67 protein-coding genes (2 of these 67 cut by a window edge) are annotated in these 53,588 nt (G+C 69.8%); 22 read left to right on the top strand and 45 right to left on the bottom strand.

The features are described 5' to 3' along the window. The 4 genes from ABZ234_RS08330 to ABZ234_RS08315 form a co-directional block, all read left to right on the top strand. Positions 1-6, top strand: partial view of a hypothetical protein gene (locus tag ABZ234_RS08330; RefSeq protein WP_355011548.1) — the final stretch only. Its footprint begins 3,276 nt before the window's first position; 6 of the gene's 3,282 nt are visible here — the last part of the coding sequence; its start codon lies beyond the left edge, outside the window; its stop codon occupies positions 4-6. A gap of 10 nt (positions 7-16) precedes the next feature. Then, positions 17-550: a hypothetical protein gene (locus tag ABZ234_RS08325; RefSeq protein WP_355011547.1), complete on the top strand. Its 534-nt coding sequence runs from the start codon at positions 17-19 to the stop codon at positions 548-550. Then, the gene (locus ABZ234_RS08320) at positions 547-1,071 is read left to right on the top strand and encodes a hypothetical protein (protein WP_355011546.1); all 525 of its coding nucleotides are present in this window, start codon (positions 547-549) and stop codon (positions 1,069-1,071) included. The genes ABZ234_RS08325 and ABZ234_RS08320 overlap by 4 nt, the downstream gene beginning before the upstream one ends. A gap of 293 nt (positions 1,072-1,364) precedes the next feature. Continuing rightward, complete coding sequence (locus tag ABZ234_RS08315; protein ID WP_355011545.1) at positions 1,365-1,754, top strand: hypothetical protein; 390 nt, start codon at positions 1,365-1,367, stop codon at positions 1,752-1,754. Between the two features lie 163 nt (positions 1,755-1,917). On the opposite strand, the gene ABZ234_RS08310 is transcribed toward ABZ234_RS08315, so the two are convergent. Next, a complete protein-coding gene (locus ABZ234_RS08310) occupies positions 1,918-2,916 on the bottom strand; it encodes a hypothetical protein (protein WP_355011544.1) in 999 nt (332 codons plus the stop codon). A 591-nt stretch (positions 2,917-3,507) separates the two neighbouring features. On the opposite strand from ABZ234_RS08310, the gene ABZ234_RS08305 reads away from it, so the two are divergent. After that, positions 3,508-4,611 carry a hypothetical protein gene (locus tag ABZ234_RS08305; RefSeq protein WP_355011543.1) on the top strand — a complete coding sequence of 368 codons (1,104 nt, stop codon included), beginning with the start codon at positions 3,508-3,510 and terminating at the stop codon, positions 4,609-4,611. 65 nt (positions 4,612-4,676) lie between these two features. Here the strand turns inward: ABZ234_RS08305 and ABZ234_RS08300 are convergent, their stop codons facing one another. From ABZ234_RS08300 to ABZ234_RS08290, 3 genes are all read right to left on the bottom strand, one after another. Further along, positions 4,677-5,174, bottom strand: a complete 498-nt coding sequence (locus ABZ234_RS08300) for a hypothetical protein (RefSeq protein WP_355011542.1) — start codon at positions 5,172-5,174, stop codon at positions 4,677-4,679. A 240-nt stretch (positions 5,175-5,414) separates the two neighbouring features. Next, positions 5,415-5,666, bottom strand: a complete 252-nt coding sequence (locus ABZ234_RS08295; RefSeq protein ID WP_355011541.1) for a hypothetical protein — start codon at positions 5,664-5,666, stop codon at positions 5,415-5,417. Next, positions 5,663-5,842, bottom strand: a complete 180-nt coding sequence (locus tag ABZ234_RS08290; protein WP_355011540.1) for a hypothetical protein — start codon at positions 5,840-5,842, stop codon at positions 5,663-5,665. The genes ABZ234_RS08295 and ABZ234_RS08290 overlap by 4 nt, the downstream gene beginning before the upstream one ends. Before the next feature lie 277 nt (positions 5,843-6,119). Here ABZ234_RS08290 and ABZ234_RS08285 point away from each other — a divergent pair, with 277 nt between their 5' ends. Both ABZ234_RS08285 and ABZ234_RS08280 read left to right on the top strand, forming a co-directional pair. Further along, positions 6,120-7,058: a hypothetical protein gene (locus tag ABZ234_RS08285; RefSeq protein ID WP_355011539.1), complete on the top strand. Its 939-nt coding sequence runs from the start codon at positions 6,120-6,122 to the stop codon at positions 7,056-7,058. A gap of 12 nt (positions 7,059-7,070) precedes the next feature. Beyond that, on the top strand, positions 7,071-7,289 hold the full coding sequence (locus tag ABZ234_RS08280; RefSeq protein ID WP_355011538.1) for a hypothetical protein: 219 nt from the start codon (positions 7,071-7,073) through the stop codon (positions 7,287-7,289). Positions 7,290-7,304: 15 nt separating this feature from the next. On the opposite strand, the gene ABZ234_RS08275 is transcribed toward ABZ234_RS08280, so the two are convergent. From ABZ234_RS08275 to ABZ234_RS08260, 4 genes are all read right to left on the bottom strand, one after another. Continuing rightward, positions 7,305-7,691 carry a hypothetical protein gene (locus ABZ234_RS08275; protein WP_355011537.1) on the bottom strand — a complete coding sequence of 129 codons (387 nt, stop codon included), beginning with the start codon at positions 7,689-7,691 and terminating at the stop codon, positions 7,305-7,307. 153 nt (positions 7,692-7,844) lie between these two features. Beyond that, a complete protein-coding gene (locus ABZ234_RS08270; RefSeq protein ID WP_355011536.1) occupies positions 7,845-8,423 on the bottom strand; it encodes a hypothetical protein in 579 nt (192 codons plus the stop codon). Between the two features lie 819 nt (positions 8,424-9,242). Then, complete coding sequence (locus tag ABZ234_RS08265; protein ID WP_355011535.1) at positions 9,243-9,533, bottom strand: hypothetical protein; 291 nt, start codon at positions 9,531-9,533, stop codon at positions 9,243-9,245. Positions 9,534-9,670: 137 nt separating this feature from the next. Next, complete coding sequence (locus ABZ234_RS08260; protein ID WP_355011534.1) at positions 9,671-10,963, bottom strand: hypothetical protein; 1,293 nt, start codon at positions 10,961-10,963, stop codon at positions 9,671-9,673. 151 nt (positions 10,964-11,114) lie between these two features. Here ABZ234_RS08260 and ABZ234_RS08255 point away from each other — a divergent pair, with 151 nt between their 5' ends. The 8 genes from ABZ234_RS08255 to ABZ234_RS08220 all read left to right on the top strand — a co-directional run bounded on the left by ABZ234_RS08255 (position 11,115) and on the right by ABZ234_RS08220 (position 14,864). Continuing rightward, a complete protein-coding gene (locus ABZ234_RS08255) occupies positions 11,115-11,318 on the top strand; it encodes a hypothetical protein (protein ID WP_355011533.1) in 204 nt (67 codons plus the stop codon). A gap of 54 nt (positions 11,319-11,372) precedes the next feature. Next, positions 11,373-11,591, top strand: coding sequence for a hypothetical protein (locus ABZ234_RS08250; RefSeq protein ID WP_355011532.1), 219 nt, complete (start codon positions 11,373-11,375; stop codon positions 11,589-11,591). A 121-nt stretch (positions 11,592-11,712) separates the two neighbouring features. Further along, complete coding sequence (locus tag ABZ234_RS08245; RefSeq protein WP_355011531.1) at positions 11,713-11,991, top strand: hypothetical protein; 279 nt, start codon at positions 11,713-11,715, stop codon at positions 11,989-11,991. Positions 11,992-12,081: 90 nt separating this feature from the next. Further along, positions 12,082-12,378, top strand: a complete 297-nt coding sequence (locus ABZ234_RS08240; RefSeq protein ID WP_355011530.1) for a hypothetical protein — start codon at positions 12,082-12,084, stop codon at positions 12,376-12,378. A 59-nt stretch (positions 12,379-12,437) separates the two neighbouring features. Next, positions 12,438-12,755: a hypothetical protein gene (locus ABZ234_RS08235; RefSeq protein ID WP_355011529.1), complete on the top strand. Its 318-nt coding sequence runs from the start codon at positions 12,438-12,440 to the stop codon at positions 12,753-12,755. A 14-nt stretch (positions 12,756-12,769) separates the two neighbouring features. Further along, the gene (locus tag ABZ234_RS08230; RefSeq protein ID WP_355011528.1) at positions 12,770-13,252 is read left to right on the top strand and encodes a hypothetical protein; all 483 of its coding nucleotides are present in this window, start codon (positions 12,770-12,772) and stop codon (positions 13,250-13,252) included. A gap of 54 nt (positions 13,253-13,306) precedes the next feature. Further along, the gene (locus ABZ234_RS08225; protein ID WP_355011527.1) at positions 13,307-14,416 is read left to right on the top strand and encodes a tyrosine-type recombinase/integrase; all 1,110 of its coding nucleotides are present in this window, start codon (positions 13,307-13,309) and stop codon (positions 14,414-14,416) included. Positions 14,417-14,528: 112 nt separating this feature from the next. Next, the gene (locus ABZ234_RS08220) at positions 14,529-14,864 is read left to right on the top strand and encodes a hypothetical protein (RefSeq protein WP_355011526.1); all 336 of its coding nucleotides are present in this window, start codon (positions 14,529-14,531) and stop codon (positions 14,862-14,864) included. 153 nt (positions 14,865-15,017) lie between these two features. Here the strand turns inward: ABZ234_RS08220 and ABZ234_RS08215 are convergent, their stop codons facing one another. From ABZ234_RS08215 to ABZ234_RS08205, 3 genes are all read right to left on the bottom strand, one after another. Continuing rightward, the gene (locus ABZ234_RS08215) at positions 15,018-15,638 is read right to left on the bottom strand and encodes a hypothetical protein (protein ID WP_355011525.1); all 621 of its coding nucleotides are present in this window, start codon (positions 15,636-15,638) and stop codon (positions 15,018-15,020) included. A gap of 283 nt (positions 15,639-15,921) precedes the next feature. Beyond that, on the bottom strand, positions 15,922-16,893 hold the full coding sequence (locus tag ABZ234_RS08210; protein WP_355011524.1) for a ParA family protein: 972 nt from the start codon (positions 16,891-16,893) through the stop codon (positions 15,922-15,924). 311 nt (positions 16,894-17,204) lie between these two features. Continuing rightward, positions 17,205-17,912 carry a hypothetical protein gene (locus ABZ234_RS08205; protein WP_355011523.1) on the bottom strand — a complete coding sequence of 236 codons (708 nt, stop codon included), beginning with the start codon at positions 17,910-17,912 and terminating at the stop codon, positions 17,205-17,207. Positions 17,913-18,149: 237 nt separating this feature from the next. On the opposite strand from ABZ234_RS08205, the gene ABZ234_RS08200 reads away from it, so the two are divergent. After that, on the top strand, positions 18,150-18,572 hold the full coding sequence (locus ABZ234_RS08200; protein WP_355011522.1) for a hypothetical protein: 423 nt from the start codon (positions 18,150-18,152) through the stop codon (positions 18,570-18,572). A gap of 137 nt (positions 18,573-18,709) precedes the next feature. Here the strand turns inward: ABZ234_RS08200 and ABZ234_RS08195 are convergent, their stop codons facing one another. The 7 genes from ABZ234_RS08195 to ABZ234_RS08165 all read right to left on the bottom strand — a co-directional run bounded on the left by ABZ234_RS08195 (position 18,710) and on the right by ABZ234_RS08165 (position 23,105). Then, positions 18,710-19,528 carry a hypothetical protein gene (locus ABZ234_RS08195; protein WP_355011521.1) on the bottom strand — a complete coding sequence of 273 codons (819 nt, stop codon included), beginning with the start codon at positions 19,526-19,528 and terminating at the stop codon, positions 18,710-18,712. Then, positions 19,529-20,038, bottom strand: a complete 510-nt coding sequence (locus ABZ234_RS08190; protein WP_355011520.1) for a hypothetical protein — start codon at positions 20,036-20,038, stop codon at positions 19,529-19,531. 226 nt (positions 20,039-20,264) lie between these two features. Continuing rightward, positions 20,265-20,567 carry a hypothetical protein gene (locus ABZ234_RS08185; protein ID WP_355011519.1) on the bottom strand — a complete coding sequence of 101 codons (303 nt, stop codon included), beginning with the start codon at positions 20,565-20,567 and terminating at the stop codon, positions 20,265-20,267. Positions 20,568-20,848: 281 nt separating this feature from the next. Continuing rightward, the gene (locus ABZ234_RS08180; protein WP_355011518.1) at positions 20,849-21,721 is read right to left on the bottom strand and encodes a hypothetical protein; all 873 of its coding nucleotides are present in this window, start codon (positions 21,719-21,721) and stop codon (positions 20,849-20,851) included. Then, the gene (locus tag ABZ234_RS08175; protein ID WP_355011517.1) at positions 21,718-22,197 is read right to left on the bottom strand and encodes a DUF4326 domain-containing protein; all 480 of its coding nucleotides are present in this window, start codon (positions 22,195-22,197) and stop codon (positions 21,718-21,720) included. Before ABZ234_RS08175 ends, ABZ234_RS08180 begins: the two co-directional genes overlap by 4 nt. 69 nt (positions 22,198-22,266) lie before the next feature. After that, positions 22,267-22,911: a hypothetical protein gene (locus ABZ234_RS08170; protein ID WP_355011516.1), complete on the bottom strand. Its 645-nt coding sequence runs from the start codon at positions 22,909-22,911 to the stop codon at positions 22,267-22,269. A gap of 62 nt (positions 22,912-22,973) precedes the next feature. Further along, a complete protein-coding gene (locus ABZ234_RS08165) occupies positions 22,974-23,105 on the bottom strand; it encodes a hypothetical protein (RefSeq protein WP_355011515.1) in 132 nt (43 codons plus the stop codon). Positions 23,106-23,190: 85 nt separating this feature from the next. On the opposite strand from ABZ234_RS08165, the gene ABZ234_RS08160 reads away from it, so the two are divergent. From ABZ234_RS08160 to ABZ234_RS08140, 5 genes are all read left to right on the top strand, one after another. Next, positions 23,191-23,538 (top strand): hypothetical protein, encoded by a 348-nt coding sequence (locus tag ABZ234_RS08160; protein ID WP_355011514.1) that lies wholly within the window; start codon positions 23,191-23,193, stop codon positions 23,536-23,538. Continuing rightward, complete coding sequence (locus ABZ234_RS08155) at positions 23,535-24,197, top strand: hypothetical protein (protein WP_355011513.1); 663 nt, start codon at positions 23,535-23,537, stop codon at positions 24,195-24,197. Before ABZ234_RS08160 ends, ABZ234_RS08155 begins: the two co-directional genes overlap by 4 nt. A gap of 24 nt (positions 24,198-24,221) precedes the next feature. After that, complete coding sequence (locus ABZ234_RS08150) at positions 24,222-24,983, top strand: hypothetical protein (RefSeq protein WP_355011512.1); 762 nt, start codon at positions 24,222-24,224, stop codon at positions 24,981-24,983. Between the two features lie 101 nt (positions 24,984-25,084). After that, positions 25,085-25,801, top strand: coding sequence for an exonuclease domain-containing protein (locus ABZ234_RS08145; RefSeq protein WP_355011511.1), 717 nt, complete (start codon positions 25,085-25,087; stop codon positions 25,799-25,801). 115 nt (positions 25,802-25,916) lie between these two features. Beyond that, positions 25,917-26,726, top strand: a complete 810-nt coding sequence (locus tag ABZ234_RS08140) for a hypothetical protein (protein WP_355011510.1) — start codon at positions 25,917-25,919, stop codon at positions 26,724-26,726. A gap of 212 nt (positions 26,727-26,938) precedes the next feature. Here the strand turns inward: ABZ234_RS08140 and ABZ234_RS08135 are convergent, their stop codons facing one another. Continuing rightward, on the bottom strand, positions 26,939-27,790 hold the full coding sequence (locus tag ABZ234_RS08135) for a hypothetical protein (protein ID WP_355011509.1): 852 nt from the start codon (positions 27,788-27,790) through the stop codon (positions 26,939-26,941). Positions 27,791-28,839: 1,049 nt separating this feature from the next. Further along, on the bottom strand, positions 28,840-32,385 hold the full coding sequence (locus ABZ234_RS08130) for an AAA family ATPase (RefSeq protein WP_355011508.1): 3,546 nt from the start codon (positions 32,383-32,385) through the stop codon (positions 28,840-28,842). 266 nt (positions 32,386-32,651) lie between these two features. On the opposite strand from ABZ234_RS08130, the gene ABZ234_RS08125 reads away from it, so the two are divergent. Beyond that, positions 32,652-32,870, top strand: a complete 219-nt coding sequence (locus ABZ234_RS08125; protein WP_355011507.1) for a hypothetical protein — start codon at positions 32,652-32,654, stop codon at positions 32,868-32,870. Between the two features lie 239 nt (positions 32,871-33,109). On the opposite strand, the gene ABZ234_RS08120 is transcribed toward ABZ234_RS08125, so the two are convergent. From ABZ234_RS08120 to ABZ234_RS08000, 25 genes are all read right to left on the bottom strand, one after another. Then, positions 33,110-33,658 (bottom strand): hypothetical protein, encoded by a 549-nt coding sequence (locus ABZ234_RS08120; RefSeq protein WP_355011506.1) that lies wholly within the window; start codon positions 33,656-33,658, stop codon positions 33,110-33,112. A gap of 92 nt (positions 33,659-33,750) precedes the next feature. Continuing rightward, positions 33,751-34,212, bottom strand: coding sequence for a hypothetical protein (locus ABZ234_RS08115; RefSeq protein WP_355011505.1), 462 nt, complete (start codon positions 34,210-34,212; stop codon positions 33,751-33,753). An 89-nt stretch (positions 34,213-34,301) separates the two neighbouring features. Beyond that, positions 34,302-34,946: a hypothetical protein gene (locus tag ABZ234_RS08110; protein ID WP_355011504.1), complete on the bottom strand. Its 645-nt coding sequence runs from the start codon at positions 34,944-34,946 to the stop codon at positions 34,302-34,304. Between the two features lie 167 nt (positions 34,947-35,113). Next, entirely contained in the window at positions 35,114-35,533 is a 420-nt protein-coding gene (locus ABZ234_RS08105) for a hypothetical protein (RefSeq protein ID WP_355011503.1), read from the bottom strand. A 610-nt stretch (positions 35,534-36,143) separates the two neighbouring features. Further along, on the bottom strand, positions 36,144-36,563 hold the full coding sequence (locus ABZ234_RS08100; RefSeq protein WP_355011502.1) for a DUF6884 domain-containing protein: 420 nt from the start codon (positions 36,561-36,563) through the stop codon (positions 36,144-36,146). A gap of 179 nt (positions 36,564-36,742) precedes the next feature. Further along, complete coding sequence (locus tag ABZ234_RS08095; RefSeq protein WP_355011501.1) at positions 36,743-37,351, bottom strand: hypothetical protein; 609 nt, start codon at positions 37,349-37,351, stop codon at positions 36,743-36,745. A gap of 112 nt (positions 37,352-37,463) precedes the next feature. Then, positions 37,464-37,748, bottom strand: a complete 285-nt coding sequence (locus tag ABZ234_RS08090) for a hypothetical protein (protein ID WP_355011500.1) — start codon at positions 37,746-37,748, stop codon at positions 37,464-37,466. A 130-nt stretch (positions 37,749-37,878) separates the two neighbouring features. Continuing rightward, positions 37,879-38,520, bottom strand: a complete 642-nt coding sequence (locus ABZ234_RS08085; RefSeq protein WP_355011499.1) for a hypothetical protein — start codon at positions 38,518-38,520, stop codon at positions 37,879-37,881. A 251-nt stretch (positions 38,521-38,771) separates the two neighbouring features. Continuing rightward, positions 38,772-39,593: a hypothetical protein gene (locus ABZ234_RS08080; protein WP_355011498.1), complete on the bottom strand. Its 822-nt coding sequence runs from the start codon at positions 39,591-39,593 to the stop codon at positions 38,772-38,774. A 115-nt stretch (positions 39,594-39,708) separates the two neighbouring features. Further along, positions 39,709-40,890 carry a hypothetical protein gene (locus ABZ234_RS08075; RefSeq protein WP_355011497.1) on the bottom strand — a complete coding sequence of 394 codons (1,182 nt, stop codon included), beginning with the start codon at positions 40,888-40,890 and terminating at the stop codon, positions 39,709-39,711. A gap of 95 nt (positions 40,891-40,985) precedes the next feature. Further along, complete coding sequence (locus ABZ234_RS08070; RefSeq protein ID WP_355011496.1) at positions 40,986-41,282, bottom strand: hypothetical protein; 297 nt, start codon at positions 41,280-41,282, stop codon at positions 40,986-40,988. A gap of 86 nt (positions 41,283-41,368) precedes the next feature. Then, complete coding sequence (locus tag ABZ234_RS08065; RefSeq protein WP_355011495.1) at positions 41,369-41,695, bottom strand: hypothetical protein; 327 nt, start codon at positions 41,693-41,695, stop codon at positions 41,369-41,371. Positions 41,696-41,895: 200 nt separating this feature from the next. Next, on the bottom strand, positions 41,896-42,702 hold the full coding sequence (locus ABZ234_RS08060; protein ID WP_355011494.1) for a hypothetical protein: 807 nt from the start codon (positions 42,700-42,702) through the stop codon (positions 41,896-41,898). 136 nt (positions 42,703-42,838) lie between these two features. Beyond that, positions 42,839-43,699 carry a phosphoadenosine phosphosulfate reductase family protein gene (locus ABZ234_RS08055; protein ID WP_355011493.1) on the bottom strand — a complete coding sequence of 287 codons (861 nt, stop codon included), beginning with the start codon at positions 43,697-43,699 and terminating at the stop codon, positions 42,839-42,841. Positions 43,700-43,870: 171 nt separating this feature from the next. Continuing rightward, positions 43,871-44,218, bottom strand: coding sequence for a hypothetical protein (locus tag ABZ234_RS08050; protein ID WP_355011492.1), 348 nt, complete (start codon positions 44,216-44,218; stop codon positions 43,871-43,873). An 86-nt stretch (positions 44,219-44,304) separates the two neighbouring features. Further along, on the bottom strand, positions 44,305-45,462 hold the full coding sequence (locus tag ABZ234_RS08045; RefSeq protein WP_355011491.1) for a hypothetical protein: 1,158 nt from the start codon (positions 45,460-45,462) through the stop codon (positions 44,305-44,307). 91 nt (positions 45,463-45,553) lie between these two features. Next, entirely contained in the window at positions 45,554-46,078 is a 525-nt protein-coding gene (locus tag ABZ234_RS08040; protein WP_355011490.1) for a hypothetical protein, read from the bottom strand. Between the two features lie 87 nt (positions 46,079-46,165). Continuing rightward, the gene (locus ABZ234_RS08035; protein WP_355011489.1) at positions 46,166-46,687 is read right to left on the bottom strand and encodes a hypothetical protein; all 522 of its coding nucleotides are present in this window, start codon (positions 46,685-46,687) and stop codon (positions 46,166-46,168) included. A 62-nt stretch (positions 46,688-46,749) separates the two neighbouring features. Next, the gene (locus tag ABZ234_RS08030) at positions 46,750-47,178 is read right to left on the bottom strand and encodes a hypothetical protein (RefSeq protein WP_355011488.1); all 429 of its coding nucleotides are present in this window, start codon (positions 47,176-47,178) and stop codon (positions 46,750-46,752) included. Between the two features lie 228 nt (positions 47,179-47,406). Next, positions 47,407-47,916, bottom strand: a complete 510-nt coding sequence (locus tag ABZ234_RS08025) for a hypothetical protein (protein ID WP_355011487.1) — start codon at positions 47,914-47,916, stop codon at positions 47,407-47,409. Positions 47,917-47,999: 83 nt separating this feature from the next. Beyond that, complete coding sequence (locus tag ABZ234_RS08020) at positions 48,000-49,670, bottom strand: DNA cytosine methyltransferase (protein WP_355011486.1); 1,671 nt, start codon at positions 49,668-49,670, stop codon at positions 48,000-48,002. 116 nt (positions 49,671-49,786) lie between these two features. After that, positions 49,787-50,287, bottom strand: a complete 501-nt coding sequence (locus ABZ234_RS08015; RefSeq protein ID WP_355011485.1) for a hypothetical protein — start codon at positions 50,285-50,287, stop codon at positions 49,787-49,789. Positions 50,288-50,438: 151 nt separating this feature from the next. After that, on the bottom strand, positions 50,439-51,440 hold the full coding sequence (locus ABZ234_RS08010; protein WP_355011484.1) for a hypothetical protein: 1,002 nt from the start codon (positions 51,438-51,440) through the stop codon (positions 50,439-50,441). 192 nt (positions 51,441-51,632) lie between these two features. Continuing rightward, entirely contained in the window at positions 51,633-52,067 is a 435-nt protein-coding gene (locus tag ABZ234_RS08005) for a hypothetical protein (RefSeq protein ID WP_355011483.1), read from the bottom strand. Positions 52,068-52,726: 659 nt separating this feature from the next. Then, positions 52,727-53,588, bottom strand: partial view of a hypothetical protein gene (locus tag ABZ234_RS08000; protein ID WP_355011482.1) — the 3' portion only. The gene runs 404 nt beyond the window's last position; 862 of the gene's 1,266 nt are visible here — the last part of the coding sequence; the start codon falls outside the window, past its right edge; the stop codon is at positions 52,727-52,729.

The raw sequence follows: 53,588 nt of genomic DNA, 5'->3' as shown, positions 1-53,588 counted from the left end.
CAGTGAGGACACCACCGTGCGCTTCCATGACCCCCACGACGAATCCCGCGGCCCCCACCTGGTGGAAGTGCCCCACCCGGCGGACCCCCACGCCGATGAGTGGTTGGTGGTGCCCTCCGTCCACCTCCAGTGCGTGGGCCGCACCCAAGCCGGGCGCCGGTGCCGCAACCGGGTGATGGACGGCCGCTCCGACCGCATCAACGGCGGCCTGTCCCTGCGCTGGTCCACCACCGGCGTGCTGGGCGTGTACGTGATGGCCGGCAGCACCGACGCCCTGCGGGCCTGGCGTGAACAGCGGTGCGTCAAACACGACGTGCCCGGCGCGGTGGACGCCTGCGCGGTGGAGTGGCGGCCCTACTCGGCCGAGCACGACGCCGCCCACTTCACGCAGCACATCCCGCCGCTGCCGCGCCTTCCCGAACCGGGGCAGGACTGGAGCGAGGTACCCGAGTGGCTCGTGCACCTGTGGCACCAGGGGCTGTTCCAGCGCGAACACCTCGACCTGCCCGCGGGCGCCACCTATAAGCCCGGCCGGGGGTGGACCGCGTGAGCGCACCCCGGGCCGCTCCGCCACCGGAGCCCGACGTCACGGACGCGCAGCGGGCCCTGGTGGCCTCGGTGGCCGAAGCCGCCGAACGCCCGACCCTCCCCCCGGCGGCGAGGGAGCGGTACGCCTGCGCGCAGGCCCTGGTCCTGGACCAGGGGCGGGCCTGGACGCCGGTCCCGCTCGGCGCGGACCTGGAACCGCACCGGGGGGTCCCCGGAGGCTGCTACACGTTCGCCGCCCGGCTCGCCGACGCCGTGCCGGGGCTGGTGTACGTGGAGGGCTACGCCTGCCCCCAGTCGGGGGCGGGCTGGGCGATCCCGCACGCCTGGGTCGGGCGCCTGGCGGACGGGGCGGCGCTGGATCCGACCTGGTCCGCACCGGGGACCGCCTACTACGGGGTCCCGCTCACGGCGCCGTTCCGGCGCTCGGCGCCGCGTGCCCCGGGCACGGCTGCGCTGCTGGTGGAGATGCTCCCCCGGGACGTGCGCCGCCACGGGCTGCCCCCTGGGGCTGTGGCGCGGTAGCGGCCTGCGGCACCGCTGCGGCCCGGAGCCCGTCTGTGGGGTTCCGGGCCGTGGCGTGTGTGCTGTGTCGGCGGGGCAGGGGCCCTCAGTCGACCTCCCAGGGGGGCTGGGCAGCGTGTACACCTCTTCGGGCCCCTGCGCCCGTGCGGGCACTGGCTCCTCAGGCCAGGAGGCGGCGGCCGCGGTCCGGTCCTACCTCGCCGAGCACGAGAACACCCCGCCGTCCATGTGAGGGCCCGGGGCTGAGTACTCGTACTCAATCACCGTCTGCAACGGATCGCTACGGTGTGGACATGGACACCAACCCCGGCTCCACAGGCACATTCGGAGAGATCGCCCTCCTCGCGGGCATCCTCAGTGTGCCCGTGCCCACGATGGCCCTCCTCGTCGCCGGACCGCGGCTGGCCGCGCTCGACTCGGCGGTCTGGACGAGCGGCCTCCTGGCGGGGGCGGCGCTGGGCCTGCCGGCCTGGATCGCCGGCCTGCTGCTGCGGCGCGGGCTCACGTCCCCGCTCATGCTGACCCACGTCGGTACGATCGCGAGCTGGCGGTGCCTCAGGTGTTGGCTCCACCGGGCCGACTGTGTGGCCCTCGCGTCCGCCCTGGTCGCGGTGCTCTCGCTGACGGCCGGGCGGACCCTCACCCTGGCCAGGTGGCTCCTCCCCCTCTGGCCCGTCCGCTGACCGACGCGGACCGGTCCCCGGCCCCGGCCATCGCCCACGACCCGGCCGCCCCGGTGTAAGACCGGGGCGGCCCGCCGCATTGCGCGAGAGGGTGCGGGTCAGACGGACACAACCCGCAGGTCTCGGGTCCGCGCGCTCGACGCCCGCCAGCGGGCGACTCGGGTCACTGCTCTGGCGGCGCGTCCTCGTCGTGGGCGGAGTCGGTGCCGTTGGTGATGTAGACCTGCGGGCCGGGGTCGCCGGGGGCGAATCTGCGGATGATCTCCCAGTCCGTACCCTCGTCCCCGTCCGCCTTGGTCTGCGGTGCCAGCGTCCGCAGCAGCTTTTCCAGTGTCAGGATCGTGCGGTCGGCCCGGGGGCCTCCCACTACCACCACGAACCGGTCGGAGCCGTGGCCGAGGAAGTAGGGGGGAGGGGGGCTGGAGAACAGCGACAGCAGCGCTGAGGCCGACAGGTACTCGTGGGGCGGGTTCTCGGGGTCCTCGATCTCCCCGTGCACGACGGTCAGGTGCCGGAAGCCCTGGGCCCGCTGTTCGATCTCGACCAGCTCGGGGTGCTCGGTGGCCATGCTCCGGGCCTGCTCGATGAGGGGTTGGTCCTGCTCGCGCGGCTCCTGGGGAGGTAGCAGCATCCGCACGATCTTCTCGGCCTTGCCGGTGAGCACCTGCGGGGTGTGGACGAACAGGTCGGTCAGCGCGGTGGCGGTCTCCTTGAGGCTGCGGCCCTGGAGGTGCTCGCTGTAGGCGGTCACCGCGGCCGGGTCCGCCGGGGGCAGGTCCTCGACCGGGCGCCAGCACACGGCCTCGGCCGCGGTGGCGGCCTCGGCGTCGGACAGGTGCAGCCCGGCCAGCAGCCCCCACGCCGAGTGCGCCGCCGCCAGGGCGGACAGGATCGGCGCGGCCGCAGTGGCGTCCCGGGCGAGACGGTAGTCATCGCCCGCCAGCGCCTGCCATGTCGTGTCCAGTTCCACCGCCCACGACAGCTCGGCGGGGGCGGCGCCCAGCAGCACGACGAGGGGGCCGTCCTGCGCCGCCTGGTAGGTGGTCAGAGCCGCCATGTACCAGGCGCGGTAGGCGGCCATGAAGCGCAGGTCGACACTGTCGGGGTTGTCGAGGTCCAGTGCGTCGGGTGTGTCGGGTGTGTCGGGTGTGTCCTCTGCCATCGGTGCATCATCGCAAGCAAATCCCCCGAAAACCACCCCTTGACCTGCGGCGACAGATCTGCATCGTGGCAGGCTCGGGCTGGCAGGGCGAACCGCCCGCGAACGAACGCAGCGGGCAGCCCGTCGGGTTGCGCGAGAGGGTGCGCGCGGTTCAGCCGGGCTGGCCGCGCAGCCCTTCGGCCTCAACCAGCCAACCCAGACAGCTGCTGGCTCTTCCCCGGCCGCCGAACCGGGCAGCCCATCACCCAGCAAACGCTGGCCACCCACATCGGCGGACTCGGCATCCCGGCACAGGCCGCACGGACCACGGCCCTGCCCCAACTCGTCCTCCAGGCACCCGCCCCCGTCATCGCCCGCTTGCGGGACTTCCACGACGTGACCACCACCCGGATCGCCGCAGACGCGGGTGGCCCCTGGAGCCGCTACGCCCCTGGCCGAGACTCTCGGTGAAGATTCAGCAGGGATCCGGCCTCGAATAGGCGCTACTTGAATACGCGAGCCTGCCAGTCAAGGAATCGCTATTTCATCGGGCGCACGTAAGCTGCGACTCTTGCGTCCCGCAGCAGAATTGCGTGCTGTAGCTTCGCCCCCATGACACCGAGTGAACACTCTTGCTATGTGCCCCTGGAGGAACAGCCCGTTCCCACTCCGCCGAAGCCAACCCCCGGACCGCGCACCACGAAGACCACCCCCGTCCCCGAGGGACTTGCCTGCACCCGGTCCCTGCTGGACGCGGCCGAGCGCCTGCACACCACCGACGGCCGCGCCTCCGCCGACCTCGCCGACGCGGACCTGCTCCGCCTGCTGCGCACGGCGCCCACCGCCGAGACCGCACTGGACCGCGCCGTCCTGGCCGTGCTCGGCGCCGCCCGCGAGCGCTCGGTGCCCTGGTGGCGCATCGGAAAGGCGATGGGGGTGAGCGAGGCCGAAGCCCACGACCGCTTCGCGCGCGCTCGCGAGCGCCACCCCGACTACACCGCCCCGATCGCGCCCACCCTGGGAGTGCACCTGGCCCACGCTGGCGACCTCGTCGACGCCATCGCCGACCCGCCCCAGGGGCTCACCCGGCACGCGGCCGCCCGCCTGCTGGGCGCGGTCCTGCTCACCGCCACCTTGGAGCGGGCCCCGGAGCTGGTGGCGCACTGGCTGGCCGACCCCGCCCTGTCCGGGGCCGCGGCTGCCGCCGCACGCCACAAGAACAACGACGCCCGCAGGGCGATCGCCGACTACACCCGGGAACGGCCCGGCACCCGCGCCGACCTGCTCAACATCCTCCGAGAGGCGGTCCGGGCCACGCCCTGGGCCCTGGGCGCCGGAACCGGTGCGGGGGCCGGGGAGGATCACCTCCCCGCACCCCCCGGGGACGGGCCGCTCGCCCTCCCGGCCGTCCCGGCAAACCCTTCTACCCCACTCGCCGACCGGCTGACGCTGATGGCCATGATCCGCCAGGGGGAGGCGCACGACGACGACCCCGCCCACCGGGCGCTGCGCGCCCTGGCCGAGGCCATCGACTCCAACGCCCCGGACCTGCTCGACGACCCCATGCGGGAGGTCGCCGCACTGGAGGCCGACGAGCGCATCCGCCTGCTGGGCCCGGACGGCGCGGACCTGTGGGATCAGGTCCACCAGCACTGGATCGAGTCGGCGACCACGGCAGCACCCCTGGCCGACGAGGAGGCACGCTGGCGTGCCTGAGATTCCCGAACCCCTCACGGCCCCGCTGGAGCTGAATGTCCGCCCGGGCTACCTGCCCGCCGACCTCACCCGGAGCCTGGACCCGTGGCGTCCAGGCCCAGCGCGCGCGCAGTCGGGCAGGGGTAGGTGACCTCGCAGGTCAGGCACCGCCGTTCGGTGATGTGGGCGTTGCCGTACAGGTAGGAGGCGTGCAGGGCGCACTCGGCCTGGAACAGGACCTCTTCGGCCTCGGCCAGGGCCTCCATGGCAGCGTCGGTGCGCGGCGCCTGGGCCAAGAGCTGGCGCTGCACGTGGTCCTCAGCACACACCCCGGGGTGGGTGTAGGTGGCGGCGTCGCACTCGTCCAGGCCAAACACGTCTAGGGCGTTGGCGTAGCGCAAAGCCGTCCACAGCGCCTCAGCCGGAACAAGCCAGGTGTCGGCGTCGGGGTCCTGGCCGTGCAGGGCGTCCGCCAGCTCTTGCAGAGCGGCAGGGAGGGGCAGCGGGGTGGGTGCGGTGCGAGCGAGGGTGCCCAACAGGGCGGTGAGATGGCGCCGGTCAACGCCGACGGTCTCGCGGAACACGCGGGGTAACTCCTTCTGGTCAGGGCGTGGCCGGTGGCGCCCCAGACGGACAGGTCGCGAAGCAGACGCGCGTGGTCGGCGATGGCGCGCACCACCGGTTCGCCGGCGTCCCCACGCAGGGACGCGGTGAGCGCCTAAGCCTCGACACCGTCGACGCCTCCGTCGGCGACCCACCCGTCACCCGGTGCGGCCAGGTGTGGGGTGGTGGTTCCCATGGGCTCCGCGTTGCACCCGGCAGGTCTAGCCGTCGGCGCGGATGGCGACCGCCACCACGTGCTGGTCGTAGACCAGCACGGTCATCTGGTAGCCGACACTGCGCACCAGGCGCACGAACGGGTCGTCGGGGTGGGCCGGGTGGCGCTCCGTCAGAGAGTCGACAGCAGCGGCTTCGGCCAGGTCGAGCAGAGTCTCTCCGGCGCGGATGCGCACCCGGGAGGGGAGCGCGTGCATCTGCTCGCGGAAGGGGTCGGTCAGGGTCAGCAGCCGCTTCACGCGGCCTGACCCGGCGCCTCGGAGCGCGCGTCGTCGAGCAGGACCGCGAACAGCTGCTCGCGCATCTGCTCCCGGGTACCGACGGGGATCGTGCACCCTTCAGGCGGCAGGCCCGCGTGGGCCCGCGCCAGGGGTCCCGAGATGACGTCGGCGTCCTCCGCGATCGGCTTGTCCACCGGTGCCTCCTCCAGCTTCAGGACAGAGCCCCAGTCTACGTCTTCGGTACCGCCTTCGCCGAGCCTCTTGCTAAGCTCACCTCCAGGCCGAGCGCATCGGCCCAAGCCGGCTTCGGCGCCCATGACGCGGAGCACCACGGCGAAGGTGCCCGGGGACCCCGGCTCAGCCGCACCGTGCGCACCGGCCGCCCTGCCGCGGCCGCATTCGTCACCGCTGCCCGACCGCATGCTGCTGTCCGCGCCGCGGGTCATGGGACCGCCGCGCCGGAGGACCGCCATGCCGAAGCACCACCGGGCCCGCAAACAGCAGGCTCGCCGCGAACAGCGCCGCACCGGGGCTGCCTACACCAGCGCCCTGGCGGGCACCACGCACACCCACCCCGCCCCCGAGATGGCCATGCTCGCCGAGCTGGCCTACGTCCAGGGCCACCCACTCGACCTGGAGCGGGCCGCCGCGCTGGTGGGTGCCTGCCGGGCCGGATGCCGCCCGTGCCAGGACTCCCTGATCCCGCTGGTGGCCGCGCACCCGGCGACGGTCGCGGCCCTGACCGGCGCAGCGCTGGGCGCCCTTCCCCCCGGCCTGTCCCTGCTCCTGGGTTCGCGGAGCACCCGCTCGTGGATACCCCTACTGCACCAGGCGCCGCCTGACGGTCGCGCCGACGCGCCCGTCACCGCGCTCCAGACGATGTCACCCGAACAGGTGCGCGAGATCCTGGAGGACGGCCTCGATCTGTGGGCCGCCGGTGGGGCCCCCGCTCCCGTGTTCGAGACCCTCACCGTGGACCACCCCATCGAGGTCGACCCGGCCTACGACGCGTTCGTCACCTACATCGCCGACGAGAACGGCCCTGTCCTGCCGATGCTGCCGCTGATCCCGGAGGGGGTTGGGGCGTCCTTGGAGGACCTGCGCACCCGGTGCGGCCTACCCGCCTGGGACATGAGCGGTCTGCCCCCGGCCGCGGCCGAGTGGGTCGCGCGCTTCGACATCTCCTCCCGTTCTCTGGTCGAGATCGTCCGCGTCGACGACGAGGGCTTCGACGACGTGGTGTTGTGCCGTCCGGCCGAGCAGGCTGCCCTGCCTCAGGAGTGGTGGGAGCTGCTCGACCGCACCAGCACGGTCGTCCTGTGCGGTGCCGTCACCGACCTCGACCACCTGGACACCGCCGCCCAGGACGGGCGGATCGTTGGAGTCCGGGCCCGGGCCCGTTTCTGGTAGGGGGAGGCGACCATGGCCCACATCAAGATCCGCCTGCGCGGCCAAGAGGAGGACGTCGCGGCGTTCATCGCGGCGATCCGCCGCGGTGAGCCCGTCGACCTCACCCCTGACCCCCCGGCCCAGCGAACGGGGTTCGTCGACGTCTACGCCGTGGCCACCGTCCCCGAGAAAACCCGCCCTCCACGCGAGGTGGAGGGCGGGCCGGGCCTAGAAGAACCGGGCCACGGCTGAGGTTTCGCAGCCGTCTCAGCGCGCGGCGTCGCCGTACACGGCGGTCACGAACAGGGCCACGGCGGCCGAAGCACGGGCCTCCTGCTCCCGCCACAGCGCGCTGCCTTCCTGTCCGGTCTCCTCGTGGTCGAGGAGGCGCTGCAGCACCAGGTCGTCCAGCTGACGGATGTCCAGGTGCGCCGTGACCTGCTCGGGGGTGCTCGCTGCCCCGGCGCAGCCGGCTTCGGCGTCAGCCAGGGCCTCGACCACCACGGCGACGTTCAGCTCGGTCGGATCCCCGACGACGGATTCGTTGGAGGGGATCTGGCCAGCTGCGAACGCGCGGTCCCAGACGCCGCGGACCCTCCGTTCGATCTCTAAGAGGCGCGACGGGTCGGTCCTGGTCTCGTGAGTGTCGGTCATGGGGTCGTGGGCCCTTTCTGTGTGGGTCAGGAAATCCAGTGCTGGCTCGCCCAAGAGGACTTGCCCGGAGAGAAAGCCGGCCATGGGGAAGGCCCCACAAATCACGGTGGCACCCGAGGAGAAGAACCCGACTCTCAGCCGCCTCGCAGGCCGTTACAACTTCCCGGTCAGGGCCCGTGCGACGATCTGTCCGACCTCGGCGGCCACCTCCAGGTTGGGCGGGGGAGCAATCACGGTGGCCACGACGCCAGCGCCGCCGGACACATCGGGGAACAGGACCCACTCCCAACCAGGTCCCCAGTCCTCGCGCTCCAGCCGCACCACCAGGGGCGCGGTTCCGGTCGTCCCCCAGGCGGGGGTCTGCTCCTGGCGGGCGAGAACGATGTAGGCGCAGTCCGGGCTGCGCCCGACCACGTCTTCGACCACGAGGTCGGCCAGGACCTGGCCGACCTCGTGAGCGGTAGCGCGGGCGGCCGCTTCTACCAGGGCCACCGGGTCGACCTCCACGGGCTTCTGGTGTCGGTAGGCCCGGGTCATGGCATCCACCACGTGTGAGGCCAGGTCCAGTTCGCATGGGTCCACGCCGTGACGGGCACCGGCAGCCCACAGGTCGTCGAGTAGGGCGGCCGCGGCTGTCAGCGCCGACGCGGTCGGCACGGTCTTCAGAGCGCTGCGGGTGGTGGCCCGCAGAATCGCTTCGACAGCGGGGGAGGTCGATGGTGCAGTGGGCACGGGGGCTCCTCATAAGGGGTAGTGGTTCCCAGGGTGCCGTGGGAAGTTCCTCTTCGGAGCGAAACGCCTTCAGCGAGGTGCCACGGAAGGCGGCCACGGGCACCAGAGGACCGTCGCGGCATGGTCCACCAGCTCTGAACCGCCCCAGGCGCGCGAAAGGCGGCCCACCAACCGTCCGGATGGCTGCCGCCCCCACTTCACCGAGGCTAGTGCCCCGTGCAATACCGATGGTATGGCACGAGCTGTAGATCAGCAATCATGTGGGAGGGCGCCCAGCCGGGTCGATGCGGCGGAGCAGGAGAAACAGCGGACATAGACGCAGGTACGCCGGTGGTCTGCTGTTTGCGAAGACGCGACGCCTGTAAAATATAGCCATGTCGCTGGAACGAGATCCTTCTAATAACGTCCCCTTGGAATCGGTCACCGATATCCATTTGGGGCGAAAATACATCAGTTGCAAGCAGTGCGCTGGTTATCATCTGCTCCAAGACCAGCTGGAGCACAGGTTCGCGATCAGTCGCCTGTGGCCCGGTTCGAGCCTGGTCCGTCGAATGTGGGACTTGCGGGAAGCTCTCATCCCCGTACCATTCTTTGTCCAACACCTCCTGTGTGGGGTGGAATGGATGCGGCGAAACGGCGGCTGATCCAGAGATCGTGCCGTCGACAACGGTATTCACCTGCAGGGCTGGCACTGCACCCTCGGCCGGCGGCTCTCTCAGGAGCGGTGCTCGTAGCGTCAGTGCAACGCCGCCATAGCTCGGCCTGCTCTCGCAGCGCGGGTCGGGTGATCGACGTGAGCCGACCACCCGACCGAAGCGGTTACCCCTCGCCCTCTGCCGTCTCGGTGAACTCGGGCATCCGCGTCATGCGGGAAGGCCACGTACCGTGCCTGGCGACGCTCAGCACGAGCTTGAAGATCTTCACGCGGTCGGTGTCCGCGATCCGGGCGCGTCGCCCGTCGGGGCGGCTGAAGTCCCACACGATGTAGGGGATTGCGCGCCTACGGGCGGTCACGGGCCGACCTTCGTTGTCGTAGGCGGTGAACTCGGTGACGCCCTCCAGGGCTTCCGTCAGGTCCCTGATCTGGGCTTCGTGCGCGGTCAGCGGCATGAGAATTCCTCTCGATGGTGGGTCAGGGCCGTGGTTCTGGCCATCTTGGTGTTCTCCCGAGTTCGGGTGCGCTGTTCCCGACTCGGATCTGCAAGTCGATCGCTTGGCGGGGTGGGGTCAGCCCTTGGCCACCCGGGTCATCGGGACATCCGGGAGGCCAGCGGCAGAGCCTCACGGCCCAGGTCCGTGATCCTCCTCAGTTCGTCCTGCTTGGTGACCCCGGCCTTGGCCAAGCGGTTGAGCGCGGTCATGGAGAGTTGGTCCCGCGGGATGATGCCGTCGTGGTGGTCCACGGCCACGTTGCACACCCCCAGCGCCGACCCGATGTCGAGAATCACGCGGGCCGCCTTGCGCGCCTCGTCAGAGGGCGCCCGCAGGGCCAGCGCCAGGCGGGTGCGCACCTTGGCGGGGTCGGCGCCCAGATCCAGGAGCTGCAGGGCCTCGGCGGCGGTGTGGCGGGCGTGCTCCTCGGCCAGGGCACCGGCCTCCTTCCGCGCCGTGGCCTCCTGTAGCTGCCGCTCCCGGTCGGCGATCTGGCCCTGGAGCTCGCCCAGGGAGCGGTTGAGCCCGGCGATCTCGGCACCGTAGCCCTCGCGCAGCCCCTCCAACGCCGCGGCCTGGGCGCTCTGGAGCTCGTCCAGGCGCACGGCGTAGTCGGTGCTCAGCCGCTCCACCTGCTCGGCGAGCCGGGTGCGCTCGGCGGCCCACTCCTGCTGCTCGCGTTCGGACTCGGCGCGGAGCCGGTCGCGTTCCTCGACCGCCGCCCGGTGCTGGGCCTCGGCGCGCTCGGCCCGGGCCGTGGCCGCGCTGGCCTTGCCGGAGGTCTCACCGAGCTCGGCGCGCAGGCGCGCGTTCTCCTCCTCCAGCTGCTGGACCGCGCCGCGGGCCACCGCGGCGGTCTGTCGGTCGGCGGCGGCCTGGTCCAGGGCCTTGCGGGCTTCGCGCTCGGTCCGGCCGGCGCGTTCGTCGGCGTCGGCGGCCTTGCGCTCGGCTGCGGCCTGGGACCGGCGGGCCGTCTCGGCGGCGGCCTGGGCGGTCCGGGCCTGGCCGTGGGCCTCCAGGGCCTGGGCTTCGGCGTGCTCGGCCCGTTCTTGGGCCTCGGTGTACTGCTCGGTGAGGTAGGTGTGCGTGCTGGCCACGGCGGCGCGCAGGGCCTCCAGCGGGTCTGCGGCCGCGGACAGGGTGGCGCTGAGCTGGGCGGCGAAGGGAGCGTCGGCCGGACCCCGGCCGAACACGGCGGTCAGCTTCTTCTCGGCGTCGCCCAGCTCGCGGCAGCTGAGGGTCTTGCCGTCGTAGTCCCAGCGCCGGTCGGGGCAGTACTCGTAGCGCGCGCCCCGGCCGGTCTGGGCGGGGAGGGGGCGGCGGCAACGGGAGAGGCCGCACAGGTCCCCGGAGACGGCCGGGGCTGTGGTGGCGGGTTCGGTGTCCATCCCCCTACTCTAGCAATGTTTCCAATTAGAAGTAGACGGCTTCTGATTTCAATTTGAACTAGACTAGAAGGGCCTACTTGCGATAAGGTCCATTATCGTAAGTAGGCGAACCGGCCCCGGAGACCCGGGCCCCTCCCCGAAGGAGACCCCCGTGAGCGTGGTCCGCGTCGAGCTGATCGTCGAGCACGACACAGCCGTGACCCACACCGAGATCACCGAGATCGACCGCGCCGAGTGGGACGAGATGACCCCCACCGAGCGCGAGAAGTGGTGCATCGAGCAGGCCGAGGAGGCGCGCGCCAACCTGTGCGGCAGCGGCTTCGAGGTCCTCGACGGCGTCGACATCGACGCCTGACCCGCGCCGGGGCAGACTGGACCCCGGACCCCACCTTCATGAGGAGCTGCGACCATGCCCCCGACCCGCCCCGTTCCGCTCTGGCTGCGGTTCTGGCCCCAGGCCGTGCTCACCTTCGGTCTCGGCCTGATGTTCGGCTCGGCCTTCACCGGGCTGTGGTGGCCCGGCCTGGTCATCACCCTGGTCGGCGCGGCCCTGATCGCGGCCTACTTCCGCGCAAGCGAGCGGCCCGCGCCGTCCACGCAGACCGAGGAGCGCGGGCCGCGCCCCTGAAACAATGACCGGGAGCGGCCCGCCGGGCCTTGCCAGGGCGTACCGATGCGCCTGCCCCAGATTCGCAGCACCCTGCTGACGACCTGCTCAACCAGAACTGCTGTTCCTGGAAGGACCCATGATGTATTCCCTGACCTCCCTAGGGATCGGCCTGGTGGTGTGCGCGCTGGCGGTTGCTGACTGGCGTAGGCCCGGCGTACTCCTGCCAGGAGAAAGGGATGGCCGGTTCAACGCGGCCATCTTCGCCGTCGGTGTGTGCAGCGTCGCCACCAGCGCCGGGTTGGCCTTCGCAGGCAGGGCCCAGATCGCGCTCTTCGCCCTCGCGACCGTCTGTCTGTTCACAGCCCTCGGAATCATGTTCTGGGTGACGTTGTCTGTCCTGCGACGCACAAGGAACTGACCCCGAAGTCGAAGGGGGCATCCCGCCGGCGTCCAGCCCGAAGTGGGCCGTGACGTGCGAGGGGTGCCGAGAGAAAGGAGAGGAGTGATGATGAGCGAGTTCGCCGACCGCCAACGGGCCGACAGCATCAGCACCGAGAAGGAACTACACAGGTCCCTCGACGGTCTACCCATGCGCGACGATCAGTGGGCGACAGTGCGCGTCGGGCCGCAGCTCTACATCAACGGGTCCTCGCCAGCGGACGTTTTCGAGGCGGCTGCCACGTGGGCTCGGGCAAACCCCGAGTTCACCATTCGTGGCGTCCTCTGGGCGGAAGAGTTGGGCAGCCTCCCCCAGCACGGGATGCACCTGCTAATCGACCCGCTCGACCCTTCACACTCACGGTGAGGCAGGTGCGCCATCGCACCTGCCCACTCGACCCGTACACCGCCCTTTCAGGAGCAGCTGTGCAAGATGACCCGCGCCTCACCCACGCGCGCCTGCGCGCAGTGCTGACCAACGCCCACCCCCGACGCGCACACCGCACTCACCTCGAAACTCGCGAGGGGGAGACCCATCCCGCCTGGGTCTTCGACGAGCGCGCCCTGCTCACCGCAGAGGTCAACGCCGAACGGACCCGCCGCGGGCTGAGCACGATCACCCCTGAGCAGGTGCAGGACGTGGAGGCAACCGCGGTCGGGCACATCGACTACGCCAGCAAGCTCACCTGGCACCTGGCCGAACTCGCCTGCGGCCTGGACGAACACCACCCCACCCATGCCTGAGGAGACCGGCGCCCATGGACAAGCCAGCTGAGACAGCTGCCCCTGCCCTAGCCACCCTGACCTACGGGCCGCACACCACCAGGGCCATCGCCGACCGGCTCACCCCGCAGACGATCCAGTGGTTTAGCGAAAGCAGTTGCCCGCTCATGGCCTGGGCGCTGGTCCACCAGGCCTCCCTCCGCGGGCGCACCCTGCGCCCGGCCATCGTCGGCGACGCCAGCGCCTGGGGGGACTGGTGGCACATGGGCGCTCTGACCGAGGACGAGCAGTTGTTCGTCGACGCCAGCGGAGCTCATGATGTCGACGTGGTGTGCGCCTGGTGGCGCGACAACCACAAGATTCGCCGCCATCGCCAGAACGACACCGCGGTCAGCATCGTGACTGACCTCTTCTACACCTTCCTCGACCACGACCCCCGCGACGTGGCCCCCTCCACCCGCCGCACCACCCTGGCCCTGGCCGATCAGGTCCTGGCCACCAACGGACTGTGCCTGTGACCGGGGATCGCCACGAGTGAGTCGCACTCACGACACCGCAGGGAAGGACCGGGAGTGACGGACACACACGAGACCGCCGAGCACGTCGACGAACGAGCTCTGACACCGCAGGAAGAGCCTGCCGCCCACCTCCAAGAGCGGCTGCGAGCTCTGCACGACGCCGCAGCGGTCAAGATCTCCGACGCGGTCCCCGCCAACACCCGCCGGGCCTACGCGGCAGACCGCGCTGATTGGGCCGCGTTCTGTGCCCAGTGGGGCCTCGACCCGCTCCCGGTGCAAGAGGAGATGCTGGCCCTGTACGTCACCGAGCTGCTGGAGCACGGATCCGCCGCGGTGCCGACCCACAAACGCAAGCCCCTGGCGGCCTCCACGGTGGAAAGACGTCTCTCAGCCGTGGCCACCTGGGCCCAGGAGGAGGGCCACGCACCCAACCAGCGTGCATCCCGCAAGGTGCTCGAAGGCCACCGGCGCGCTCACCCCACCCGCCCCCGGCGGGCAGCCGCCGCCCTGGAAGAGGACCTGCGCGCCATGGTGCGCGCCGCCCAGTCCCACGAGCTCGCCGACGGACGGCCAGCCCTGCGGCGGCGGGCCCGCGACACCGTCCTGCTGTTGGTGTCCTGGCGCCTGATGCTGCGCCGCTCGGAGGCAGCCGGCCTTCGTCTGGGGGATATCCAGTGGCACGAGCGGGGCATGCGAGTCGCGGTACGACGCCCCAAGACCACCGTCGAGGAGGTGTGGAAGCCGGTGCCCTACGCGCTGGACCCGGAATTGTGCGCGGTGCGGGCCGTGCGCGCCTGGACCGGGATCCTGGCGGAGGCGGGCCACACCGCCGCGGCCACGCCGCTGCTGGTCCGCGTGTTGGTCAACGATGCCCTGCCCGTACACCCCAAGCCGCTGTCGCCTCCCGCGCTGAGCACCGTCGTGAGCACCATGGCGGAGAGGGCGGGCCTGTCAGGCAAGGCGCTGGGGCCAGCGGAGGACGCGTCAGCGCCGGTGTACACCGGGCACTCGCTCCGGCGAGGCTCCATCACCGCCGCCGCGCGCCGGGGGGCCGCCCGGGACACAATCCGGCGCCTGAGCGGGCACGCACCTGGGTCTCATGTGCTGGAGAGCTACATCGAGCAGGGCCACGAATGGGATGAGGACCCGCTGGCAGGCCTGTAGAACAGGAGTGGACGATGACCGCCCACTAGGGGCCCTGGCAGCGGTCGGCGTCGCGCTGCTGTTCGTTTGATCTCCCCCAAGAAGAGAACACATTGTGACCACGATCGAGCACTTGGTAACCGAGGCGACCGTGCAGCACAGTGGTGTGGACTCGGCAGCCGGCTGGCTCGCCGCCCACCCCGAAACTGCTCTCACCGAGACCGGTGCCTGCGACCTGCTCCTGCGGCGTGGGGCGTTCCCCGGTGCCAGTACGCCGCTGAGCCGCGGTCGAGTCACCGCGCCGGCCCCTGACGCCGCGACGGTGATCCTGCCCGCAAGGAGGGAGCTGTTGCGGCAGATGGCCGCCCACACCAGCACCAACGCCGATCCGGACGCGCAGCCCTACGTCGCCGATCAGCTGGCGGGCCAGGTACTCACCGGACATGGGGGCCCAAGTCCTGGTTCCTGACCCCGATGTCCAGGCCGATGCGCTGACCTACACCTACGATGGTCGCGGTCACGGCTGAATGATGCAACGCCTCATTGAGTAGTGCCACAAACAAAAGGGGGTGAGAGCGATCTGACCGCTCCCACCCCCGTAGCCCTTGCGCACGAAAGGCTTTCAGGCCTTGGGGGGCCGTCCGGGAAGCTGAGGCAGCCTGGTGTCCAGCACAGCTTCGATGAATTCCTTCCGGGTGCGGGCGCCGCTCAAGAGGACGGCCCGCTCGATGAGTACGCGCTCTTCGAGAGTTGGGCGCACGGTGATGGTGGATGTGGTCGCATCGAGGGACCGGCCAACCCACTGGCGGTCTTCTGATGGGCTGAACAGCCTGCCTTCAGTGACGGGAGCATTCTTGTGCCGCCACACAGACACGGCCTCCCCGTAATGGCGACGGTTCTGCTCCAGCGCCTGGAGCACGACAGCCGTGATGGTCAGGCGGCGTCCGCTCCGCCTGCTGGTCCTGATCATCTGGTCCAGGCGCCGCTTCATCCGCCCGTCGAGGTCGACGGTGAACTGGGATGTGGTGGTGTCCTGCTCGTCGAGGCGCTGCGCTTCGAGTTCGTCCAGTTCCTCTTCTGTGAGGTCGATCAGGTCCGGTTCCGAGCTCTCAGCGAAACTCGCGACACTGTTGATCTCCTCCTGGAAGTGTTCCTGGCTCTGGACAGCGGGGGCCTCGACCCTGCGCACGGCCACCTCAGCGGCCGCGGTGACAGTGGGGGCCTCTTCGTCGTTCTCCTGCACGGGGGTGGGAGCCGAAACAACAGGCCCCGGTCCGGGGACCGGATCTGTCGGGGCAGGCATGGCCTGTGCGGTGGGCGTCTGCTCGGTGGCTACTGCGTTCGGGGCGGGCGTGGGAGGAGCTGACTCTGCAGGCAACGAGTGTTGAGTGTCCACCGCGGGGGGGGAGTCAGTAACTTCCTGCTGTTTCTTCCTTCGCCCGCGCCGGCGGGGGGCGAAGGCGTCCTCAACGATGCTGTCAGATCCGAGCGAGTCGTCTGTAGTGGTCATATCCTCGTCTTTCCGGTTAGTCCTCGGGGCTGTTCAGCTGGCGATTCACCGCTGTCACCTCGGTGAGGAGCCAGGTATTCACTGTGGAGTAATCTGCGGACAACGCCTCCAGGGACTTGAGCGGCACGCCTTCAGGGCGTTCCCTCACCAGCTCGGTGGGCGTTTTCCCGCGTCGGCGGGCCTCGACTGCTGCGGATTCCACGTACCGGATGGGGTGAGGGACCACCTTGTGCTTGGCACTGCCCAGGTCGCGGGCTAGATCCTTCCGGAGATTTTCCTGCACCTTGGTTGCAGAGGCGTTCGTGGCGAAGAGCACCACGCCGAGCAGTTCTAGGGTCTCGTTGTGCTCCTTCACCTCGATGTAGCGTTGGGCCACGATGCGCAACCCCTTGCGGGAACTGGGGTCTGAACGTGTGGGGACGATGAGGCCGTCAGCGGCGTGCAGGGCGTTCTTCTGCAGCGCTTCATCACCGGGCGCGACGTCAAAGACGATGATGTCGTAGTCGTCTTCGCACTGGTCCAGGGAGCAGAGGTAGAGGTACTGCCAGGGAAGGTCGTTCCCTGCGTCGGAGATTCGCCTCAGGAAGTGCATCTCAGTGACCAGTTGGCTGAGTGCCTGGCCGCCGGGCACGATGAACAGGTTCGGTCGCGCTTCGCCTGTGGGCTGGAAGGGCTTTTGATTGAGCACAGCGTCGACCTGTGCTTGTCCGCCATCGTCCAAGGGGGTTTTGTTGATGCCCAGGTCTTCACAGGCGTTCCCCTGCGGGTCCAACTCGACGTAGAGGACCTTCTTACCCTGGGCAGCGAGGTTGACCGCCCAGGAGACAGCGAACGAAGTCTTGCCGACGCCGCCTTTGCCGTTGATGATGGCGAGGACTTTGCAGGCGTACTCCTGCGCGTCGAGATCGTCTTCCCGGCGCTGAAGCCACTCTCCAACGATGCGCCGCACGGTGCTCAGGTCCGGCACGTCGACTGTTACCCGTGGCATGGCTGTTCCTTCCTAGGGGGAGGCATGTGCAGGCCGATGGTATCGCGGTGATGCGGCGTGAATCCTAGGTCACCTCTCTGGTTCGTGCGTGAGAAACGAGCTTGGAAGACGCGCGTTATGGTCCGAGTTAACTCTGGAGTTTTCATGTCGCTTCCTCTTGTCCTCTAGGCGAATCTCCTACGTATCAAGGGTCTCTCTGCTCCACCAGTCAGTCAGCTGACCAGTCATTCGTCCAGTCATTCGACCCGGCAGTCAGCCAGTCAGAGGTCTTCTTTTCCGGTCGCTGAGCGCGGTGAGTTGACCAGCATGTCTCACCTGTCCCGAGCAGGCCGTCGGTAGGCCAGCGCTTCACGCGCGCCCTCCAGGGCCTGAGCGGCGTCCGGCGACAGGCTCCCCTCGTTCGCGACTCCCTGCACCAGCAGGTTCAGCCGTGCCGCGAATCCGACCATCTCCTCCAGCTGCAGGTTCTCGTCTGCCATTTCCTGTAGCTCGTCGATCCAGTCCTCGGCATCCTCGGACAGAACCAACTCGTCGACCACGTCGAGGAGAGCGTGAGCCGCCCGGCGAACCGAGTTGTGGTGCGCCTGGGCGGCCTGCATCTTCAGGAAGTCGGTACGTGTGCGTTCCGCACGCTCACGAAGGACTCGCCGGCCCTCCCGTGGGAGTCTGGGCAGGTTGTTGACTGCGGCCAGCAGTCGGTTGTGGCGCTGGTTGACGCCGCTGGGATCCTTCAGGCCCATGGCCGGAGCTAAGTCCTTGAGGTAGACGGGGTAGTCCGTGGTGTGCTGCTCGCGCGGTCGGGCCTGGTCCAGGAGTCCGAGCTGTTCAGAATCCAGCTGTGCGTAGACGAGCCGTGTGAGCTCGGCGCGGGCGATCAGCTGCTTACGTCGGAGTGGACTGGACTGTGCGGGGGGCAGCGAAGGGAATCGTGAGCGGGTGTAGGCGAGAACCGCAAGGATGTCGTCGTCAGGCCACAGTTCTAGGTGCGCGTCCCCGGCCTGGCGGTGGATCTCGTACAAGCTGTCGGTGAGAGCTCGTATACGGGCGTTCGGAGGTGCCGCGGGGAGTGCCATGACCCCATCCTGCGGGTGCTTGACATTTTGTCAAGCAAGCATCTCGAGGGCTCCCGGGCCGGCTTCGGCACCTTTCAATTGGGACCGCAATGCTGACGAAGACCTCTTGCGGTGTTTGCCGGTCACAAGCTGGCCGCCGCCTGTAGCGTAGCGGCGCCCTGCTCCTCCCGTTGAAAGGTGACCATGGCCGAGAGCACCGAGTCCGCGCACGTCAACCGCCTGATCACGCTCCTCATGATGCTTCCCTCGCCCTGCAGCAGGGACACGTTCGCCCCCTTCTGGGACCGCGTCGCTGAGGACCTCAACACCAACACCAACTACGTCACCGGCAAGATCGCGCTGCACCTCAAACTCCTCCAAGGCGCCGAAAACCCGACCCTGGGCCGCAGTCAGTTGGCCTCATACGCCCTGTCCTTCTTCGGGCAGCCGAGCGAGAAGCTGGTGCGCAGCATCGCCACCGAAGTGGACGCCGGCACCCCCGACGACATCGCCGGGCAGGTATGGGTCCAGGAACTACGCACCACCGCGTTTGCCGTCATGGAGGAGACCTTCCCCGAGGACCACCTCCACCGGGCCCTGGACAGCTGGGTCCGGTTCGACCACTGAGACCCTAATGCGCGACCAGTCGGATGAGGCGCTGCTTCTCCAGGGCGTGGCCCTGGAGAAGCAGGCCCGAAGCATCATGGTCGGCGCGGCTGGCCCCACATCGGGGGCGCGGGCCACCTGCGTCAGCCAGCGCCCTGTCAGGGCGCGCGGAGCACTACCGTGCGCCGCACCCCTGCTTCCAACAGGGCCTGGGTGCGGTGCTGGCCGTTGAGGAGGAACCACCGGGCGGGGCTGTCCTCGGGGCTGACGATGATGCCCTCGGCCGGACTGAGCAGGCTCAGCGCCGCTTCGCGCTGCGCGGTGTCCCACCCCGCCCGGGCCGCGAGTGCACGCGCCCGGCGGTAGACCTCCTCGACGGGGCCTGCGCCGCGGCGAGCCTGCCGCAGCAGGCGCCGGGCCCCGCGGGAGGCCCGGTGCCAGTCGACCGCGTGGTAGCGGCAGCACGAACGGGGCGTGCGGGTGGGGCGTGCTTGGCGGGCCCACCGCTGCGCGGTGCTGAGCGGGGTCATGCAGGAGGCCCGGAACAGGTTGTGGGGGGCGGGCAGGGTGGCCACCCACACCACCCGGTAGGCCAGTTCCTCGGCCGGGTCGGGTTCGGGGTGCATCAGCCGGTGGACGTAGGACTGCTGGTGGTCGGGGTCCGCGCCGGCGCGGGTGGTGACGCGGGCCACGGCCTGCTCGCACAGGTCCGTGGCCCGCATCCACATCGCCTGTCGGTGGGAGTCCTCCTCCTGGGCGAGCTCCCGGCAGCGGAGGGCGGCGGCCCTGAGGCGGCCCAGGTCGCCGTCGAACAGGTTGAGCAGGCGCAGGGCGTAGCGGCCCTGGTGGGCCAGCCCGCGCGGCAGCTCCACGTTCTCGTTGGAGGCCAAGCGCTCGGTGGCCGGGCCGCGCAGGGTCTCGGCGTCCCAGCACTGGCGGGCGGTCAGGCGTGCCAGGAGCGCGTCCTCGTCGACCATCTACTCGCCCGCACCCGGTGCGGCCGGGACGGCGTTGGTGTCGATGGGCAGGTTGTCGAAAGGGTTCCAGCGGCGGCGCGGCGCGGCGGCGGCCCGCTCCTGCTTCTCCACGTGCTTGCGGTGCTCGGTCGGCCACCAGTCGCGGGGGTCGTGGGGGCGGGCCGTGCGTTCGACGTCGAAGACCACCCCGTGGGGGGTCTCCTGGCCGCAGGTGACGATCACCCCTCCCCCGTCGCGGTCGAAGTGGCCGCGCTCGGTGGCCAGGATCCGGGCCAGGTCGGTGGCCGCGCTCGCTTGGGCCTGCTCGTGCTGGCCGCGGAGCAGCTCGACGGGGGCGCGCAAGCCCGACAGGTGCGCGTACAGGGCCCAGCGGTGTGGTTCGCGGCCGGTGCGCAGCTCCTGCCAGGGCAGGGGGCGGGTGTGCAGGCCGCGGATGGTCGCGGTATCGATGAGGCGGTCCTCGCCGGGGCGGTCGGGGCGGGGGCGGGGGTGGAGCCAGACCAGGTTCATGGCCTCGACGGTACCGAGGGGCGCAGGCCGATGGTTCCAGTTCGTGTCGGCCTCGGTGGCGATCTCCCGAGTCGAGGGGAGCCCCCGGGGGCGGGGAGCCTGAGGCGGAGGGAGGCGGGGGTCGACTGGGGCTGTTCGTCCATGGGTGTTCTATGCCCACGCCGAGCCCGGTTGAGTGCGTACTCCACCACGACCGTTGCCCCGCATGTCGTAGTCGCAGACCGTTTCACAGCTCATTGCGGTCCCCCTTCTTACGCTCCAAGGCGATGCAACGCTCGGCGATGACTGCGCCGAGCAGGAGCATCAGCAGGATCAGGACGATCTGCAGGGCGTCGGGCTCGGTGAAGGTACCGTTCAAGACGCTGGCGAGAGGGACCAACGCCGCGACGAGAAGTCCGCAGAGCCCAACGGCGTAGGCGTAGAGCACATGCCGAGTCCTCCAATGTCCGGGGCGCCGGGCCGGGGAGAGCACGACGAAGGTGAGCATGGCGAGGGCACCGAGGAAGGCACTGGGGATCAGGAGAAACATCGGGTCTCTTTCTCAGTTTCGGTAGCGGTGCTCACGGGTTCTCCTTGGGGGTTAGGCGTCATTGTCACGGGCTGGGGATCAGCTTGCCGGCCATCGGCAGGGCGGCCCGGCCGTGCTCGACTGAGGTCGCGCAGGCCCCGAACGGGCTTACCCGCGCGGTTTCAACCGGGCGGGTCAGAGTGGTTGCAGTGGTAGATGGCTTGGTCGTGATCGCCCCACAGCAGGCGGGGCGGGCCAAGCCGCTCGGGACTTGGCGGTCGGTGGTGCACGGTTGTCCGCCATCAGGCAAGGGCCTGCCGTACGGCCACCTCCAGCTCACCCACCATGCGTTCGGGTGGGCTCACCAGGCCTGTCAGTAGTTCCTGGGCCTTGCCCAGCGCTTGTGCGCGCTCGTGTCCGCCCTCGTTGTGATCCCTGTGAGCCAGGCGCAACAGGGCTGCGGCGCGGCGGAACCGGTCGGGGGCGGGCAGGTAGGCCGCCCCCACCTTCTCGGCGTAGGCCAGAGCCTGCTGCCAGGCGCTTTCCAGGTCGTAGACGGATTCGGCGTACCGGTCCGGACCTGCTTCGGCTTCGGCCTCCAGGTCCTGGGCCCGCGCCATGGATCGCACGAAAGCGGCCGTGGTCGGCACGACGATGTCGTTCAGGGCCGGAGCGGACAAGAAGGCCTCCAGGTCGAGCTGATAGCTCCCCCAGGCCTCACGAACTCGGTCATGGCGTGCGCGGACCGCAGCGAGGAGGCTGGCTGCGGCCCGTTGTGTCTGTGCGCGGGCCTGGCGGCGGGCACGGATCCTGGACCACCCCTGCCTGGCCTGCTGCCACCATTGGCTCGGCAGTCGGCGACCGAGGACGAGAGCCCCTCCCACGGCTGCGCTGGCCCCGAGGCCGCCCAGAGTCCACAGCACTGCGCCCCACGACAGGCTGTGCACTGTGGGCGAGAGCACGAAGAAGGTGATTCCCAGGAGTGAGCACCCCAGGGCCATGCTCAGCAGGCGGGGCGCGCCCGTTGTGTAGTACACGTGGTGACGGCGGCCTTGAAGAAGGAGGGCTGCTGCGGCCGCGCAGCTGACCAGGCCGACCACACCGGCTATGCCCGCGACCCACCCGAGGAGCTCCAGGAAGCCGTAGTGGGTGTAGGTGTCCAGGGTCATGGTCATCGGTCGGCCTCCTTCGGTGTGGTGTTGCTCAGCTCCAGCAGGACGTCGGCGTGGCAGGCCTGCCCGGGCGCGCACAGGCACGCCAGGTCCCTCCCGGCGAGCTCGGCGCGGGCGTCGTCGAGGGTGAGGTGCCCGCCCTCCCACTGCCACAGCTGCAGGTCGCTGGAGGGGTCGGTCAGGGCCCGGCGGAACACGGCGACGGACTCGGCGCGGGTGAGTGCGCGGGTGTGGTGGGAGGTGATGCGCCCGTCGGCGTGGCGGTAGGGGTGGTGCATGCCGGGGGCGCTGATGCGGGTCTCCACCTCCCAGTCCGAGCCGTCCAGGGCGGGGACCCGGGCGATGGCATCGCGGGTCTTCCACGCCCAGGGGTTGGCCCAGCGGCTGCGGCGGCCGACGTAGACGGCTCCTTCGGGGACGGTCCAGCCCCGGACGGCGGGCCGGTGCAGTCGTTGCGGGGTGCGGGTGGTGGTGCTCATCGGGTCGTGTTCTCCTTCGTCGTGGTGGGTGCATCCGGGGCCGGACCATGCCGGCCCCAAGAGCGATGGTCAGGCGGGAGTGAGCGCGGTCCGGGTCCGGGTCTGGGCCAGGGCGTGGCTGATGGCGTCCACGAGCTGGGCGCCGGTGGCGGTGCGGACGTCGGCGCGGCCGACCAGGCCGTCCTCGGTTCGGTAGGCGGTGCCGACCAGCCAGGGGGAGGCGCCGGAGGCCGCCGGGGTTTCCCGGTAGCGGGCGAACCCGGTGATGCCGCCCGGGGCTCGGAAGGGGGCGATCTGGCCGCGGTAGCCCTTGGGGCGGTAGGCGCCGACACGGATCGTGGTCTCGGGGTGGGTGTCCACGGCCCAGGTGAGCGGGTCGTCGGGGGCGTCGTAGTCGGTAGCGGCGGTCAGGTCGGCGAGGAGGTCCTCGTGCCGGACGTGGGCTCCGAGCCGCTGGTAGAGGGGGTGTCCGTCGGACGGGTCCAGCGGCGGCGCGTAGGCCCACCCGTTGAGGGCGAGGGCGGCCGCGCGCTGGGCCTTGGGGATGCTGGTGGCGATGGCGAGGGCGTTGTCGCGGCGGTCCAGGCCGGGGGTGGGCCCGCCGCGGTAGGCGACCCAGCGGGCGTGTTCGTAGCGTTCCAGGGTGAAGGTCTCGCCCCACCAGGTGGTGGTGAAGGCGTCGGGCTCGATGCGGGTCCAGCGCGGCTTCTGCACTTCGGGTCCTTTCGGGAGAGGTGGCCCCGGGGCCGGCACGGTCCGGCCCCGGGGGTGGGCGGTCAGGCGTCCTTCGTCTCCAGCGCGGTGAGGCGCTCCTCAGGGCCCTCGCCCGGCGCGAGCTCGCGGCCCCGCTGCTCGTCGAGCGGGTGGCGCGTGTCACCACCATACCCCTTAATGCCACCGATGTACATCGGCAATGTACTTTAGTCACACCTAGATGTATGGTGGTGACACACGCCACCCGCACCCCGCAGGGTGCCGACGGAAGGAGCACCCATGTCCGCCACCCCCGATCCCTGGTCCGGCCACATCTGGACCACCCCCGGCGCCCAGGGCGCCGTGCCCGCCGACCGCCCCGCCGAGTGGGTCGGTCCCGCCGGCGAGGTCCTCGACACTGCCCTGAACACCCTCCGTTCCCGTCGGGAGTCCGGGGCCCCCAGGGAGCGGGCCCTGGTCGTCCTCACCGGGCAGGAGGCCCTCGGCCACCGCGCGGCCGTCGAAGAGCTGCTGCTCCAGGGCCGCTCCCAGCGGGTTCACGTGCGTGTGGAGGACGCGCTGTTCCAGGCCGCGACCCTGGGGGAGTTCGGCCGCACCACCGACGCCCACGGGAGGACGCCCCGATGACGGAGACCGAAGGCCTGGGGGTGGCCCAGGTTCGCGACCAGCTCGCCAAGATCGTCGCCGACGCCGAAAGGGGCCGGATCACCTACATCAGACCGCGCTACGCCCCAGCTCCGGTGGCGGCCGTGGTCCCGGCCGCCCTGGCCCGGGAAGGGGGGCAGGAACCGGCCCAGCCGCTGCCCTCCGCCCCCGGGGGCGCCTTCGCCCCCGGCCCGGGCGGAGAGGCTTCGACTGAGGAGCGGGCCTGGACCGGCGCCGCTCTGGCCGGGGCCCACCACCACCTGACCCGGGTCATCACCGAGGCGGCCAACGCCCTGGCCGCCGTCGGCGCCGCCCAGGCCGCCCACGCCGGCGGCGACACCGAGGGCGCCCGGCACCAGCTCGCCGCCGCCGAGGTCGAACGCACCCTGGTCCGGCTGGGCGGGGCCGAGATCGAGGCCCTGGACCTGTACTACGCGCTCACCGACCGCGGCCCGCTGGAGTGCGAGGCGTGCGGGCACGGCCTCACCCGCCCCTCCGGTGATGGCGGGTGGCTGCACGTGGAGCCGGACGGCTCCGGCGGGTACCGGGCGCGGCTGGACGTCGACCACGAGCCCGTGCCCCGCCACCGTCCCCCCGCCCGTCCCGACATCGCCGACGGCAGCGTCGTGCGGGCCTCCTAGCCCAACGAGAACGGAAAAACAACCGTGAACCCGAACGACCGCGACGACGTCATCGCGACCCAGGAGGCCATCTCCCCCGTGGTCTCCACGATGAATGGCATCCTCCACCACCAGACCGCCGACGGGGCCTGGCGCGACCCCCTGGGTTCCCCGCAGGAGGAGATCGAGTCCGTACGCGCCGTCCTGGACCAGCTGGAGGACGCGGTGCACGGCGCCCGCACCCAGCTGCGGGCGCTGGAGATCACCCGCCTGCTGCGCCCGATGTGGGACCGGGTGGTCGCCGAGGCCGGACTACGCGAGGACCAGGACGCCCTGTACCCGCAGGAGCTGGCGCACCGCCTGGTCGAGATCGAGACCCAGGAGGAGATGGACGGGCTGGAGCGCCTGGAGGACGTCGCCGCCGACATCACCTGCAGCCTCGTGCTCACCGACGGCGAGCCGCTGACCGGGCCCGGCTCGCAGGAGGCCATCGCCGCCCGCGAGGAACGCGGGCTCGCCGCCGCCCGGGTGGTCCTGGCCGGGGTGTGGGAGATGGCCGTACGCCGGTCTCCCGACGAGGTCTGGAAGCTGGACCCTCCCCGGATCCTGCTGGCCAGCGAGGTCGCGCGCTACGACTACGACAGCGACCCGCGGCCCGAGTACCCGGTGCATGTGCGCTGGGAGGACGACGAGGGAACCCTGGCCATCAAGGCCGACTCCCGGGACCAGGTGCTGGAGGACGCCATGGACAACTGGCCGACCGCCGTCCAGATCCGGATCCTGCCCCAGCCGACGAACGAGCGGTAGCAGACCCAGCCGCCCCGGAGAAATAGGGGCGGGGCGCCCATCCCGTCAAGAACCGGCGCCCCGCCCTGTCGCAACCGCAATCACGACAGGAGAGACCCTACATGCACCCCTGGTACACCCAGCCCCTGGCCGCCCTGGACTTCGAGTCCACCGGCCTGGACGTGGCCACCGACCGGATCGTCTCGGCCGCCCTGTGGCGCATCGACCCACTCCAGGGCGACAAGTCCCTCGCGCAGTGGCTCGCCGACCCCGGCATCGACATCCCGGCCCAGGCCACCCGCATCCACGGCATCACCACCGACCGGGCCCGCCGCGAGGGCCGCCCGGCCGTGGAGGTGATCGCCGAGTTCGCCGCGCACCTGCGCGACGCAGTCGACGAGGGCCGCCCCGTGGTCGTCTACAACGCCCCCTACGACCTGACCCTGCTCCACCACGAACTGGCCCGCCACGGCCAGCGGCTCGACTGCGCCGGGCAGCTGCGGGTCATCGACCCGCTGGTCCTGGACCTGCACGCCGACCCCCACCGCAGCCAGAGCCGACGCCTGGGCCGGGTGTGCGCCCACTACGGTGTCTCGCTGCCCGACGAGAAGGCCCACACCGCGGCCGCCGACGCCCTGGCCGCGGCCCGGCTGGTCTGGCGCCTGGGACACGCCCACCCCGCCCTGGCGGGCATGAGCGTGGAAGCGCTGCACGCCGCCCAGGTGCGGTGGAAGGCTGAGCAGGCGGCCGCGCGGCAGGCCCGCCTGCGCCGCACCACCGACCCCGCCGCCGTGGTGCCCGCCTCCTGGCCGCTGAACCTGGCCCCTGCGGCCGTCTGAGCCCCGCCGGGGTGGCGTCCGTCCCGGCTCCCGGCGCGGGCGCCACCCGCGCTGGCTCACCCCGTTGCACTAGCACTCGCGGCCCGACCGGGCCGCCCCGTTTCGAGGAGATGCGTTGACCTACGCCACCCTGCACACCCGCAGCCATGGGACCGCCACCCTGGCCGGCCCCGAGCTCAACAACGCCCTGGGGCTGGTCGGTGAGCTCGCCGCGGTGATGCTGCGCCCGGCCTCGATCGCCGACCGCCTGCGGTCCCTGCTGCCCGCCGAGCACTTCCTGCGCAACGTCGGCGAGTTCGACTTCGCCGACCTCTACGCCCCCGCCTTCTCCCGCCGGGAGGAGAACCTGGTGGTCCACCGGGGCATGACCCTGTCGGTGGCCGACTTCCAGATCAACACCGCCATGTGCCTCGCCGCCGATCCGCTGCGCCTGCTGCTGCGGATCGCGCTCACCGGCGAGCGGCACTGCTGGGTCGCCGGCGCCGACCGGGCGCGCGTGGCCGACCTCATCGAGCACGGCCTCAGGGTCTCCCGCGTGCTGCGCCCCGGCATGGGATGGGCCACCCCGCTGCGCGGAGAGCACTCGTTGGTCTCCCTGCTGCGGGCCGCCGACGACGAGCCCGCCGTGTTCTCCCATAGCTACGGCAGCGAGTTCCCAGACCAGGACTTCGGCACCTGGCGGCCGACGCTGCCCGCCGGGGTCCTGGACGCGCAGGACCTGGACGAGGACCAGTGGGAGAGCAGCCGCGAGGCCTGGAACGAGCTGGACGACGACGCCCAGTGGGAGCACTCCCTGGCCGGGCTGGTGGACTACCGCCGCCTGGACCCGGCCGACCTGCTCACGCCCTTCGGGCACGGGCTGAGCGTGATGGACCTGCACGCGCCCTCCTGGGAGCAGTCCCTGGACTTCGCCGCCCGCTACTAGACCTCCGGCGGCCCCGGCGTTGGTCCGGGGCCGCCCCTGATGACGGCCGTCGGCGAACCTAGAGCTGGTGCCCTCCTTCACCGCGGCTCCGACCCACACAACGCGTCGCCGCCCACGGCGGCCCCGGCCCCGCTCTTGAAACAGGAGTTCTCCTATGATGAGGAGCAGGGGCCAGTACCAGGTGCGTGTTTGCTGGAACCCCGTGTTGCGGGTTACAGCTGGGGTCCGGTCCGGCGTCGGGATGCCGACGGCCGCAGATTCGTGGGCTGGCCTGCATCGGTGGGCGGCTTGGGGCGCACGGGCTGGAGACCGGTTATGGCAATCCGCGCGGGGTGACCCTTTCGCTCAGTGGTCTCGATGTCAACGGAAGCGAAGCCCGGGGGCGGATTGGAGTGGAGGTCTCGGAACGTATTGGCCTTGTCGACCATGGAGTCCATTAGCGTTGGCGAGGGGCCCTTTCCGGCTTTCACCATCTCGATCAAGCGTTCGGCGTCGCGCGGCAGCAAGACATTCTTCGTGCGTAGGATCTCAGCTCGGACCTCATTGGCTTGTTTCCTGTCTGCGGTATCCATAAGAGTGCGGAAGTATTCGCTCTGCGCCCTCATGTATACGAATTCTTCGCGAGGCAGGCCTGGCCGGGGCCCCTCAGTGTCCTGGGCCCACGCAGCGGCTGTGTTTCGCAGCGAATCGATGCAGTAAGGCATGAAGTATTGGGACTGAGCGAAGGCGTCTTCCGTAGGCGCCACTGTGAGGGAGTCGCCCTCTCCGAATGCCTGAGCGGTGGCTTCGCGCGTCTTTTCATTGTCCGGCCACCGCGTGTTCAATGCGAAGCGCGTCTCGCACAGCAATCCGTTCTGTCCCAGCGCGGCCACCAGCCTGCGGCCTGCGTTCTGGTCGGCGGACGTGCCACGAGCCTGGATCAACTGCAGGCTTACCATGTCCCCGCGCGAGGTGGGTACGACCTTGAGGTCTGGCCGATCGGTAAGGGTAGCGCACACCCTCTCAAGAGACTTGGTGAAGGCGGGCTCGTGCGGTGGGCCGACCGTGGCATGTTCAGTACTCATGGACTGCATCATGGCACCTGACAGTGTCACGGGTCTGCGGCAGTGGTCAGGACATCACCAGCAGAAGGGCAAACTGCGGTACCCCGCAGTTTTGGATCATCGCAGTTCAGAAGGCCCAAGTGCCGCCCGGGAGGGCTTAGGCGGGTCGTCGCGGCCCACTGCCGGGCAGGGGCCTGCGCCGCAATTCGCACCCGGTCGACCCATAGCTTTCGGCCTTTCGGGCAAAACTGCGGACCTCCGCAGTTTTACGCCTTCGCAGGTCAGGCCAGCGGGAGCACCCGACTCTGCGTAGATCCTGCTCTCAGAGGCCACAGCCTCGCCGCCCCGGACCAAACTCCCGATACCACAACAGCCGATCATCCACCACAACCGCGAAGGTCGGGATCAAGGCAACCCGGGGATCCGTGGGAGGTCACTTCGATCCCAGTGGTCCAGGTAGTCGCCGAACGCCAGAGCGACGGCCTCGAATCGGTACTTATAGGAAAACTGCGGACCTCCGCAGTTTTGCATCATGCCAGTTCAGGAGCCTGAAGGCCTGCCCACTCCCCCGCAGCGCCTCCAGTTCGGCCCCACTGCTCTCGATGCCGCAGACACGGCATCCGATCGAACAGTGTGACCTCATCGGCGGTCTTGCCAAAACTGCGGAGGACCGCACTTTTTCCTTCACGCAGGTCAGCGAGTCGATGCGGGGGCCTTACCGGTCGCGTCCTCGCAAACATCGCTGGCCCGGCTTCGTGGGGATGCGCACTTGCCTTCAGTCATCCGGGGCGTCATGGGTCGCACCGGCTTGCCCGAGGTCGACGCAGCCGGATCTCTCACCTCCACGCATCATTCCTGCTTGGACGAAGAGACGTTCACAACCCGTCCTTAGAACCAAGTGGATTCCTTTTCGGAATTCGATGATCATCGGGGAAAGCGGGAGCTTCCTCAGGCGCGGTTATTTTGTGGCGAGTGGGTGCTTCCCTCCGCACTTCCCCGCAGCATGAAAGCAGTTGGTAATTCCGCAGGAGATTTCAGGGCCGATCCTCGAGTGTGGACCGGCCAGCCCGTCAACGCCTCTGCTGAGGCTTGTTCGACGACCGCGCGTCTGCTCGAGGCGTCGGCGCTCCCGGTTTGACCGGCCGCGGCCGCGGGGGCCGTCCGCCCGGGAAGGCCGTCTTGGAGTCCCCGGCCGACGCAGAGTCCGCGCGTTCGGCACGTCCCGACAAACGTGCCCAATCCGCAACAAGGGCCTCATGTGCGCGGTGCAGCAGGTCCGCGTCAGCCGTCACACCGGCCGCGGCCGCCGCAGCACGCACCTGCTTCCGTGCCTCGTCGAGCCTTTCTCGAGCAACCGTGGCCGTGCGCTGGGCATGGGAGACCTGGGTACGCACCTGAGCACGGCTAGTGCCCTCGAGCGCCAACGTGACCAGGCCCTGCTGCGCCTTGGCCTCCAACTGCCGAACCTGCTGGGTGGTGTTCACCACCAGTTCGGCGGCCTCCTCAACGCGCTCCAGCCCTGCCAGTGCGCTTGCGAGCGCCTCGCGGCGCTCCAGCAGTGCCCGCGTCTGCGGCCCAGGCTCCTTCTTGGCCTGAGCCGCCTTGGGCAGGCCCCGAGAGGGCAAGGTCTCGATCTGCTCAGAGACCATCGTGTCGTCGTTCTCATTGACGGTAGCCGCGAAGGCGGCCACAGCCCGCTGCACCTTCTCCTGCTCGCTCTGCGGATCTCCCTTGGCCAGGCGCGCCTCCACGCTCTCCAGGACCAGCAGGGGCAAGTACAGGCGGGTGAGCCACTCAGCGCGCGACATCGCCGAGTACAGGGTGTGCCCGTCCACGCCGTGGCCGTAGACGTGGGCACGCTTGGCAGTCAGTCCTTGGGCGGCCGCCACGGTCATGGCGTAGCCGTGGCTCAGGTAGCCGGCGGCGAGCTGCTCGGGGCTGACCCACTCCTCAGTGGTCTTGCCGTGGCGCTTCCAGGCGATGAGGGCGCCGCGGCGGCGGTTCACTTCGCGCACGACTGCGCGGTAGCCGTTGAGCACATCGGCGCGCTCGGGATCACGTCGGGAGCGGTAGTCGTTGGCGCGTACGCGCACGATGTCGCCGCGGGCCAGGGTCAGGGGCTCACCCCCGTACAGGGCGAAGGTGACGTCGGCTCCGTGCAGGCGTCCTTCCAGCCGGAAGAGACTGCGGGCACGCAGGTTGAGTTCCTCGACATCGCTGTTGCGGCCGGCCAGCAGCAGCACCTGGTCGATCACCTGGTGTGGGTCGACCAGGTGGGCGGTGTCCTGCCACCAGCCCGCCAGCGCGGCGGCACGGGCCTCGTCGGTGGTGTCCTCGGCGTGGATGCGTCCGGCGCCCATCCACTGGGCGAGTGCCGCGTAGCGGGCCTGGTCTGTGTCCTCGCGCCAGGTTTGCAGTGCCTGGCGGTCGACCTCGACCTTCTGCCGCATGTTCTCGTCCAAGGTCACACCGTTGACGATGCGGTGGATCTCGGCGAAGCCGCCGCCCACACCCACGGCGCGCAGCTGTTTGGGGTCACCGATCCCCACCACCTTGACCCCTTGGTCGGCGGCGGCGGTAAGCAGGCGGGCCAGCGCACGGTCATCGACCATCGCGCCTTCGTCGATGACCAGAACGTCGATGTCACCGAGCCCTTGCCGGTTCTTGATCGCCTCCAACAGGCCCGCGACGGTGCGTGAGTCGATGCCCGCCTCCACGTGCAGGTTCGCGGCCGCCACCGCCGCGGTGGCGGCACCTCCCACCCGCAGCCCCTGGGACTCCCAGATCTGACGGGCGGTGCGCATGATGGTGGTCTTGCCCGCCCCGGCCACACCGATCAGTGCCTCGACACCGTGGCCAGCGCTCAGCATGCGCTCCAGGGCCTGGCGCTGGCGGGGCGAGAACGCGAAGTTCTGCTTGGCCTCGGACTCGGCAAGCATGCGTCGCACGGTGGACGCGGGAACCTGCGCGCTCCCCCGGTTCAGGCGTTTGCGGGCCTGGGCACGGATCGCGCGTTCGGCCTGCTCGATGTCAACGCTGGTGACGGGCTCGAAGTTGGACAGGTGTAAGGCACCACTAGGAGGCAGGCGCACTGCGTAGGGGCTGGCGTAGACCAGGTCAGTGAGCCGTTCGGCGGCCTCCAGGTCGGCGATGCCGTCGGGCAGGGCGTCCATGACCGCACGGAAGACGTCGGTGCGGCGTGCGACCTTGCGGTGTGCCGTGACTCCGGTGTCGGGGTCGAACACGATGCGGGCAACATCGTCCGGCGAGAGCGGACCCTGCCCGCCCGCGGAGGCCGCCATCCCGCCCCCGCCGAGGACGGCGGCGACCAGGGCCTCCGGGTCGATTCCAGCATCCAGGGCGCGCCGGCGCCACCGGGCTCGCACGTCTTCTGCGGTGAGTTCCTGCTTGGCCTCGGCCAACTGGGCGGCCACGGTTTCGTTGTGGGCCCGGCTGACGTCGTCACCGACAGCGTCGATGATCTGGGAACGCCGACGTGAGAAGGGGGCGCGCAGCTCGGCGGTGATGGGAGCGATCTCCCATGCGCGGGTGTGCTCGTCGCGCATGTAGGCCACCGCGAAGCGGTCGCGCAGCTTGGCGCGCATGCGCGCTTCGAGGTAGGCGTTGGCCGGCGCGGCGTGGCGCAGCAGATCCCGGCCTCCGGCGGCGATGGTGCGCCACTGCCCGTCCGCGCACCTGACCATGTTGGGGATCGTGACGTGAACGTGCATGTGCGGGTCGCCGACCTGTCCGTCGACCGGTCGGGCAGCGGGGTGGAAGGTGATGATGCCCATCAGCCCGGAGGTGTCGACCTTCTCAGCGCTGCGCCCGTCGCCGTGGTGGCCGGCCATGCCGTAAGCCACCCAGCCCTGGACCGCGGTGACGGTCTCGCGGACGCTCTCCATGAAGACGTCCTCGACTACGCGGGCCATGCTCTCATCAGCCAAGGCAGGCCACTGCGAGAAGGACTTGGGCAGGTCCAGGATCAGGTCGAAGGCGCCGTTGCCGGTCTCTATCCGCTTGTTGCGGTTGAGCTTGGCCTTGTGGACGTCCTTGGCTGACCACTCCTTGAGCACGGAGGGATCGATTCCAGCGGCCTTGGCGATGGTGATCAGATCGGTGTAGGGCGCACGGTGGGCGTCACCTTCGCGGGTGACGCCCTTCTCCAGGCGGGCGAACCGCTTGGCGATGCGCTCCCCGCCCTCGAGCCGCGCGGAACCAAGGAGCTCGGCGGGGCTCATGTCGGCGGCTTCGGCAACCTGCCAGACCGCCTCTACCAGTGGACGGGCGGCAAGCTTGGCGTCGGGGTGGACCCTCAACGTGGGGGCGATCAGACGCTCACCGGTGTGCGCGTGGCGGCCGTGCATCAGTGCCCTCGCACGGTCGTAGTCCTCACCCGTGCGCAGCGTCGTCCCGGTAACGATCCCGAACTCGCTCAGGCCGGCGCCGACCCACTCGATCGGCCGGAACCCTTGCTTGAGCCGGTACTCGACCTGTGCGTTGGTCTCCTCAGCGGTCAAGCCGATTCCGGCGCCGCACCCAGCCTGCGAGGCCAGGCGGTACTCGATCTGGGCCTCGAAGTCGGGGCCCTTCTTGATGGGGATCACTTTGCCCATCCGGCCCCTCCCCTCGTGCGACACGCCGAAAATCTCGTATCGAAGATACCTGGGTGCTTTCGCTTTTGGAACCACGATCGCCCGAACATCGTTCGGGCGATCGTGGTTCCCTGCTGAACCCCGCTCGTCCGGGGTTCAGCACAACAACACAGTGCGGCGAAGCCGCTCCTTTTCCCCAGGGCCCCCGGCCCTGGGGCACGCTGTTGACGAGCACAGGGAGGTGTTGAGCGCAGCGGGGATGTCAGCGGGGTGCGCATCATGGAGTCATGACGATGGAGCAGTGGCGCAAGCGCCTGGAGGAGTGCCTTGGCGAGTGGGCCGCCATCACCGCCACCCGTGACCACGCGTCGGCAGCGATGTACGAGCAGACCCACTTCTGGGGGCGTGTAGACCGCATCGGCCAGGAGCACGTGTCGATCGTGAACACCGACTTCAGCAAGGACCGAATCCACCTCGCCGACATCCGACAGATGCGAAAGACGTGACCGGTCACCACTGACACCCCCACCGCGTGGCGCACTGTCATGTGCGCTGCGCTCAACACCCCGCTCGTCCGGGGTTCAGCACAACAACACAGTGCGGCGAAGCCGCTCCTTTTCCCCAGGGCCTCCGACCCTGGCGAGCTCGCCCTCGCCGGTGTCGACGGCCAGACCCTCGGCGCCCTCGCTCCAAGCGGTACAAGGAGAAGGACCCCGGCAGTTCGCCGGGGTCCTTCGGAGGTCTGTCAGTTGCGTGCACGCATCTGCTCGCGGAGCGGGTCACCGAGGGGGTAGATGGGACCTCCGTCGGCCAGCAGCCGCTCGGCCAGGGCTACGGCCTCCGGAAGGGGGAGGGTGACCGCTTCACACGCCTCGCGGCAGGCCATGACGACCTCGTCGGCGGCCTCCCACTCGGTGCCGTCGGGGGAAAACACCATGGGACAGCTGGCACCGTCGTAGGTGACCAGCCACCGGCCGGGGTGGACGGTGCGCAGGGTGATCGTCCACCGGGCACCGGGGTGGGGCAGTTCCAGGGTGCTCACCTGGGCGAGCAGCCCTTCGAGCTCGCGGGCGGCCTTCGCCTGGGTGCGCGGGACTCGGCGTTCGGCCGTCCAGCACGGTGCGCACTCCCGCAGTACGGCCTTGGGGCCTGCGGCATTGTTGGCACGCTGGGCCGTGCGGACCTCCTGCCCGCACCGTGTCCACACGGACTGGCCGGGGGAAGTGCGGTGGCAAAGGGCGAAGACCTCGGGGTCTTCGTTGTTGATGTTCCACAGCTCACGGAAAAAGGTCATGGGAACTTCCTTCCGGAGAGATTCTGGATGAGTGGGGCCGGGCAGGTGGTGCCCGGCCCCGGGGCGCGTGCGGGTGACCTAGAACGGGTCGGCTACCACGGGATGTCGTTCGGGTCGAACAACGCATTCTTGGCCTCGCGCCACTGCTCGGCGGTGAGAGGTTGCGATTCCGTCAGGTACCTGCCAGTGGCAATGAAGGCAATCTCGTCGAGGTGGGCCTTGTTGTACTCAGCGTGAACTGCGGTCGGCGCGTTGTAGGCCTGCTCCACGATCTGGGCGACCTGGTTCGCGAGGCGGGCGAACCTGGTGGCGGCCCAGGCGCCCCTCCGGTCGGCTGCCTCGGCAGTGCGCTCGGCCTGCTCTGCCAGGTGGAGCATGCGGGCGCGGCGTTCAGTGCTGAACGGCCACCACCTGGGCCCGGCGTTCGCGCGGAGGAGGGCGGCGTAGAGCCGGTGCGCCTGCGCCAAGGCTCGCTCGTGGGCGGCCTCGGAGCGGTCCTCACGCAGCGCAGGGCTGAGCATGGCGACTTCCTCATTGGGGGTCAAGGCATCCATGTGTCTCCTCGGTCGGGGGTTTCGCGCCGGGGGCGGGGTGGTGAACCCCGCCCCCGGCTGGGTCGGGTGGGCTTCGGACCGGACTCGGATCAGTCCGCGATCTCCCACCGGGTTCCGGGAACGGGCGGCAGGGAGTAGAGCACGTTCTCGAAGAAGACGGGGCCGACCAGGTTCTTGCTGATGGTGCGCAGTTCGGGGCTGGTCGTGATGCTGTGGGTGGTGGTCCGCAGGTCGTCGTGGGTGACCGTGGCGATGTCAGCGTCCTGATACCCGGAGCCCTCGCGGTAGACGCTCAGGTCTAGCGGGACCTGCTGCTCAGGGGTGGCTCGGGCGTTGTGCGCGGCGATCTGGTCGCGGTACTCCAGCAGTCCGAACCGGTCCCACAGCGGCAGGTCCGGCTTCCCCAGGGTGAGGCCGGGCAGGAGGAGGCCCGTCCTGTCGGTGATCTCCACCAGGGCGGGGATGGGGGTGATGATGCCGGGGATGTGGAAGGGGATGGGCGCCCAGACCTCGATCAGGTGGGATTCCGGGTCCTCGTCGTCGGTGGCGGCCACTCCCATCAGAGTGCTCTCACCGGTGGTGTGGGGCTGGACTTCGTCGTAGGTCCCGTGGTGCAGGATCGTGCCGTCCTCAGCCACGGCCAAGAAGAGGAGAACGTCGATGTTCCCGGCGTGCGGCGAGGCGGCCTGGCACAGTTCCAGTGCGCCTTCCTGGTCAAGGAGGGGTGGGTTCATCGTGACTCCTGGGTTGTCGCTGTTCGCGGACTTGAACGGGTTCGTCTTCACTGCCTTCGTCCCGCATGGGCGTGGAGGCCGCCGTTGTTTCCGTGCTGGTTGTGGTGGTTGAAGACTGGTGGTGTCGGAAAGGGCGGGCCAGTGGTCCCGCCCCTTCCGCACGACGGTCAGCTCTGGGAGCGCTGCTGGGTGGTCTGGACCTTCAGGCGGGACCAGGAGAAGGGGCCTCGGTGGTGGGGTGCCAGCGGCTGCCCCTCCGGGGCCAGGTCCTCGGGGCCGCTGTTGTAGTTCCGCCAGTAGAAGGCGGCGACCTCGTCGATGGAGGCGTCGCGCTCCTCGGCGGTCGTGTACGCCTTGATGTTGATGCCGCCCTCGACGTAGGTGGCGTAGGCGTGAACCTCGGCCGTGGCGTCGTCGAAGACCGCCACGATGACGTAGGGCCAGGCCCCCAGGTCCCAGCCGTCGCGTCCCCACGCGGCCTTGGCCTCCCATCCTTCGTCGAGATGGCCGATCCAGCCGTAGCCGTAGAGGCCGTACGTGATGGCGTCGGGCAGGGCGGGCAGCTGGGGGTTGGGGATCTTGGTCATGTGTGCCTTTCGTGTGGGCGATTCGGGCGGGGATCGGGGTGGTGGGCCCTCCCCCCTTGTTCTATATACAGTTTATCCCACCTGGGGTGTACAGGCAACCAAAAAGGGGCCCCACCAGGGCTTTTGCAGTGTTCGTTATGATCCCGTAACACGAAAGCGGGGGCAAAAAAAAAGGGGGCGGGGGCGCGGGCAAAGCCCGCGACCCCGCCCCTGGTCCCCCATCCCGTCGCCCGTCATCCGCGCCCCGCGCAGCGCACCGGGGGGTGGTCTGCCACCGAGCGAAGCGAGGCTAGACCCCGGGAGGGCGGAGAGCGGACCGGGTGGAGCGACCCCGTGAGGAACGAACGGGGACGCGCAAGCCGCAGCCGCTCACCGCCCGGAAGGGGTTGGCCGACCACCCCCCGGTGTGCTGGTCTCAGACCGGATGACGGGCGACGGGATGGGGGACCCCCTACCTCAACCACCCGCACGCCGCACCCGAAAACCACCCCCCACCCCCATCTTGGCCGTCCGGGACCTCCCCGCCGGAGGCTTCGTCGCCGGCACCAGGCGCTGGGGCCGACGACGAGGCCTGATCGGAGCACACCCGGTGCCCCGGGCGCCGGACTGGCTACTTCGTGGTCATGCCCTGGTCCCTGATCAGGGAGAGGCGGGCGCGGTGATCACCGATGCCGCGCGATCCGGCCAGAGGGAGTAGGGCGTGTTCCCAGATCGGTTGGACGGCTTCGGCATAGGCTCGACCGGCCAGTACGACTACCTCGTCGGCGTCGGCGACCCCCAGCTCTCCAGCCTGGGATCGCAGCTGGCTGGGGGTGACGCTCCCGGGCTGGCCCATGCGGTGGTCGTAGGGAGCGATCACCCTGTCGGGCGTGAGTAGGCCGTGCAGGCCGGACAGGATGAGGATGCGGCCTCCTGTGGCGGTCAGCGTCTCAGCCGCGGCTCGGGCCAGTCGGTGGTAGCTGCCGGTGTACAGCTCCGCGGCGGGCGCCGGGCGTGCGGCCTTGTCGGCGCTGCACGGGATGATGACCACAGGTCCGACGTCCTGGGGACGGTCCGGAGCCTGCGTGAGGACTCGGTCTGTGCGTGATAGGTGGTTGGAGCGAACGGGCGGTGTGGACATGGTCCCTTCCGCATTCTCGTGAATTGACCGTCGTTTCCACGCGTGAGGGGGCGGACCTGAAAAGGTCCGCCCCCTCGTGTGGACCCTTGTTAGCCCCGGTCGATGACGCGGCCGATGGTCTCCTCGACCATCGCTGTGAACTCGGGGGCGGCCACGTCCTGGAGTAGGACGCTCACCTGGGGAGCGATCTGCGCTGCGCGCGGTCCGCTGACGATGCGGCCCATGGTGCGTGCTCGTTCCCACAAAGCGTGGTCGTAGCGGGTGCGCATGACCGCCCACACGGCGAGCGCGCGCGCGGAGATCGCGTCGGGCGAGCAGTTGGTGCGGCAGGTGAAGCGGGTGGGAGTGAAGATTCCGTGGTAAAGGTGCAGTCGGGCGGTCAGCCCGGGGTCGGTGGAGTCCTCGTCCGCCTGGGCGACGAGTTCGGCGTAGGGCTTGTTGATGTAGGCGCGCACGGGCCCCCGCGAGATCTCCTTGAGGTGGGGCTCGTAGGCGGTCAGGGCGAGGTGGATCGGGGGGAAGTCCCTGTCCTCGTCCCAGGTAACAAGGGATTTCACGACGGCGCCGATGTCGATCGTGGGGCGTGCGTGACTCGGGTGCATCAGGACCAGGGCGGCATGGAAGCGGCGGACGTGTTCGGCGCGGGCCTGGGACGGGGTGCAGCGGTAGTCAACCCAGGAGAAGATCGGCTGTGCCATAGGGCCTTTCGGTGGGGCGAGGTGGTAGACCAGACCTCCTGTTTTGTCGAACAAGGAGGCTGCTTCCTGCTGCTGTGCGGCTTGGGGCCCGGAGGTTCCGGGCCCCAAGCTTCTAGAAGGGGCAGGAGGCGTCGACCCCAGAGGCTTCCTCGTTGTCCGGCGCTTTTGTCCACATGCGATCCCGGGCCGTCTCGGGGTCCTCGTAGTACTCGGCGCGTCCGTAGCCGACCGCGTTACCAGCTGCGTCGAAGGCCACCGCTTGCCAGAACGGGGCCTCCTCGCCCACGATGGCGTCGCGGGAGGCGTCAATGACGGTGCCGGGGCGACCGTGGTCCCAGGTGATGGTGATGGTGCCGCCGTCGCGGATGTGGCGGGGTACGTCGAGGCGCTTGAACATCGGGGCCTTTCGCGTGGGCGATTCGGGCGGGGTTCGGGGTGGTGGGCCCTCCCCCTCGTTCTATATACACTTTAACCCTCCTGGCGGTTTGGGGCAACCCGGATGGCAGAAACGCCCGTGACCTGGCAATTCATTCCGTGGCTTTAGGGCGCACCGCTGCGGTTCGCCTACCCTTTCCGGGCTTGGATCGCAGGAACCTGGCGACCTGGGCAGGCAGGTAGGTGGCGTCCTCGGCCCCGTCCTCGCCGGTGTAGGGGCGCGGGAACTCCGCCAGCTCGCCGTTGGCCATGCGCGGCTTGCCCTTCGCCTCGCGCAGGCGGCTCTGCTCCCGGTCCTGGCGCAGTGCCCGCGGCGTCATTCCAGCGGCGCGCGCGATGTCGGGAAGACGCATCGGCTCACCCAGCTTCTCCACCGCATCCAACAGCGTGTTGGGCTCTGGGTTGCGCGGCCCGTGCTTTTGGGCCCACGCGTCCAGCTCGCGCGTGGAATGGATACTGGGCGCCCTCCCTTCTCCCCCAACGGCGCCGCGCTCCATGTCGATGGCGGGCACGGGCTTGGGGGTGCTCGCGCTGCGGTAGGGCCACATCCGTATGGAGGAGGCCCGCGCCTGGAGTTGGTCGGGGTCGGTGATGCCCTCCTGGGCTGCGCGTCGCAGCGCCCACTCCTCCCACGTGGTGGGGTCCTGTGGGAAGGCGGGGTCCTGGATGACCGCCTCGTCGATGCCGTGTTCGCGTACGAAGGCCAGATTGCGGGCTTGTTCTTCGGGGTTCATCGTGGTCGTTTCATCTCGTATGATCGGTGGCGAAGAGCCTGTGGACCTTAGGGTGCCGGGCGATTCGGGAAGGCGGTCCGGGGGTGGTGGTGCCGAAAGGTACTGCCCCGGGCCGCCGTTTGTGTTGTGTGGGGGCCGTCCTGGTCGGACGGCCCCCACGCGCGTGCGGGTTTGGTCAGTGTCTTGCGAAGGAGGGCGTAGCGAAGGCCACGGCGGGGCCGTCGCTGCGGCTGTCCCTGACCGGGGAAAGCTTAGAACGTGTCGTCGGCGGTGAAGGGCTGGCCGGCGGCGTGGTTGATCGCCTGTACCACCGCGCGCACGTCCGGGGCCGCCTGTCGGGTGGCGGAGTGGTAGACGAGCTGCTGGGCGGGGTTGAGGGCGTTCTCGTCGTTCTGGTAGCGCACGGCGATCAGCCCGTGGTGCTGATCAGGGGTGCGCGCCATGTCGCCGGTCTCCTCGGCGTCGCTGATCAGGATGTACTCGTCGCCGAGATCGACGTGGACCAGGTACATCCCGGGGTTCCACTGGCTGATGCAGGAGCTGAGGCCGTGCTCGGCCAGGGCATCGACCAGGCATGATCCCAGCAGGGGGCCCTGTTCGCTGAGGGTGTTGGGTGCGATCCCCAGCTCGAACCGCAGCAGGGCTGCGACGCCGCACATCGCGTTGGCGAAGGAGGCCTCGGTGGCGCTGCGCGCCTTCCGGGTGAGCTTGTGCTGGCGCGCGGGGGCGAAGATGCCGCGGACGTGCTCCCTTTCGGCGGCGGTGAGGCTGTCGGCGCGGGCGCGGATGAGCTGGCCGACGTGGGGGTCGGTCGCATAGGGCTCGCGCTCGGACAGGTCGGTGAGCGCGGTGCGGTACAGCGACAACCCCTGGGTCCATGCCAGGTCTGCGGCCTCGGCGTGGGTGGTCTTCAAGTTCTCGGCTGCGGTGCTGGTGAGGGCCTGGGACAGGTATCGCAGGTGGTGGAGGGTGACGCTGTGGACCAGGGCGCGGGCCTGGGCGGCCTGCTCCACGATCCGGGGTGTCTGCTTGGGGGCGCTGGGTTCGCGGACGGGCTGGTGGTCGGATCGCATGGGTGCCTCCGTGGTGGTTCGGGTTCGACGCGGGAAGCCGGGCCAGCGGTGCTGGGGTGTGCGGGCCGGCCGCCGGGCGGCGGGGCCGCCCGGTGGGGCGGCCCCGCATGGAGGGTTAGAAGAGGTTGCGCTGGCTGAGCTTGGCCAGCGCTCCGGCGAAGTTGCGGCTGACCTTGTGGTGGGCGGTGGCCGGGGCCACGGCGAAGAACTCTTCGTAGCCGGGACCGGCCTGGGTGCGGCGGTGTGCCCATAGCCGGTGATGGTCCGGGTCGCTGGTGTCGATCTGCTTGCCGTCCCTGTCGGAGTCGGCCTGCAACTTGTGGTGCATCTGTGCGCGGGTTCCGGTGGCCACGAGCTCGACCGAGCGAGCGGCGCGCCCGGCCTGGGTGGGATCGCTGCTTCTGGGTGGCCAGACCCGGCGGATGCGGTACACGGCGTGTTCGGCACGTGCTGTCTCGTCCCTGAAGCGGTCCAGGGTGGTCTTCATGCCGGGGAAGGTGCGGGCCATGTCGATCAGGCGGCCGTTGGGCACCAGGCCTTGGCGGGGGTTGAGCGCGATGGCGGTGTGCTCCATGCGCAGCGCCAGGCACGCCGGTCCCGGCTCCTCGGTGAAGCGGGTCAGGGTGCGTTGGCGTCCTTCCTGGTTGGTCAGGGCGAAGGGGCAGTAGGAGCAGGCGCTCTTGGGCCAGGACACGCCGGTGAGCAGGAAGATCCAGTCGTTGCAGTCGACGCGGTTCCACCCCCACTCGATCAGCGGGTACTCCCCCGTGCGTTGGGCGGTGTCGTAGGTCGCGTCGCGGCGGGCGCGTGTGCACTCGCCTGCCTCGAAGCCGAGGATGTGCCGGTAGGGGCGGCCCTGTACGAGCTGGGCGATCAGCGCGTCCAATACCTCGCCTTTTGCGTGTATCGAGCACATTCGCGTACCGCCGGTCTGGGGCACGGTGCCTGCTGCGAGCATCTCGTCGGAGAGCTTGTAGGCGCCCTGGCTGTGCAGGACGCGGGGCGCGTCGCTGTCGTCGAGCACGATGACGCCGTCGCGTGCCAGGGAGGGGCCTTTGCGGGCGACCTGGACCAGGCGCACTCCGGCGGCCCGCAGGCGCGGCAGGATGTACCGGGTGGCCAGGGCGCCGGTGTTGGCCCATTCGTCGCCTGTGTGGGCCACGACCACGGTCAGGTGGTCGAGCGGAAAGTCGCGGCTGCTGGGGTCCACCAGCCACCGCAGGAGGATCGCGGTGGAGTCGACGCCCAGACCGTAGCTACAGATCACGGGTCGGGCGATGTGCGTGGGAACGGGCATGGTTTCGGTCAGAAGGGCCAAGTGCGCCTCCGGGGAGCGGTGCGATTCGGGAGCGGGGGCGGGGTGGTGGGCCCGCCCCGGGCGTGGGGTTGCGGTCAGGTGCGCGGGGGCGGGCCGTCGGGGAAGGCCAAGGCGTCGGCCACGGTGTAGCCGTTCACGACGGTGTGCGGCACCAGGCCCGTGGCGCGCTCCATCGCCTCCTCGAAGGAGAGCCGGTGTTCGACCTCCGCCTCGCCGTTCGCGTCCAGGTAGAGGTCGAAGGTGTTCTTGACGCACCAGGTGTTGTTGCCCCGGTAGCGCACCGTGAGGCCGAAGTGGTGGGCGTCGACCACGGTCTCCGGTACCGCTGAGACCCAGTAGGTGATGGGGCGGATGTGCACGGGGAAGGTCACGGTCCTCCGGGATGTGGGAGCGGGGAGGGCGGTGGGGCCGCCCCCTGGTGGGGCGCCGCCCGGGTCCAGGGGGCGGCGCGAGAGCGTCACAGGCGCAGGTCGGCGGTCATCTCCGTGATGGCAAGCGGGCCGCTGTTGTTCTGTTCGACGTGGACCCTGTCCACCTCGAATCCGGCGCGGGTCAGTGCTTCGGTGAGCGGGTCGACCAGGGTGGCGCGCGCGGTGATGGTGCTGAGGGGGGTGAAGTAGATGACCACGGCCCGGCCCTGCTCCGGGTGGGCCGAGGTCACGAGGGTGGTCCCGGCGTTGAGTGGGTCGTGATCGATTCCAGCCACAGAGGCCGCGACCGTGCGCAGGTGGCCGGTGATGCGCACCATTTCGTAGAAGTCGGCGACGGAGGCGTGTGTGGACATGCGGGGTGAAACCTCTCGGTTGGCGATTCGGGTTCGAGGGCGGGGTGGTGGACCCGCGAGCTCTATATACACTTTAACCCAGCCTGTGGATTTGTCAAATACCCAACCTGAACTGCGTTTTCACCTCACGCACTGCAACCCCTCTGGGCACACGTGACCGCCCGGGGCGTGCTCAACGCACCCCGGGGGCGCCAGCTACCTCAGGCGTGCACGACATCCTCGAAGATGCGGTAGCCCACTTCCTCGAAGTCCTCCGGCGGACCGTAGAAGAGGTCGATGGCCCTCGCGTCGTCCTGGGGAGCCACAGGTACCTCGTCTCCGTGGAGGGCGCCGGACTTCCAGCGGGTGCGCACATACTCCGCGAGGGTCGCCTGGGCACCCTCCTCGCTGGCGTGGTACGTGTTCACGTCGTTGTTCTTGTCCCACGTGTTCAGGACCCAGATCCTGGCCTGCGGGGCCACCGCCGCCAGCACCGTCCCCTGAGGGGCCACGGTGCCGTCGCCGCGCAGACGGGCGAGCGTCCCGTCGTTGACGACGATCTCGACCGGCACGCCTTCGGCCTCCGTGGGCCAGGAGACGGAGTCGGCCGCGTCGGTGCCGACCCACACGCACAGGCCGGTGCTCTCACGGCGTACGCCGACCACGATGCCTGCCCACTCGATCGCGGGGTCGCCCCCTCCTGGGGGGTCTGGCGGCAGGTACGCGGGCTGGGTCGTCGCCCCAGCTGGAGGGGCCGACGCGGGGAGCACGTCCTCCTCCCACACCGCGTGATACTCCTCCTCGCGGTGGGCGAAGTAGGTCTGAATCGCTTCGGCGTCGTCGGCGGGCGGCTCGAAGGGGACGCCGGGGTCGCCCACCACGTTGTCCCAGGAAGACCTCACATACCTGGCGAGCTCGGCCATGGCGGCCTCTTCGCTCTGTGCGAGGGTGATCTCCTCGCCATGGCGGTGCTCGCGGTAGAGCACCCAGACGGGTGGGGGCGTGGTGGCAATTCCTCGTTGGCTCATGCTGGCCTTTCGGTGGTGGCGATTCGGGTGTGGGGGCGGGGTGGTGGGCCCGCCCGCCGGGTTCACGGCGTTGAGGGTCAAGCGGAAAGGCGCGGGCCGCACCAGGGACGTTCTGGTGCGGCCCGCGGAGGGCAGGTCAGCACAACGTCAGCTGCTCGAAGTCGGGGTTGCCGGGGTCTTCCAGGAGCTGGGCCAGTGATTTGCGGGCCTGGAAGCGGTGGCCGATGCGCTTCTCCATCGCGAGGTAGAGGTTGCCCTTGGCCCGGTTGTGCTCATAGGCACAGCGCAGATCCTTGGCCGAGGCCAGCGGGCAGAAGGTGCAGCTCAGACGCGACATGCCCGCGTCGTAGGCGAAGTGGTGGCGAGTGCCCTCGGCCCGGATGCCGTCCCAGACCTGGCGCACGGTCCAGGCGTGCACGGGCAGCCAGACGTCGACGTGGCGGCGGCCGTTGCTGGCGCGCTTGTCGTAGCGGTAGGGGTCCTTCTTGGCGCGCTCGCTCGACTCCTCGGCGCGCATGCCCAGCACGTGCAGGATGCGCACGGGCCGGTCGGTGACCCTGCCCGACTCGCGCAGATCCTTGACCAGGGCGGTCAGCAGTACCAGGCCGGGGCCGACCTTGTGGTCAGAGGTGCACCATCGGGCGTTGCCGGGCCCCGGCCACATGCCGCGCTTCTCGACGCGTTCCAGGATGGTCTCGACCTGGCCGTCCTCGCGCCTGCGCGCGACGATGCGCAGGTCGCGGTCGTAGTGGCGGGCGTGTTCGACTGCCAGGTCCTTGGCACCCTCCCATTCGGCCGCGCCGAGGTCGGCATGGACGACGACCAGGCGCTCGGGGACGCCGGCGCGCTCTACTGCGTGGGCGGCCTGGGCAAGGGCGACCTGAGAATCCTTCCCGGCCGATATTTGAACGACGACGAGGTCGTAGTCGGCCGGGTCTGGTACAGGGCCAGGGGTGACGGTTCCCGGGCCGGACTTGGTCACAGTGCTCTTGGGCATGGTTCTACTCCTGGTGGGCGATTCGGGTGTGGGGGCGGGGTGGTGGGCCCGCCCCCACGATTCGGCCGTAGGGCTAGATGTGGGCGGCGTCCAGGTTGTCGGAGGGTGTGGAGTTGCTGATCACGCGGGTGCCGTGGGCGTGGTTGCGGCGCTCGTCGAGGTTGGTGCGCCTCACGTGTCCAGGTCCGTGAGGGGTCGGTGTACCTCGGCCTTGATCATGGGGATGGCTGCCTGGATGTCCTGGAAGGCGTCGTTGCAGGCGGTCTCATGGACGTGCCGCCACCGGGACAGGTCGTGGTGCGGGTAGCGGTTGATCAGCAGGCCGGTGTGCTCGTTGACCAGGTAGGTGAGGTCGGCTCCTGCGGGGTTGGTGATGTACATGCGGCTGTCGTCGTCGGTGAGGACCTCGACGCCGTTGATGTGGGGGCCTCTCCAGGTCAGCCTGGCCTGGAGGCCTTCCTGTTCCAGGGCGGTGATCAGCAGGTCGTGCATCCGGGGCATGTGTCGGGAGCAGCTCACGTGGGCCTTCCGTCGGGGTGGTTGGGGTGTGGGGGCGGGGCGGTGGGCCCGCCCCCACGGTTGGGCTGCGGCGCGTGGCCTGGTCCCTAGTCCAGGGCCCCGGACCGGTCGATGGCCGCGACCGCCTGCATCAGGTCGGCGACGGCGCTGAAGGTGTCGTGGATCTTGGCCCCGGCGTTGTCGGTGCTGTAGATCTCGGTGTGACGGGACGCGCGTTCGCTGACGCGGGCTACGTACAGTCCGGCGTGCTCTTCCATCGTGCTGCCGAGGCCGCCGTCCTCAGGGTCGGTGATGAGGATGTGGGCGTCGGGGCCCAGTGGGATGTGCACGCCCGCGCCCTGATCGCCCAGGGCCCGCAGGGAGCACTCCCAGTCCTGGCTGCGCAGCAGGGAGAGCAGCACCGCGCTCACCGGCTGGTCGGCCAGTCGCTGGATCTGGTCGGTGAGGGCGTCGGCGTCCCCGGTGGCCGGCTGCGTCTGGTTCAGGGCTGTCAGCGGCCGGTTCGCCTCGGCGCGGACTGCGGCTGCGGCGTCCTGGACGTCGGGGATCGCGTTGGTGCGGTGGGACTCGTAGACGGCGATCCGCTGGGTGACGTCGTCGTTGGGGTAGCGGTAGGCGATCAGTCCCTGGTGTCCGGTCACGGGGTAGGTGATCTGGACGCCCTCGGTGTCGGTGATGCGGATGTGGGTGTGGTCGTGGAGTTCGACCACGACGCCCTCTCGGCACCCTCCCAGGGAGTCGACCCTGCCCGTGAGGCCTTCCTTCTTGAGGGCGGCCAGCAGGAGGTCGGCGACCTCGGCTTCGGGCAGCGGGTGTTCGGCCGCCTGGGCTACGGCGAGGGTGAGGTCCCCCAGGTCCTTGAGTGCGGCTTTCACGCCGTTCACGGGCCCCTCGGTCACGTAGACCTCGACCAGGTCTTCCATCTCCGGCTGGTAGTCGGTGGGAGGGCGGGTGGGGTCGTAGCGGAGGGGGTAGCGGTAGGCGAGCAGGCCCTGGTACTCGGCGAGGGGGAGGTTGAGGTCGTCGCAGTAGTCGTTGCTGATCAGGATGGCGCTGCTGTCGACCGTGGGGACCAGGATGCAGGGGGTGCCCGTCATGCTGACGAACTCCGGGTCTAGGCCGTGCCGCGTGAGGGCCTCGATCAGGGTGTCGTGGATGGTCGCGTTTGCCTGCGTGGGTGTGGCGGTGCGTCGCGGTGCGCGGCGCAGCGAGTCGAGCAGGGTGGAGAAGTCGAAGCCGTTCACAGGTGGCCTTTCGTGTGGCGATTCGGGTTCGGGGCGGGGTGGTGGGCCCGCCCGGGGGCCAGCGCCCCCGGTTGGGGGCGCTGGCTGTGGTTCAGGCCCAGGGCTGGTCGGCGTCGTCGATGATCGCGTTCACCGCACCGGCGATATCGCGGAGCATCTCGGACCTGGTGGTGGGCTGCGGCCCTTCCCAGACGGTGTAGGCGGAGGCGTGCATGCAGTCGTCGTCGTCCGTGGGGTCCGTGCCCGGCTCGAATCGTGAGGCGTGCAGTCCCTGGTAGGTCGGCCCTTCCATCGGCTGTCCGACCGCGCTGTAGATGACGGCGGGTGCTTCGCCGGTTCGGTGCACGAGGATGCCCTGCTCGGTGCCGTCGAAGGTGTACAGCTCGGGCTGGAAGGCTGCCGCGCACAGGCACGCCAGCGTGATGTCAAGGACGGTCGCGTCCTTGTCCGTGGCGACGTTCACGAGTGCGTCGCGCCCCGGGCCGGGGGGCTCGGCGGTGTCCAGGGTGTCGAGCTTGCGGAGCAGGTCGCGGAACTCGGGGGGCAGGGTGAGGCGCCGCAGCTTGCGGCGCAGCTTGTCGAACAAGGTGGGAGTGGGGGTGTGGGCGCTGTTCATGGGTGCCTTCCAGTGGTGCGATTCGGGTTGGGGGCGGGGTGGTGGGCCCGCCCTCGGGGCCGTGCCGTGGTTATCCGGCACGGACGGTTAGGTGGCCTCTGGGGGCGCGGTCGGATGGTCGACGGGCTCCTGCCAGAGGGGGCTCAGGATGGTGTCGTAGTCGTCCAGGAGGGTGGAGCCGCAGCCCTCGGCGTCGCCGCCGCCGTAGGTCTCCTGCCAGACGAGCTTGACCATGCCCGCGCACAGGGACACGAGTCGGTCCCGGGGGATGGGCACGCCGTCCAGCAGTGCCAGGTCGTCCTCGCGGCTCTGGCGGTCGACGGTGATGGAGGCGACCAGGCCGCGCAGGTCATCGAAGCTGTAGAGCTCGACGGCGTAGGGAGCCTGGGTGTCGAGGTCGTCGTAGACGACCAGGCCGAGGGCCTTCTCCCACAGGTCCTGAGGGTGGGAGCGGGTGGCCGTGGTGACTCGCCGGGCGAGCTGGAGGAGGCCTTCGTTGGTCACCGGGGTGTTGGTGGCCTTGAAGAGGTCGTGTGCTCGCCGGGTGGCGATTGCGTAGACCGGTGTGGCGTCGTTCCAGAGGTAGTAGGGCGGTTGGCCATCGGGCATGTGTCTCCTCGGTCGACTCGGGTGTGGAGGCGGGGTGGTGGGTCCGCACTCGGCGTTGGTGGTCAGGTGTGGGCGGGGTAGAACAGGGCGTCTTCGAGCTGCGAGAGGATGGCGTCGGCGTCGGCGCCCCGTGCGTGGAGCGCGCACATCAGGTCAGCGGCGAGTTCGGCGGCGGCCACTAGGGGGTCCAGCCCTTCGCCCCAGGGGTGGCCGACCAGCCAGGCATGGCGCCGGTTGGCCAGCTGCGCAGTGCGTTCTTCGTGGATCAGGTAGGTGAAGGCCCATTCCTGGGCGGGCGAGGGAGCACCGTCCATGTGCAGCAGTTCGTGGCGTGCCCCGGCTTCGTCTGCCACGTTCGAGTCGTCGGCGCGTTCGAGCACGCGCCGGAGAAGGGCGGTCAGGCCAGCGGTGTCGGTGGGGTGGGCCAGGGTGGCGGCCAGTTCCTCGACGGCTTGGGTGCGTCGGAGACGGGCGTCACGGGAGGTACTCATCGGGCCCTTCGGGGGGTAGGGGCGGGGGCATCCCGCGGAGGGTGCCCCGGCCCGGTTCGGTGCCGCGTGGGGCAGTCGGTCTGCGCGGTGCGCGCGGTTGTGGCGACGGGTCGCCCGTGGGGGAGCTGTGGTGTCCGCGCGGGGGTCGCTGAGGGATGGGATCGCGCTCGTGTCGGCGCGTTCTCCCGCGCTGGGTGGGGGCGGGTGGTGTGCCCGCCCCCCGGGTGGTCAGAGGGAGAGCGGGGGGTGGGTGCCCTCGCAGATGTGGTTCTCCTCTTCGTGGGCGGAGTGCCACGTGGCGGAGTGGTCCGGGGCACCGAGTGCGTTGAACAGGGCCAGGAGGGGGCCGATCTCGTGGCAGGCGGTGATACGGCCCATGCCGTCGGCGGCGTGGTGGTCGAAGGCGTTGAGGAATTCGTGGACGACCTGGGCGGGGATCTCGACGGTCGCTGGGGCGGGGGTTTCCTGGTCGCTGAGCCAGCGGATAGCGGCCTCCAGCGGGATGGGCGACCAGTTTTTCTTGAGGCGGATGGCCAGGTGTGTGAGTGCGTAGCCGCTGTTCGCGTAGGTCGTCCACGTGGCTCGGAGGTGGGTGGGCCGGGGCTTATCAGGGGTGGTCCACCGGACGTACACACGCAGGTGGTCGGGTTGTTGCGGGGTGCGGTTGAGGGAGAACTCGTAGCCGCTGGCCACGAGGTGGTGCAGGAAGCGGGTCAGGGGCTCAGGAACGGAGTACATGGCTGGTCCTTTGCGTGTGGGCGCGGTCTGGTGGGGGCGGACCACCCTCGGTGGGTGGTCCGCCCGTTCGTGTGTGCCTGGTCTTAGGCGGCCAGTGCTAGGCGCATGTAGGCGTCCCAGCCGGATTCGCGTTTCTGGCCGGTGACGGCCTCGACCAGTGCGGAGAGCAGCACCTCGGCGGCGGGCGGGGTGACGGCGTTGCCCAGGAGGCGGGCCTGGTCGCGCTTGGAGTAGTCCAGGAGCCGGTAGGTAGGCTCGAAGGCCATCGCGTCCCGGATCTCACCGATGGAGAGCATCCTGAACAGGACCTCGTCCACGTTCACGGGCTGGGAGCCCGGTGAGGCGAGGCCGTAGCGCTCCTTGGTGGGCAGGGTCCCGATGGGGCCGCTGGCCGGAAGGGTGCGGCCGTTGCCGTAGTACTGCACCAACAGGGGGTCGACCGAGCGCACTCCGGAGGCGAGTCCGTGGTGGAATCCGCCAGCGGTGAATGTGTGCATCGGGCGCTCGTCGGCCCGGTAGGCGCGCTCCTTGTCGCCGCCTCCCCTCATCGGGGTCATGAACGGTGGGAAGGCCACGGCCGTCTCCCGGCGGCACGTCTGGGTTCGGATGGGCTGGTCGGCTGAGGCGGCCTGCTTGCCCTGGCGGCCTTCCATGGGCACCATCATCGGGGGGACGGCCAGACCGTCGCTCTCGCGCGTGGTGCGGGTGGGCATCGGGTGGGAGAGCGGGATGGCGCCCTCGCGCCAGGTGCCGCCGGTGGGCGTGAGCAGTGGCGCCCAGTACTTTTCGATGCCCGCGCGGATGCGAGCCAGGGTGTTTTCCTTCAGCGGCCTGGTGCGCTCGCCGATCGGGGTGCCCGGGTCCGACCAGTCGATCACGGCGGATGCGGGCAGGACGTCGGGTTCGACGACCCTGTTGCGGCACCGGGTGTTGGGGCAGCGGTAGACGTACTGGGCGCGGTAGCGGCCCATGTCCGCGCCCGGCTTCTTGAAGGCCTGGATGCACCGCACCCAGGTTTCGCAGTCCGGGCACCAGGCCACGGGGCGCAGCCACCGGGCGAAGTCGGGGGTGCGGCCCAGCGACTTGTGCCAGTAGGCGACGTAGAGCCGGTCCCTGGACTGGGGGCAGCGTGGGGAGTAGGGCGCGAGGGCGTGCATCGAGTTCAGGGCGATGGTCTTGACCTCGTAGCCCAGCGCGCGGATTTCCCCGATCCAGCGGTGCCAGTCGGACCACTGCCTGCACTGGATGACGTTCTCCACGACTCCGACCAGGACGGGGTCGTGGTCGTCGGCGCACGCGCGCAGGTAGTTGACGACTTCTTCCATCAGGGCCCGGGAGCGGGTGGCCTTGGCCTCCTCCTCTGTCAGCTCCGCGCCCCAGAGGGTCAGCTGGTTGGCCTTGTCGAAGGTCCGTGAGACGCCTCGGGCGTCGGACCAGGCAGGGCAGGCGGGGGAGGCCCAGTAGACCTTAACCCGGGGGAAGACGTCGGCGACGCGGATCTTTTGGACGTCCCCCTCGTAGTGCTCCACGTCGGGGTGGTTGGCGGCGTGGGTGGCGATGGCCTGTTCGTTGTGGTTGGCGGCGAAGTAGGGCACCAGGCCGGGGACCTGGAAGGCTCCGGCGGTGCTTCCGCCCATGCCGCAGAACTCGTCCAGGTAGGTGAGTTCATCTTGGCCCCTTCTCTTGGGCCTGCGGGCGCGGGCGGGTGCCGTGGCGTAGCTGGTGGCGGTTGGCCGCGTCAGGGTTGCGGGCAAGCTCTGCTCCTGTGCTGGTGCGATTCGGGTCGGGCGGCGGGGTGGTGGACCCGCCGCCCTGGTCAAGCGGTGTTTCTGGGTGCTCCCGAGGCAGTTCGGCCCCGGGAGCGTGGGGGTTAGGCGAGGGTGAGTCCGCATTCAGTGGTCACATGGCCGTAGAAGTTCACGTCGTAGTAGTCGGTCAGCCGGTCAGAGCCGTCGTAGTTGTAGGCCTGGAGGATGGCCTTCAGCTCCCTGGCGAGGGCTGAGAGCGCCGGGGTGGGGACTTCGCGTGGGTCGCCCCACGGGTCGGTCTCCTGGGTCCATCCCCACTCCGCAGGGATGTTGCGGACGATGATGTCGATGGAGCGCCCTCCGGAGAAGGTGTCCTTCCTGACGGTGATCTTGAGGCCCTTGGGGAAGGTGGCGAAGGGGTCGGCCACGGCCACGGCGCCGGGGGCGGGGAAGGCCTTGGCGACCTTGAGCGCAAGGCGGATGTCGGCGCGGACGAGTGCGGCAATGCCTGCGGCGGACAGTCCGTTCGTCTGCCCGTACTTGGCGCCGTAGGTGCGCTGATACATGGCGGCGGCGGTGTCGGCGCCATGAGGAGTGGTCTTGGCCAGGATGCGGGCGAGCATCCGTTGGGCGGTGGCGCGCTCGGGTTCGCCCGTCTTGGGGTGGTTGATCAGGGCCTGGAGGTGTTCGATCTTGCTCAGGACTGCTCCTTGTCGGCGCGATTCGGGTCGGGCGGCGGGGTGGTGGGCCCGCCGCCCTGGTCATGCAGTTCAGCTAGTTGGGGTTGCGGCTCACGAGGTGGGTCCCGCGCTCGGTGCACACACACGCGGTGAAGTCCGTGTGCATCGCACCGGTCTCGCAGTATTCGTAGGCTTCGTGGATTTCCCGCAAGGCCTGGGAGAGCGCTTCCAGTTCCGGGCCGGGGGCCAAACGCCATTCCCCTTCGTCGGGGTTGCCCATCCACCAGTTCCGGGGAATGTCACGGAGTACGATTCGAACAGAACGTTGTGTGGAGTAGGGGTTGATCTTGGCGGTGATCTTCATTCCGTCGGGGAGGGCGGCGAAGGGGGCGGTTGCGGTCGCCTCCTCAGTTACTGCCTTGGCGACTTTGAGCGCAAGGCGGATGTCCGCGCGAATGCGTTTGGCGATTTCGGCGGCGGACAGGGTGGCCATGTCCGCATACTCGATGCCGTAGGTGTGCTTGTGTGCGGCGGCGGCGTTCTTGGCGGTGGAGTCCGGAGCTGCGGCGGTCAGGCGGGACAGCATTCGGCGGGCGGTGGAGCGCTCCGTTGCCTTTGTCCTGCCGCTCTCGATGAGGGTGTGGAGATAGGCGGTCTCGGCGTTCCGGTCGGTGTGCGGGGGCTGTGCCTCCTGTGTCCCGCCCAAGGCGTGGTGCGAGAGGTACCAGGCTCCGGCCAGCAGGGAAGCACACTCGTCCAAGAGGACGTCGCGCTCGAAGCAGTCGGTCACAAAGCGCGGTCCTCGCCCTTCCACGAAGGACAGCAGACCCTTGACGCGCTCGACGCCGAGGGGGTGGTTGGCCAACTCTGCAAGTGCCTGCCCCTGGTCGGAGCGGCAGACCATGAGGTCTGCGTGGTGGAGCTTGACGGCGCGCTCGGCCACCTCGTGCGCAGTGGCAGAGAGGACGGTGTCGGCGGTGGGCTCCACTATCTGTGTGATGAAGGAGCTGACTCCGGCGGAGGTCAGGGGGTACCCGGTGGCCGACATCAGGTCCGAGACATCGGCGGCTCGCCGCAGCAAAAGGGAATCAGTCATCGATTGGCCTCTCTTTTTTGCCAGCAATCCCTTTCGGTTGATCGCTGGGCGGGTGGGGCCGGTGGAAAGCGGCCCCACCCGCGTCAAAATTGGGCAGCGCATCTCTGTATATTCACTATTGAGTTATCAAAAAGCTTGTGCACTAGGCTGGGTGAGGCTGTTGTTCGGGTCTTGCGATGGGGGCGCTAGGCGTTAGGCCCAAATGCTCCTGGTGAGGTGGAGGGCGCCAGCCAGGATCGCGGCGTAGTCCTCCATCAACTCCACGGTCTCTTTCTCGTCGGAGGGGGCCTGGGCGCCGCTGGCGGCGAGACCGGACAGGCACCCGGGGAGGCTGGGGTCGCGGTTGACGAGCTGGAGTCCGCGCAGGACTTCACTGGGGTCGAGCGGGCAGGACTCGATGGCCTGGCGGGCGTCGATGGCCGCGTGACCGATGGGCTCCTCCCAGTGGTCGGTCGCCGCGATGAACTCGGCCTCGTCCGCGATGTGCTCGCGGGGCACGCCCGTGGTCGCTTCGGCCCTGGCCGCCAGGGTGGCGACGAAGTCGGGCAGGAATTCGGCGGCGGGCTTGCCGTTGAGGGCTTCGAGCACGTGGAGCGTGGTGGCGGCGCGGGTGAGAACAGGAGACAAGGCGGGCCTTTCGTGTGGGCGATTCGGGCGGGGATCGGGGTGGTGGGCCCTCCCCCCTTGCTCTATATACAGTTTATCCCACCTGGGGTGTACAGGCAACCAAAAAGGGGCCCCACCAGGGCTTTTGCAGTGTTCGTTATGATCCCGTAACACGAAAGCGGGGGCAAAAAAAAAGGGGGCGGGGGCGCGGGCAAAGCCCGCGACCCCGCCCCTGGTCCCCCATCCCGTCGCCCGTCATCCGCGCCCCGCGCAGCGCACCGGGGGGTGGTCTGCCACCGAGCGAAGCGAGGCTAGACCCCGGGAGGGCGGAGAGCGGACCGGGTGGAGCGACCCCGTGAGGAACGAACGGGGACGCGCAAGCCGCAGCCGCTCACCGCCCGGAAGGGGTTGGCCGACCACCCCCCGGTGTGCTGGTCTCAGACCGGATGACGGGCGACGGGATGGGGGACCCCCTACCTCAACCACCCGCACGCCGCACCCGAAAACCACCCCCCACCCCCATCTTGGCCGTCCGGGACCTCCCCGCCGGAGGCGCTTTCACCGAAGCTGGCGAGGACTGCTGAGCAGCGTCCGGCGCACGGTGCAGGCGAGCACGCCAAAGCCCCCGCGGTTCGACCGCGGGGGCTGGACGGATGTTCTCGTGCTGTGGAAGCGGCTGCTCAGCCCCGGCTTGTGGTGGCGCTCTTCTTGGCCGGCGCCGGGCGCTTGGCAGTGGACGGCGCCGCGGCGGCCGCCCTCTTGGGCTTGGGTTTGCCTCCGGGCGAGCCGGCGGCCGCGACCGCGACCGCCGTCTTCGGGCCGCCGGCCGGACCGGTCTTCCTGACCCGGCTGCTGTCCGGCTCCTTGGCCGTTCCCTTGACGCGGCTATCCGTAGTCGTCTTGGTTACCCTCGTGGTCGTGCTCCGCCCGGAGGCGCGTGCAGGCGCGGGTTTGCTGGCTTTGGCCTCGACTGCGGAGGCAACCTCGGCATCATGCTCGGCCGCGGCCTCCCTGAGGTCGAACGCGGCCTGACGCACCTCGGCGGAGGGCTCGTAGTCGGCCGAGATCACCTTGTCGAGCATCTCCTTGGGGTAGGAGTGGCTGCCCTTGCTCACCGTGTCCTCGTCGAAGTGCGCGCGCAGCTGCTCGAAGGACAGTTTTTCCTGGTCGTTGTTGATGCGCCCCTGCTGAATGCCCGCGATCTGGTTGACCAGGCGCCCCTCCAGCCGGTTCTCCCGCGCCTGCTGGAGTTCGCTGTCGAACTTGGTCATCGCCGCTTTGAAGTGCTCCCCGGCTTCGGGGTGGGCACTCATGGCCTTCTCCATGGCCGCCAGGCGACCGGCGCCCTTCTCGCGTGCGGCGTCGTAGTCGGCCATCAGCCCGGGGTCCAGCTCACGCATGCGCGCCTCGGACAGGTCCGCCAGCTGGCGCGCGAACTTGTGGCTCTCGAGTGAGGCCAGGCTCCACACAGCTGCGGCGGCGTCAATGTCCAGGTGGGACATCAGGGCTGCGGCGGCGGTGGTGGCCTTGGAGATCTCGCCC

Source organism: Nocardiopsis sp. NPDC006198, from assembly GCF_040613895.1.
GTDB lineage: Bacteria > Actinomycetota > Actinomycetes > Streptosporangiales > Streptosporangiaceae > Nocardiopsis > Nocardiopsis tropica.
The sequence above is the reverse complement of the archived record's forward strand: the minus strand, read 5'-3'. Positions and strand labels throughout refer to the sequence as shown.

Bases quoted from the DNA above. Each gene is read 5' to 3' on its own strand.
- ABZ234_RS08315 (WP_355011545.1), top strand. From the start codon at position 1,365: ATGGACACCAACCCCGGCTCCACAGGCACATTCGGAGAGATCGCCCTC.
- ABZ234_RS08310 (WP_355011544.1), bottom strand. From the start codon at position 2,916: ATGGCAGAGGACACACCCGACACACCCGACACACCCGACGCACTGGAC.
- ABZ234_RS08305 (WP_355011543.1), top strand. From the start codon at position 3,508: ATGACACCGAGTGAACACTCTTGCTATGTGCCCCTGGAGGAACAGCCC.
- ABZ234_RS08285 (WP_355011539.1), top strand. From the start codon at position 6,120: ATGCCGAAGCACCACCGGGCCCGCAAACAGCAGGCTCGCCGCGAACAG.
- ABZ234_RS08280 (WP_355011538.1), top strand. From the start codon at position 7,071: ATGGCCCACATCAAGATCCGCCTGCGCGGCCAAGAGGAGGACGTCGCG.
- ABZ234_RS08275 (WP_355011537.1), bottom strand. From the start codon at position 7,691: ATGACCGACACTCACGAGACCAGGACCGACCCGTCGCGCCTCTTAGAG.
- ABZ234_RS08265 (WP_355011535.1), bottom strand. From the start codon at position 9,533: ATGCCGCTGACCGCGCACGAAGCCCAGATCAGGGACCTGACGGAAGCC.
- ABZ234_RS08260 (WP_355011534.1), bottom strand. From the start codon at position 10,963: ATGGACACCGAACCCGCCACCACAGCCCCGGCCGTCTCCGGGGACCTG.
- ABZ234_RS08250 (WP_355011532.1), top strand. From the start codon at position 11,373: ATGCCCCCGACCCGCCCCGTTCCGCTCTGGCTGCGGTTCTGGCCCCAG.
- ABZ234_RS08245 (WP_355011531.1), top strand. From the start codon at position 11,713: ATGTATTCCCTGACCTCCCTAGGGATCGGCCTGGTGGTGTGCGCGCTG.
- ABZ234_RS08240 (WP_355011530.1), top strand. From the start codon at position 12,082: ATGAGCGAGTTCGCCGACCGCCAACGGGCCGACAGCATCAGCACCGAG.
- ABZ234_RS08230 (WP_355011528.1), top strand. From the start codon at position 12,770: ATGGACAAGCCAGCTGAGACAGCTGCCCCTGCCCTAGCCACCCTGACC.
- ABZ234_RS08210 (WP_355011524.1), bottom strand. From the start codon at position 16,893: ATGCCACGGGTAACAGTCGACGTGCCGGACCTGAGCACCGTGCGGCGC.
- ABZ234_RS08200 (WP_355011522.1), top strand. From the start codon at position 18,150: ATGGCCGAGAGCACCGAGTCCGCGCACGTCAACCGCCTGATCACGCTC.
- ABZ234_RS08195 (WP_355011521.1), bottom strand. From the start codon at position 19,528: ATGGTCGACGAGGACGCGCTCCTGGCACGCCTGACCGCCCGCCAGTGC.
- ABZ234_RS08190 (WP_355011520.1), bottom strand. From the start codon at position 20,038: ATGAACCTGGTCTGGCTCCACCCCCGCCCCCGCCCCGACCGCCCCGGC.
- ABZ234_RS08185 (WP_355011519.1), bottom strand. From the start codon at position 20,567: ATGTTTCTCCTGATCCCCAGTGCCTTCCTCGGTGCCCTCGCCATGCTC.
- ABZ234_RS08180 (WP_355011518.1), bottom strand. From the start codon at position 21,721: ATGACCATGACCCTGGACACCTACACCCACTACGGCTTCCTGGAGCTC.
- ABZ234_RS08175 (WP_355011517.1), bottom strand. From the start codon at position 22,197: ATGAGCACCACCACCCGCACCCCGCAACGACTGCACCGGCCCGCCGTC.
- ABZ234_RS08165 (WP_355011515.1), bottom strand. From the start codon at position 23,105: ATGTACATCGGTGGCATTAAGGGGTATGGTGGTGACACGCGCCACCCG.
- ABZ234_RS08160 (WP_355011514.1), top strand. From the start codon at position 23,191: ATGTCCGCCACCCCCGATCCCTGGTCCGGCCACATCTGGACCACCCCC.
- ABZ234_RS08155 (WP_355011513.1), top strand. From the start codon at position 23,535: ATGACGGAGACCGAAGGCCTGGGGGTGGCCCAGGTTCGCGACCAGCTC.
- ABZ234_RS08145 (WP_355011511.1), top strand. From the start codon at position 25,085: ATGCACCCCTGGTACACCCAGCCCCTGGCCGCCCTGGACTTCGAGTCC.
- ABZ234_RS08135 (WP_355011509.1), bottom strand. From the start codon at position 27,790: ATGAGTACTGAACATGCCACGGTCGGCCCACCGCACGAGCCCGCCTTC.
- ABZ234_RS08130 (WP_355011508.1), bottom strand. From the start codon at position 32,385: ATGGGCAAAGTGATCCCCATCAAGAAGGGCCCCGACTTCGAGGCCCAG.
- ABZ234_RS08125 (WP_355011507.1), top strand. From the start codon at position 32,652: ATGACGATGGAGCAGTGGCGCAAGCGCCTGGAGGAGTGCCTTGGCGAG.
- ABZ234_RS08120 (WP_355011506.1), bottom strand. From the start codon at position 33,658: ATGACCTTTTTCCGTGAGCTGTGGAACATCAACAACGAAGACCCCGAG.
- ABZ234_RS08115 (WP_355011505.1), bottom strand. From the start codon at position 34,212: ATGGATGCCTTGACCCCCAATGAGGAAGTCGCCATGCTCAGCCCTGCG.
- ABZ234_RS08110 (WP_355011504.1), bottom strand. From the start codon at position 34,946: ATGAACCCACCCCTCCTTGACCAGGAAGGCGCACTGGAACTGTGCCAG.
- ABZ234_RS08105 (WP_355011503.1), bottom strand. From the start codon at position 35,533: ATGACCAAGATCCCCAACCCCCAGCTGCCCGCCCTGCCCGACGCCATC.
- ABZ234_RS08095 (WP_355011501.1), bottom strand. From the start codon at position 37,351: ATGGCACAGCCGATCTTCTCCTGGGTTGACTACCGCTGCACCCCGTCC.
- ABZ234_RS08090 (WP_355011500.1), bottom strand. From the start codon at position 37,748: ATGTTCAAGCGCCTCGACGTACCCCGCCACATCCGCGACGGCGGCACC.
- ABZ234_RS08085 (WP_355011499.1), bottom strand. From the start codon at position 38,520: ATGAACCCCGAAGAACAAGCCCGCAATCTGGCCTTCGTACGCGAACAC.
- ABZ234_RS08080 (WP_355011498.1), bottom strand. From the start codon at position 39,593: ATGCGATCCGACCACCAGCCCGTCCGCGAACCCAGCGCCCCCAAGCAG.
- ABZ234_RS08075 (WP_355011497.1), bottom strand. From the start codon at position 40,890: ATGCCCGTTCCCACGCACATCGCCCGACCCGTGATCTGTAGCTACGGT.
- ABZ234_RS08065 (WP_355011495.1), bottom strand. From the start codon at position 41,695: ATGTCCACACACGCCTCCGTCGCCGACTTCTACGAAATGGTGCGCATC.
- ABZ234_RS08060 (WP_355011494.1), bottom strand. From the start codon at position 42,702: ATGAGCCAACGAGGAATTGCCACCACGCCCCCACCCGTCTGGGTGCTC.
- ABZ234_RS08055 (WP_355011493.1), bottom strand. From the start codon at position 43,699: ATGCCCAAGAGCACTGTGACCAAGTCCGGCCCGGGAACCGTCACCCCT.
- ABZ234_RS08040 (WP_355011490.1), bottom strand. From the start codon at position 46,078: ATGAACAGCGCCCACACCCCCACTCCCACCTTGTTCGACAAGCTGCGC.
- ABZ234_RS08035 (WP_355011489.1), bottom strand. From the start codon at position 46,687: ATGCCCGATGGCCAACCGCCCTACTACCTCTGGAACGACGCCACACCG.
- ABZ234_RS08030 (WP_355011488.1), bottom strand. From the start codon at position 47,178: ATGAGTACCTCCCGTGACGCCCGTCTCCGACGCACCCAAGCCGTCGAG.
- ABZ234_RS08025 (WP_355011487.1), bottom strand. From the start codon at position 47,916: ATGTACTCCGTTCCTGAGCCCCTGACCCGCTTCCTGCACCACCTCGTG.
- ABZ234_RS08015 (WP_355011485.1), bottom strand. From the start codon at position 50,287: ATGCTCGCCCGCATCCTGGCCAAGACCACTCCTCATGGCGCCGACACC.
- ABZ234_RS08010 (WP_355011484.1), bottom strand. From the start codon at position 51,440: ATGACTGATTCCCTTTTGCTGCGGCGAGCCGCCGATGTCTCGGACCTG.